Origin of the sequence: Streptomyces sp. NPDC047043 (assembly GCF_040644055.1) — a bacterium.
GTDB lineage: Bacteria > Actinomycetota > Actinomycetes > Streptomycetales > Streptomycetaceae > Streptomyces.
Window position 1 is genome coordinate 216043 of the sequence record NZ_JBEYVO010000011.1, and the last position, 56688, is coordinate 272730.

At 70.6% G+C, this 56688-nt stretch carries 50 protein-coding genes (2 of these 50 cut by a window edge); 30 read left to right on the forward strand and 20 right to left on the reverse strand.

The genetic code is table 11. The features are described from left to right. From ABZ880_RS19410 to ABZ880_RS19465, 12 genes are all read left to right on the forward strand, one after another. Positions 1-621, forward strand: the 3' portion of a protein-coding gene (locus ABZ880_RS19410) for an MCE family protein (protein WP_361264060.1). The gene continues 615 nt to the left of window position 1, outside the view; only the last 621 of its 1236 coding nucleotides appear in the window; its start codon lies beyond the left edge, outside the window; the stop codon is at positions 619-621. Next, complete coding sequence (locus ABZ880_RS19415; RefSeq protein ID WP_361264063.1) at positions 618-1655, forward strand: MlaD family protein; 1038 nt, start codon at positions 618-620, stop codon at positions 1653-1655. Before ABZ880_RS19410 ends, ABZ880_RS19415 begins: the two co-directional genes overlap by 4 nt. 263 nt (positions 1656-1918) lie before the next feature. After that, a complete protein-coding gene (locus tag ABZ880_RS19420; protein WP_361264293.1) occupies positions 1919-2899 on the forward strand; it encodes an MCE family protein in 981 nt (326 codons plus the stop codon). Positions 2900-2907: 8 nt separating this feature from the next. Then, on the forward strand, positions 2908-4014 hold the full coding sequence (locus ABZ880_RS19425; protein ID WP_361264296.1) for an MCE family protein: 1107 nt from the start codon (positions 2908-2910) through the stop codon (positions 4012-4014). Beyond that, positions 4011-5279: an MCE family protein gene (locus ABZ880_RS19430; protein WP_361264066.1), complete on the forward strand. Its 1269-nt coding sequence runs from the start codon at positions 4011-4013 to the stop codon at positions 5277-5279. Before ABZ880_RS19425 ends, ABZ880_RS19430 begins: the two co-directional genes overlap by 4 nt. Next, positions 5276-6553 (forward strand): MlaD family protein, encoded by a 1278-nt coding sequence (locus ABZ880_RS19435; protein WP_361264069.1) that lies wholly within the window; start codon positions 5276-5278, stop codon positions 6551-6553. The genes ABZ880_RS19430 and ABZ880_RS19435 overlap by 4 nt, the downstream gene beginning before the upstream one ends. Next, the gene (locus ABZ880_RS19440) at positions 6526-7050 is read left to right on the forward strand and encodes a hypothetical protein (RefSeq protein WP_361264072.1); all 525 of its coding nucleotides are present in this window, start codon (positions 6526-6528) and stop codon (positions 7048-7050) included. The genes ABZ880_RS19435 and ABZ880_RS19440 overlap by 28 nt, the downstream gene beginning before the upstream one ends. Positions 7051-7091: 41 nt before the next feature. Next, on the forward strand, positions 7092-7778 hold the full coding sequence (locus tag ABZ880_RS19445) for a hypothetical protein (protein ID WP_361264075.1): 687 nt from the start codon (positions 7092-7094) through the stop codon (positions 7776-7778). 160 nt (positions 7779-7938) lie between these two features. Next, a complete protein-coding gene (locus ABZ880_RS19450) occupies positions 7939-8760 on the forward strand; it encodes a TIM barrel protein (RefSeq protein WP_361264078.1) in 822 nt (273 codons plus the stop codon). Between the two features lie 26 nt (positions 8761-8786). Further along, positions 8787-9680 carry a 2-hydroxy-3-oxopropionate reductase gene (locus ABZ880_RS19455; RefSeq protein ID WP_361264081.1) on the forward strand — a complete coding sequence of 298 codons (894 nt, stop codon included), beginning with the start codon at positions 8787-8789 and terminating at the stop codon, positions 9678-9680. Between the two features lie 383 nt (positions 9681-10063). Next, positions 10064-11521 carry a catalase gene (locus tag ABZ880_RS19460; protein ID WP_361264084.1) on the forward strand — a complete coding sequence of 486 codons (1458 nt, stop codon included), beginning with the start codon at positions 10064-10066 and terminating at the stop codon, positions 11519-11521. Between the two features lie 373 nt (positions 11522-11894). Next, entirely contained in the window at positions 11895-12134 is a 240-nt protein-coding gene (locus tag ABZ880_RS19465; RefSeq protein ID WP_361264087.1) for a hypothetical protein, read from the forward strand. A 296-nt stretch (positions 12135-12430) separates the two neighbouring features. On the opposite strand, the gene gcl is transcribed toward ABZ880_RS19465, so the two are convergent. Next, positions 12431-14215, reverse strand: coding sequence for a glyoxylate carboligase (gene gcl, locus ABZ880_RS19470; RefSeq protein WP_361264090.1), 1785 nt, complete (start codon positions 14213-14215; stop codon positions 12431-12433). A 205-nt stretch (positions 14216-14420) separates the two neighbouring features. On the opposite strand from gcl, the gene ABZ880_RS19475 reads away from it, so the two are divergent. The 5 genes from ABZ880_RS19475 (at position 14421) to ABZ880_RS19495 (ending at position 17748) form a co-directional block, all read left to right on the forward strand. Then, positions 14421-15113 (forward strand): hypothetical protein, encoded by a 693-nt coding sequence (locus tag ABZ880_RS19475; RefSeq protein ID WP_361264093.1) that lies wholly within the window; start codon positions 14421-14423, stop codon positions 15111-15113. A 193-nt stretch (positions 15114-15306) separates the two neighbouring features. Next, on the forward strand, positions 15307-15720 hold the full coding sequence (locus ABZ880_RS19480) for a hypothetical protein (protein WP_361264095.1): 414 nt from the start codon (positions 15307-15309) through the stop codon (positions 15718-15720). Between the two features lie 217 nt (positions 15721-15937). After that, positions 15938-16306 carry a hypothetical protein gene (locus ABZ880_RS19485; protein ID WP_361264098.1) on the forward strand — a complete coding sequence of 123 codons (369 nt, stop codon included), beginning with the start codon at positions 15938-15940 and terminating at the stop codon, positions 16304-16306. A gap of 10 nt (positions 16307-16316) precedes the next feature. Continuing rightward, the gene (locus ABZ880_RS19490) at positions 16317-16610 is read left to right on the forward strand and encodes a hypothetical protein (RefSeq protein ID WP_361264101.1); all 294 of its coding nucleotides are present in this window, start codon (positions 16317-16319) and stop codon (positions 16608-16610) included. Further along, entirely contained in the window at positions 16597-17748 is a 1152-nt protein-coding gene (locus ABZ880_RS19495) for an ATP-binding protein (RefSeq protein ID WP_361264104.1), read from the forward strand. Before ABZ880_RS19490 ends, ABZ880_RS19495 begins: the two co-directional genes overlap by 14 nt. A gap of 4 nt (positions 17749-17752) precedes the next feature. Here the strand turns inward: ABZ880_RS19495 and ABZ880_RS19500 are convergent, their stop codons facing one another. Together ABZ880_RS19500 and ABZ880_RS19505 are read right to left on the reverse strand one after the other, a co-directional pair. Then, positions 17753-19348, reverse strand: a complete 1596-nt coding sequence (locus tag ABZ880_RS19500; RefSeq protein WP_361264107.1) for an AMP-binding protein — start codon at positions 19346-19348, stop codon at positions 17753-17755. Continuing rightward, a complete protein-coding gene (locus ABZ880_RS19505; RefSeq protein WP_361264110.1) occupies positions 19345-21018 on the reverse strand; it encodes an AMP-binding protein in 1674 nt (557 codons plus the stop codon). Before ABZ880_RS19505 ends, ABZ880_RS19500 begins: the two co-directional genes overlap by 4 nt. A gap of 181 nt (positions 21019-21199) precedes the next feature. Here ABZ880_RS19505 and ABZ880_RS19510 point away from each other — a divergent pair, with 181 nt between their 5' ends. The 3 genes from ABZ880_RS19510 (at position 21200) to ABZ880_RS19520 (ending at position 26251) form a co-directional block, all read left to right on the forward strand. After that, entirely contained in the window at positions 21200-22036 is an 837-nt protein-coding gene (locus ABZ880_RS19510) for a LuxR C-terminal-related transcriptional regulator (RefSeq protein WP_361264113.1), read from the forward strand. 411 nt (positions 22037-22447) lie between these two features. Beyond that, positions 22448-25255: an AAA family ATPase gene (locus ABZ880_RS19515; protein WP_361264116.1), complete on the forward strand. Its 2808-nt coding sequence runs from the start codon at positions 22448-22450 to the stop codon at positions 25253-25255. Positions 25256-25459: 204 nt separating this feature from the next. Continuing rightward, positions 25460-26251 (forward strand): serine protease, encoded by a 792-nt coding sequence (locus tag ABZ880_RS19520; RefSeq protein WP_361264119.1) that lies wholly within the window; start codon positions 25460-25462, stop codon positions 26249-26251. Positions 26252-26353: 102 nt separating this feature from the next. Here the strand turns inward: ABZ880_RS19520 and dmpI are convergent, their stop codons facing one another. Beyond that, positions 26354-26536 (reverse strand): 4-oxalocrotonate tautomerase DmpI, encoded by a 183-nt coding sequence (dmpI, locus tag ABZ880_RS19525; protein WP_352226154.1) that lies wholly within the window; start codon positions 26534-26536, stop codon positions 26354-26356. Positions 26537-26628: 92 nt separating this feature from the next. Then, positions 26629-27495, reverse strand: a complete 867-nt coding sequence (locus tag ABZ880_RS19530) for a LysR substrate-binding domain-containing protein (protein WP_361264122.1) — start codon at positions 27493-27495, stop codon at positions 26629-26631. A 77-nt stretch (positions 27496-27572) separates the two neighbouring features. Between ABZ880_RS19530 and ABZ880_RS19535 the strand changes: the two genes are divergently transcribed. Continuing rightward, entirely contained in the window at positions 27573-28220 is a 648-nt protein-coding gene (locus ABZ880_RS19535; RefSeq protein ID WP_361264125.1) for a LysE family translocator, read from the forward strand. 18 nt (positions 28221-28238) lie between these two features. Here the strand turns inward: ABZ880_RS19535 and ABZ880_RS19540 are convergent, their stop codons facing one another. Then, a complete protein-coding gene (locus ABZ880_RS19540; protein WP_361264128.1) occupies positions 28239-29372 on the reverse strand; it encodes a winged helix DNA-binding domain-containing protein in 1134 nt (377 codons plus the stop codon). A gap of 143 nt (positions 29373-29515) precedes the next feature. Here ABZ880_RS19540 and ABZ880_RS19545 point away from each other — a divergent pair, with 143 nt between their 5' ends. Further along, positions 29516-30673: a magnesium and cobalt transport protein CorA gene (locus ABZ880_RS19545; protein WP_361264131.1), complete on the forward strand. Its 1158-nt coding sequence runs from the start codon at positions 29516-29518 to the stop codon at positions 30671-30673. A 28-nt stretch (positions 30674-30701) separates the two neighbouring features. On the opposite strand, the gene ABZ880_RS19550 is transcribed toward ABZ880_RS19545, so the two are convergent. The 6 genes from ABZ880_RS19550 to urtA form a co-directional block, all read right to left on the reverse strand. Then, the gene (locus ABZ880_RS19550) at positions 30702-31913 is read right to left on the reverse strand and encodes a 4-hydroxybenzoate 3-monooxygenase (protein WP_361264134.1); all 1212 of its coding nucleotides are present in this window, start codon (positions 31911-31913) and stop codon (positions 30702-30704) included. A gap of 326 nt (positions 31914-32239) precedes the next feature. Beyond that, positions 32240-32932: an urea ABC transporter ATP-binding subunit UrtE gene (gene urtE, locus ABZ880_RS19555; RefSeq protein ID WP_361264137.1), complete on the reverse strand. Its 693-nt coding sequence runs from the start codon at positions 32930-32932 to the stop codon at positions 32240-32242. Between the two features lie 4 nt (positions 32933-32936). Further along, positions 32937-33704 carry an urea ABC transporter ATP-binding protein UrtD gene (gene urtD / locus ABZ880_RS19560; protein ID WP_361264140.1) on the reverse strand — a complete coding sequence of 256 codons (768 nt, stop codon included), beginning with the start codon at positions 33702-33704 and terminating at the stop codon, positions 32937-32939. Then, complete coding sequence (gene urtC, locus ABZ880_RS19565; RefSeq protein ID WP_361264143.1) at positions 33701-34798, reverse strand: urea ABC transporter permease subunit UrtC; 1098 nt, start codon at positions 34796-34798, stop codon at positions 33701-33703. The genes urtD and urtC overlap by 4 nt, the downstream gene beginning before the upstream one ends. Next, positions 34795-35679: an urea ABC transporter permease subunit UrtB gene (gene urtB, locus ABZ880_RS19570; RefSeq protein WP_361264147.1), complete on the reverse strand. Its 885-nt coding sequence runs from the start codon at positions 35677-35679 to the stop codon at positions 34795-34797. Before urtB ends, urtC begins: the two co-directional genes overlap by 4 nt. Before the next feature lie 98 nt (positions 35680-35777). Then, positions 35778-37031, reverse strand: a complete 1254-nt coding sequence (gene urtA / locus ABZ880_RS19575; protein WP_361264150.1) for an urea ABC transporter substrate-binding protein — start codon at positions 37029-37031, stop codon at positions 35778-35780. Positions 37032-37279: 248 nt separating this feature from the next. On the opposite strand from urtA, the gene ABZ880_RS19580 reads away from it, so the two are divergent. Further along, on the forward strand, positions 37280-37741 hold the full coding sequence (locus ABZ880_RS19580; RefSeq protein WP_361264153.1) for a MarR family transcriptional regulator: 462 nt from the start codon (positions 37280-37282) through the stop codon (positions 37739-37741). Here the strand turns inward: ABZ880_RS19580 and ABZ880_RS19585 are convergent. Continuing rightward, complete coding sequence (locus tag ABZ880_RS19585) at positions 37698-38816, reverse strand: substrate-binding domain-containing protein (protein ID WP_361264156.1); 1119 nt, start codon at positions 38814-38816, stop codon at positions 37698-37700. The two genes, ABZ880_RS19580 and ABZ880_RS19585, sit on opposite strands and share 44 nt — an antisense overlap. Before the next feature lie 188 nt (positions 38817-39004). Here ABZ880_RS19585 and ABZ880_RS19590 point away from each other — a divergent pair, with 188 nt between their 5' ends. Both ABZ880_RS19590 and ABZ880_RS19595 read left to right on the forward strand, forming a co-directional pair. Beyond that, the gene (locus ABZ880_RS19590) at positions 39005-40504 is read left to right on the forward strand and encodes a family 43 glycosylhydrolase (protein WP_361264159.1); all 1500 of its coding nucleotides are present in this window, start codon (positions 39005-39007) and stop codon (positions 40502-40504) included. A 253-nt stretch (positions 40505-40757) separates the two neighbouring features. Next, a complete protein-coding gene (locus tag ABZ880_RS19595; RefSeq protein ID WP_361264299.1) occupies positions 40758-42179 on the forward strand; it encodes a family 43 glycosylhydrolase in 1422 nt (473 codons plus the stop codon). A gap of 26 nt (positions 42180-42205) precedes the next feature. On the opposite strand, the gene ABZ880_RS19600 is transcribed toward ABZ880_RS19595, so the two are convergent. Both ABZ880_RS19600 and ABZ880_RS19605 read right to left on the reverse strand, forming a co-directional pair. Continuing rightward, positions 42206-43438, reverse strand: a complete 1233-nt coding sequence (locus ABZ880_RS19600; RefSeq protein WP_361264162.1) for a cytochrome P450 — start codon at positions 43436-43438, stop codon at positions 42206-42208. Positions 43439-43536: 98 nt separating this feature from the next. Next, a complete protein-coding gene (locus ABZ880_RS19605) occupies positions 43537-44547 on the reverse strand; it encodes a DUF2278 family protein (protein ID WP_361264302.1) in 1011 nt (336 codons plus the stop codon). Positions 44548-44716: 169 nt separating this feature from the next. Between ABZ880_RS19605 and ABZ880_RS19610 the strand changes: the two genes are divergently transcribed. The 3 genes from ABZ880_RS19610 to ABZ880_RS19620 are packed head-to-tail and all read left to right on the forward strand — an operon-like array spanning position 44717 to position 47047. Continuing rightward, entirely contained in the window at positions 44717-45157 is a 441-nt protein-coding gene (locus tag ABZ880_RS19610; protein ID WP_361264165.1) for an SRPBCC family protein, read from the forward strand. Then, positions 45157-45732, forward strand: coding sequence for a class I SAM-dependent methyltransferase (locus ABZ880_RS19615; protein WP_361264167.1), 576 nt, complete (start codon positions 45157-45159; stop codon positions 45730-45732). Before ABZ880_RS19610 ends, ABZ880_RS19615 begins: the two co-directional genes overlap by 1 nt. Before the next feature lie 49 nt (positions 45733-45781). Continuing rightward, positions 45782-47047, forward strand: coding sequence for a lanthionine synthetase LanC family protein (locus ABZ880_RS19620; protein WP_361264170.1), 1266 nt, complete (start codon positions 45782-45784; stop codon positions 47045-47047). A 15-nt stretch (positions 47048-47062) separates the two neighbouring features. Here the strand turns inward: ABZ880_RS19620 and ABZ880_RS19625 are convergent, their stop codons facing one another. The 5 genes from ABZ880_RS19625 to ABZ880_RS19645 form a co-directional block, all read right to left on the reverse strand. Then, positions 47063-48214, reverse strand: coding sequence for an XdhC/CoxI family protein (locus tag ABZ880_RS19625; protein ID WP_361264173.1), 1152 nt, complete (start codon positions 48212-48214; stop codon positions 47063-47065). 47 nt (positions 48215-48261) lie between these two features. Then, positions 48262-49719, reverse strand: a complete 1458-nt coding sequence (locus tag ABZ880_RS19630) for an NCS2 family permease (RefSeq protein WP_361264176.1) — start codon at positions 49717-49719, stop codon at positions 48262-48264. Between the two features lie 230 nt (positions 49720-49949). Continuing rightward, complete coding sequence (locus ABZ880_RS19635) at positions 49950-52349, reverse strand: molybdopterin cofactor-binding domain-containing protein (RefSeq protein ID WP_361264180.1); 2400 nt, start codon at positions 52347-52349, stop codon at positions 49950-49952. Positions 52350-52351: 2 nt separating this feature from the next. Further along, positions 52352-52936, reverse strand: coding sequence for a (2Fe-2S)-binding protein (locus ABZ880_RS19640; RefSeq protein WP_361264183.1), 585 nt, complete (start codon positions 52934-52936; stop codon positions 52352-52354). Next, complete coding sequence (locus ABZ880_RS19645; RefSeq protein ID WP_361264186.1) at positions 52936-53826, reverse strand: xanthine dehydrogenase family protein subunit M; 891 nt, start codon at positions 53824-53826, stop codon at positions 52936-52938. The genes ABZ880_RS19640 and ABZ880_RS19645 overlap by 1 nt, the downstream gene beginning before the upstream one ends. A 366-nt stretch (positions 53827-54192) precedes the next feature. On the opposite strand from ABZ880_RS19645, the gene ABZ880_RS19650 reads away from it, so the two are divergent. Beyond that, positions 54193-55893, forward strand: a complete 1701-nt coding sequence (locus tag ABZ880_RS19650; RefSeq protein WP_361264189.1) for a PucR family transcriptional regulator ligand-binding domain-containing protein — start codon at positions 54193-54195, stop codon at positions 55891-55893. Positions 55894-56046: 153 nt separating this feature from the next. Continuing rightward, positions 56047-56688: the 5' portion of a hypothetical protein gene (locus ABZ880_RS19655; protein ID WP_361264192.1), read on the forward strand. Its footprint extends 141 nt past the window's final position; 642 of the gene's 783 nt are visible here — the first part of the coding sequence; its start codon is at positions 56047-56049; its stop codon lies beyond the right edge, outside the window.

Genomic DNA, 56688 nt, shown 5'->3' on the forward strand with positions numbered 1-56688 from the left:
GTCGCGAAGGTGTACGGCGATGCGGCCCCCGACCTGATGGACATCCTGCGCAACACCGTCACCACCAGCCGCACCCTGGTCGAGGAGCGGTCCCGGCTGACCGAAGCCCTCGCCACGACGGCGACCGTCGCGGACACCGCCGACGGCTTCCTCGACGCGAACGGCGACCGGCTCATCACCCTCGGCCGGGTTTCCCGCCCCACCCTGGAGCTCTTCGCCCGCTACTCCCCCGAGTACCCGTGCCTCCTGGCCGGCCTGGTCCACGAGGAGCAGGCCTCCGACCAGGCCTTCCGGGGCGGCAAGATGCACATCACCCTCGAAGTCGTACGGCAGCAGGGCGCGTACGAGCCCGGCGAGGAGCCGCAATACGGCGAGCGCTCGGGGCCGAACTGCCGTGATCTGCCGAGCCCTTCGGTCCCCGCACCCGGCGTACATCTCAACGACGGGTCGAAGAAGGGGAGTTCCTCAGGACCGCTCGGCGTCTCCGCCACCCGGGCCGAGCAGCGGGCCGTCGGCTCGCTGGTGTCGCCGGTGATGGGCGTGCCCGCCGACGAGGTGCCGCCGGTCGCGACGCTGCTGTTCGGGCCGATGGCGCGCGGGACGGCGGTGAGCGTCGCATGAGGACCACCCCGGCCCGGCAGACCGCGGCTCCCCTGATCAAGTTCGGCGTCTTCGCGCTGGTGACCATCGCGGCGACGGCCCTGCTCGCCGCCACCATCGTCAACGTCTCCTTCACACCGGAGCGCACGTACCGTGCCGTCTTCAGCGATGTCACCGGCCTGGAGAAGGGCGACGACATCCGGGTCGCCGGGGTGCGGGTCGGCGAGGTCGAGGGGATCCGGATCAAGGACCGGACGCTGGCGGAGATCACCTTCACCGTCGGCGCGGACCGGCCGCTGCTCACCAGCACCCATGCGGTCATCCGCTACCGCAACCTGGTCGGACAGCGGTACGTCGCCCTCACCGAGGGCGTGGGCGACGGCACCCGGCTGAGGCCCGGCGCCACCATCCCGCTGCAGCGCACACAGCCCGCGCTGGACCTCAACGCCCTGCTGAACGGCTTCAAGCCGCTGTTCGCCGCGCTCAGCCCGCAGGACGTCAACCAGCTCGCCACCGAGATCGTCAAGACGCTGCAGGGCGAGGGCGGCACCGTCAACAGCCTGCTGGTGCACACCGCTTCGCTCACCACGACGCTCGCCGACCGCGACAAGCTGATCGGCTCGGTGATCGACAACCTCAACACCGTGCTGGGGACGCTCGACAAGCGCGGCACCCGCTTCTCCGGTCTGCTCAAGCAGCTGCGGCGGGTGATCTCCGGACTGTCCGCCGACCGCAAGCCGATCGGCGAGTCGCTGGTGAACATCGGCGACCTGACGGACGCCACCTCGGGGCTGCTGACGGACGCGCGGCCGCCGCTGAAGGACGACATCGCCCGACTGACCGATCTCACCGGGACGTTGAACGACAACGAGAAGACCGTGGAGGGCGTGCTGAAGCGGCTGCCGAACAAGCTCAACGCACTGACGGGGACCGCGTCCTACGGCTCCTGGTTCAACTTCTACCTCTGCGACTTCGACGGCCGGATCGTGCTGCCGAAGACGAAGCAGGTGCTGAGCCCCGACATGCACGTGGCGAGGGCGAGGTGCGGATCGTGACGCGCAAGCAGCGCCCGGAGCCCCTGATGAAGGTGCGCATCGACCCGCCGAAGCTGCCGACCGTACGGTTCCCTCGGCGGGCGCCCCGCCCCGGCGGGCCGCAACCCCTGATGAAGGTCCGCATCGACCCGCCGAAGCTGCCCAGGCCACGGCTTCCTCGGCGGGCACCGCGCCCCGGCAAGCCGCAGCCAGGGCCTCGGCCGATGATGAAGGTCCGCATCGAGCCGCCCCGAATAAGGCTCCCGCGGATCCGCCGCCCCCGCCTGATCCCCTTCCGCGACCGCAACCCGGTCGTCATCGGCGCCGTGGGCCTCACCCTCCTCGCCCTTCTGACGGTGGCCGCGTTCAACGCCGACAGCCTCCCCTTCATCGGCGACGGAAAGACGTACAGCGCGGCCTTCTCGGAGGCCGGCGGGCTCAAGCCCGGGGACGAGGTGCGGATCGCCGGGGTGAAGGTCGGCAAGGTCGAGGACGTCGATCTGGACGGCGACCACGTCAAGGTCACCTTCAAGGTCAAGGGCGATCCGGCCTTCGGCACCGAGACCGGTGCGTCGATCCGGGTGAAGACGATCCTCGGCGCGAAGTATCTGGCGCTCCAGCCCAAGGGGACGGGCCGGTTGAAGCCGGGCAGCGAGATCCCGCTGCGGCGCACGGTGGCGGCGTACGACGTCGTGCAGGCCTTCAGCGACCTCACCACCACCTCGGAGAAGGTCGACACCGAGCGGCTGGCGAAGGCCCTGGACACCATCTCCACCACCTTCCAGGACTCGCCCGCCGAGGTGCGCGCGTCCATCAAGGGCCTGTCGCGGATCTCCCGCACGGTGGCCTCGCGCGACAAGGCCCTCGGCGAGCTCCTCGACCACGCCAACGGCACCACCGGCGTACTCGCCGACCGCTCCGAGGACTTCACCGCCCTCGTCAAGGACGGCAACAGTCTGTTCAAGGAGATCAGCAAGCGCCGTACGGCGATCCACAAGCTCCTGAAGACCTCCGCCACGCTCGGCATCGAGCTCTCCGGCCTGGTCGACGACAACGACAAGGAGATCGGGCCCGCGCTCAAGGGCCTGAACCGTGTGGTGCAGATGCTCGAACGCAACCAGTCCAGTCTCGACCGCAGCGTGAAGCTGCTCGCGCCGTACGTCCGGGTCTTCACCAACACCCTCGGAAACGGCCGCTGGTTCGACTCCTACGTCCAGAACCTCGTCGCCGCTCCGGTGGTCCCGAAGACGGGAGGCGGACAGTGAGGAGGAACCTGGTTCTGGTCACCGTGGTGGCGCTGATCGCCGCGCTCACCTACGTGCTGTGGCCGCGGCCCGGGAAGGTGCACGTCACCGCGTATTTCCCGCGCACCGTCGGCATCTATCCCGGCTCGGACGTCCGCGTTCTCGGCGTCCGCATCGGCGAGGTCCGGAAGATCACGCCCGAGGGCGACCGGGTGCGCGTCGAGTTCGAGTACGAGGAAGGGCGCCAGGTGCCCGCCGACGCGAAGGCCGCGATCATCAACTCCTCGGTGGTCAGCGACCGTTACGTGCAGCTGCTGCCGGTGTACCGCAAGGGCCCGGTCCTGCGCAGTGGTGCCGTCATCCCCGAGAAGCGCACCGCCGTACCCGTCGAACTGGACCGCGTCTTCGACAGCCTGCACACCACGGCCGACGCGCTCGGCCCCAAGGGCGCCAACAAGGACGGCTCGCTGTCGCGGCTGCTCGGGGTCAGCGCCGACAACCTCGACGGACAGGGCAAGAATCTCAACCAGACCGTCCAGGACCTCTCGCAGGCGGTCACCACACTGTCCGACGGCCGTACGGACCTGTTCGGCACGGTGCGCAACCTTCAGGTGTTCACGGCGGCGCTGGCGGCCGACGACAAGAGCGTGCGGTCGTTCAACACCAGCCTCGCCAAGGTCGCCGAGCAGCTCGCGGGCGAGCGCAAGGACCTCGCGGCGGCGCTCGCGAACCTCGCCACGGCGCTCGGTGACGTGTCCGCCTTCGTGAAGAACAACAAGAAGTCCCTGACCTCGGACGTGAAGGGCCTCAGCAAGGTGACCAAGGTGCTCGTCACTCAACGGGCCGCACTGGACGAGCTGTTGACCGTCGCACCCGTCGGCCTGTCCAACCTGAACAACACCTACAACCCGTCCTCCGGCACCCTCGACACCCGCAACAACGCCCAGCAGGCCCAGGATCCGGCCTCGCTGTTGTGCTCCCTCCTCAAGACGGCGGGCGAGACGGGCGGCAAGAACCCCGACTGCAAGGAGCTGACGAAACTCTTCGACTCCCTGCCCGAACTGCCCACCCGGGGCACCGCCGTGACGGGCACGACCGACAAGACGCTCGGCGGGATCCTGGGGGCGAGCGCATGAGCACACGACGCAAGGCGGGGACCTTCGCCTGGGCCGTGGTCGGTTCGCTGCTGCTGTCCGGCTGCGAGTTCAACGGCTGGTACGACGTCCCACTGCCCGGCGGCGCCGCCGACGGCGGGCACGCCTACCATGTCACCGTCGAGTTCCGTGACGTCCTGGACCTGGTGCCGCAGTCGGCGGTGAAGGTCGACGACGTCACCGTGGGCGCGGTCGAGAAGGTGCAGCTGGACGGCTGGCACGCACGCGTACGGCTGCGGGTCGCCGACTCGGTGAAGCTGCCCGCCAACGCGGTCGCCGAGCTGCGGCAGACCAGCCTGCTCGGCGAGAAGTACGTGGCGCTCGCCGCCCCGACCGGCACCGCCCCGGTGGGCCGGCTGCGCGACGGCGACCGCATCCCGCTGTCCCGCAGCGGCCGCAACCCGGAGGTCGAGGAGGTGCTGTCCGCGCTGTCCGCCCTGCTCAACGGCGGCGGCGTGGCCCAGCTCAAGACGATCACCGTGGAGTTGGACAAGGCCCTGGACGGCCGGGAGAACCGGGTCCGGTCGCTGTTGAAGGAGCTGAACACGTTCGTCGGCGGACTGGACGACCAGAAGGCGGACATCGTCCGCGCGATCAAGGCCGTCGACCGGCTCGCGGGGCGGCTCGGCAAGGAGAAGAAGACCATCGCGAAGGCCGTCGACACCATGCCGCCCGCGCTGAAGGTGCTGGCCGGCGAGCGGCGCAACCTGACGAAGATGCTCACCGCCCTGTCGAAGCTCGGCAAGACGGGCAGCAAGGTGGTCGAGGCCTCGCACGACGACACGGTCGCGAACCTCCAGAAGCTCCGGCCGATCCTGCAGCAGCTGGACAAGGCGGGCAGCGACCTGCCCAACTCCCTCGAACTGCTCACCACTTACCCGTTCCCGCGCAACGCCACGGAGGCCGTCAAGGGCGACTACGTCAACCTCCACCTCACGGCGGACCTCGACCTCGCGGACCTGTACGGGAACGTGGCGGACGGCAACTCCGGCGGCGACAAGGGCGGTTCGCAGACGCCGGGCACCCCCGACGTACCGGATCTCCCGGACGTGCCGGACCTGCCGAGCGTCCCCGCACCGACCGCGCTGCCGAGCACGCCGGGCCTGCCCACGCCGTCGGCCTCCTCGGGCGGCGGCGACGTGCTGTGCCCGCCCGTGTGCACCAGCGCCTACTCCACCGGCGCCCGCGCACCCGAGGGGATCGATCTCGCCCTCGCCGAGCTGATGCTGAAGGGGGTCCAGCCGTGATCACCCGTACCGTCAAGGCGCAGTTGCTCGCCTTCGCCACCGTCACCGCCGTCGGGGTGTCGTACGTCGGCGCCGAGTACACCGGCCTGGTGGACGGCCTCCTGGACCGCGGCTACACCGTGCGGGCCGACTTCGCCGACTCCGGGGGCATCTTCCCCGGCGCGGAGGTCACCTACCGCGGCGTGCCGGTGGGCCGCGTCGGCTCGCTGGGGCTGACCGGCGACGACGGTGTGTCGGTCGCCCTCGACATCAAGGACGGGGCGCCACGCATCCCCGCGGACACCCTTGCCGTGGTCGCGAACCGTTCGGCGGTGGGCGAGCAGTACGTCGACCTGCAGCCGCGCACCTCGCACGGCCCGTACCTCCTGGACGGCAGCGCCATCCCGCGCGGCAGCACCCGGGTGCCGCTGCCCACCACCGACCTCGTCCTCAGCCTGGACCGGCTGGTGAACTCCGTCGGCAAGGACGATCTCCGGGTCACCGTCGACGAGTTGGGCAAGGCCTTCAACGGCACCGGGCCGGACCTGAGCCGGCTGGTGGACTCCGGCAACGCGCTCGTCGAGTCGGCGTCCGACTCGCTGCCCCAGACGATCTCGCTGATCGAGGACTCCCGGAAGGTCCTCAAGACGCAGGCCGACCAGGGCTCGTCCATCAAGTCGTTCGCGCACGATCTGGCTTTGCTCAGCGCGCAGTTGAAGTCGAGCGACGGGGACCTGCGCAAGCTGATCGGCAATGCCGCGCCGGCCGCGCAGGAGGTCAACTCCCTTCTGAAGTCGACCGGTCCGCAGCTCTCGGTCCTGCTCGCCAACCTGATCAGCGGCGGCCAGGTCACCCTGGCCCACCTGCCCGGCGTCGAGCAGGCCCTCGTCACCTTCCCGGCGCTGGTCTCGGGCAGCTACACGGTCGTCCCGGGCGACGGCACGTTCCACTTCGGCCTGGTGGTGAACGCCGACGACCCGGCGCCGTGCACCCAGGGATACGGCACGACCCGGCGTGACCCCTCGGACACCAGCAGGCGCGCGGCGAACACCGACGCGCGCTGCACCGCCCCGCGCGGCAGCAAGACCTCGGTACGGGGTGCGCAGAACGCCCCCGGCGCACGCTCCGCCTCGGGCGGCGCGAACCAGGCGGCGTACGTCACGCCGTACGACCCGGAGACCGGCACCGCGACCGGCCCGGACGGAAGGCCCGTCGAGATCGGCTCGACGGGTGGCCAGCAGACGGTGTTCGGAAAGGAGTCGTGGCAATGGCTGCTAGTCGGTCCTATGGCCTGACCGTGAAAGCACTCGGCGGGAACGGGAAGGCGCTCACGGTCGGACTCGTCGTGGCGACCGTCCTCACCACCGCGGTCGCGCTCTGGCTGAGCCTGCGCCTCTACGACCAGCACGAGAAGGACATGCGGCGCCAGGACATCCTGTCCGCCGCCCGCCAGTCCGCGCTGAACTTCACCTCGCTCGACTACCGGCACTACGGCCGGGACAGCGCCAACGTCCTCGAGAGCGCCACCGGCGACTTCAAGAAGCAGTTCAGCGCGCAGACCCAGGACCTGACCAAGCTCGTCGCCGAGAACAAGTCGGTCTCCGAGGGACAGGTCCTCGACGCCGGCATCGTCCGCTCGGACGCGCACTCGGCCCGTGTCCTGGTGGTCGCCGACAGCAAGGTCACCAACACCGCCGTGCCCAAGGGGGAGGCGCGCACCTACCGGCTGCAGCTCGACCTGGTCTACCGGGACGGGCGCTGGCTGACCTCCGACGTCGAGTTCGTGGGCTGACCCGCACCACCGGTCACGCGCCACCAGTGAGGAGTACGACCATGGCGAACCCGACAGCCCGCAGCCGCGCGATGAACGCGGCCGCCCGCGCGGCGGCCAAGCGCACCCGGCGCATCGAGGACCCGAAGCAGCCCGAGGAACCGCTCACCGGGCGCACCCTGACGATCGACCCGCCGGCCGGGGACGGCTGGACGGACCCGCCGGAGCCGTCACCCGAGGACCTGACGGACGAGGCGCCGGCCCGCCCGTCCCGCCGCCGGCTGCTCACCGCGGTGCTCGGCGCCCTCCTCGTCATGGGCCTGGTCGCGGTGTCGGTGCTCGGCTGGCAGTACGGGCAGGAGCGGCGCACCGACAGCGCCCGGACGCAGGCCCTCACGGCCGCACGGAAGGCGGCGCCGGTCGTGCTGTCGTACGACTACCGGCATCTGGACCGGGACTTCACCCGCGCTCGTGAGCGGCTGACCGGGCACTTCCGGGAGGAGTACGGGAAGACGACGGCCAGTGTGGTCGGGCCGACGGCGAAGAAGTACCACGGGGTGGTGAAGGCGTCGGTCACCGCGGCCTCCGTCGCCTCGGCGGCGCCGGACAAGGTCACCGTCCTGCTCTTCGTCAACCAGGTCACGCAGAGCACCCAGGTCTCGGGCTCGCGCCTGGACCTGAACCGGGTGCGGATGACGATGAGCCGTACCTCCGACGGCTGGAAGGTGAGCGCCGTGGACGCGCTCTGATCAGCCCGTTCGGCCCGCCCCCGCGCCTTTCGCGCGGGGGCGTTTTTGTGTGCGCTCTCTTGACAGGCCTCCCCCACCACAGGCAGTCTTCCATTAAGCAGAAACAAACTTCCGCAATACGAAATAACAAGACCCACCACGGAAGGGAGCGCCGACCCCCATGGGATTCGACGACCAGCGCTTCAACGTCAACCTGTCGATCCTCTTCACGGAACTCCCGCTCCTGGAGCGCCCCGCGGCCGCCGCCGCGGCGGGCTTCACCGCGGTCGAGTTGTGGTGGCCCTGGGTCGACGCCCCCACCCCGGCGCAGTCCGAGCTCGACGCCCTGAAGAACGCGATCGAGGACGCGGGTGTCCAGCTCACCGGTCTGAACTTCTACGCCGGACAGCTCCCGGGCCCGGACCGCGGCGCCCTGTCGATCCCTGGCGAGGAGTCGGAGAAGTTCCGCGCCAACATCGACGTGGCCGCCGACTTCGCGCGGTCGCTCGGCACCAGGGCGCTCAACGCGCTGTACGGCAACCGCGTCGAGGGCGTCGACCCGGCCGAGCAGGACGCGCTGGCACTGGAGAACCTGGTGCTCGCGGCCCACGCGGCCGACCGCATCGGCGCGATCCTGCTGATCGAGACCCTCAACAAGCCGGAGTCGCCGCTCTACCCGCTGGTGAGCGCCCCGGCGGGCGTCGGCATCGTCGACAAGGTGAACCGGGCGACGGGGCTGGGCAACGCGAAGTTCCTCATGGACCTCTACCACCTGTCCATGAACGGCGAGGACCTCCCGTCGGTGATCGAGCAGTACGCGGCGAAGACGGGTCACGTGCAGATCGCCGACAACCCGGGCCGCGGAGCGCCGGGCACCGGCTCGCTGCCCCTCGAGGACCTCCTCGACCAGCTGAAGAAGGCGGGTTACGACGGCTGGATCGGCCTCGAGTACAAGCCGGGCGACCGCCCGAGCGCCGAGGCCTTCGACTGGCTGTCCCGCTGACCCCGTACCGAAAGGCACATCCCATCATGAGCAACGCACTCCCCAAGATCGCCTGGATCGGCCTCGGCATCATGGGCTCTCCCATGTCCGAGAACCTGATCAAGGCGGGTTACGACGTCACCGGCTTCACCCTGGAGCAGGACAAGCTGGACCGCCTGGCCGCCGCCGGCGGCACCGTGGCCGGTTCGATCGCCGAGGCCGTCGAGGACGCCGACGTGATCGTCACGATGGTGCCCGCGTCGCCGCAGGTCGAGGCCATCTCGTACGGCCCCGACGGCATCCTCGAGAACGCCAGGTCCGGCGCGCTGCTGATCGACATGTCGTCCATCACGCCGCAGACCTCGGTCGACCTGGCAAAGGCCGCCAGGGACAAGGGCGTTCGCGTGCTCGACGCGCCCGTGTCCGGTGGTGAGGCCGGTGCGATCGAGGCCGTGCTGTCCATCATGGTCGGCGGTGAGCAGGCCGACTTCGACGTCGCGAAGCCGATCTTCGAGGCGCTCGGCAAGACCATCGTGCTGTGCGGTCCGCACGGCTCCGGGCAGACCGTGAAGGCCGCCAACCAGCTGATCGTCGCCGTGAACATCCAGGCGTGCGCCGAGGCCGTGGTCTTCCTGGAGAAGTCCGGCGTGGACCTGAAGGCCGCGCTGGACGTCCTCAACGGCGGCCTCGCGGGCTCCACCGTGCTGACGCGGAAGAAGGACAACTTCCTTCAGCGCGACTTCAAGCCCGGCTTCCGGATCGACCTGCACCACAAGGACATGGGCATCGTCACCGACGCCGCCCGCAACGTCGGCGCCGCCCTGCCGGTCGGTGCCGTGGTCGCCCAGCTGGTCGCCAGCCTGCGCGCACAGGGCGACGGCGGCCTGGACCACTCGGCCCTGCTGCGAGCCGTCGAGCGCCTGTCCGGCGCCCAGCTCTGAGCCGGCACCCCTAGGGCCTGTCCGGCGGATCAGCTCGGCGCCGCGGGGTCTGGCACGCGCTCCCCCACTGCCTCAAAGGCGTGGGGGGACCCCAGCGGCGTTGCCGTCGGTCGCCGACGCCCTCCTCCGCCTTGCAGCTGCACGCTCCCCCATGACCCCGCTCGAGTCGGCTGCAAAGTGCTCCTTCCTGCAGCCAGCCTGATCCGCCGCACAGAACCCAGAAGCTTCCGGGCGGTGCCGCCGCTGACATCTGTCCTGTCGCGCCCAGGCGGCGGCACCGCCCGGAAACCACTTCAACAAACTGTTGACGTTCCTCTCGTCCCGAACCTAAGCTCCACAAAGCGGAAACAGTTTTCCGCTGCCACCCGCACGGAAGGTCCACGATGTCGAAGCGCGTGCTCACCACCGAGTCCGGCGCCCCGGTCGCCGACAACCAGAACTCAGCCTCCGCCGGCGCCGGCGGCCCGCTCCTCCTCCAGGACCAGCACCTCCTGGAGAAGCTGGCGCGCTTCAACCGCGAGCGCATCCCGGAGCGCGTGGTGCACGCCCGCGGCTCCGGTGCGTACGGCTACTTCGAGGTGACCGACGACGTCACCGGCTTCACGTACGCCGACTTCCTGAGCAGCGTCGGCAGGCGCACCGAGGTGTTCCTGCGCTTCTCGACCGTGGCCGACTCGCTCGGCGGCGCGGACGCGGTGCGCGACCCGCGCGGCTTCGCGGTCAAGTTCTACACGGAAGAGGGCAATTACGACCTCGTCGGGAACAACACCCCGGTGTTCTTCATCAAGGACCCGATCAAGTTCCCGGACTTCATCCACTCGCAGAAGCGCGACCCGTTCACGGGCAGGCAGGAGCCGGACAACGTCTGGGACTTCTGGGCGCACGCCCCCGAGGCCACGCACCAGGTGACCTGGCTGATGGGCGACCGCGGCATCCCGGCGTCGTACCGCCACATGAACGGATACGGCTCGCACACCTACCAGTGGACGAACGCCGAGGGCGAGGCCTTCTTCGTCAAGTACCACTTCAAGACCAACCAGGGTGTGCGCTCCCTGTCGTCCGAGCAGGCCGCGGAGATCGCGGGCAAGGACGCCAACTCCCACCAGACGGACCTGCTGCAGGCCATCGAACGGGGCGTGAACCCGTCCTGGACCCTCTACGTCCAGGTCATGCCGGCCGCCGAGGCGGCCGAGTACCGCTTCAACCCCTTCGACCTCACCAAGGTGTGGCCGCACAAGGACTACCCGCTGCAGCGCGTGGGCCGTCTGGTCCTCGACCGCAACCCGGACAACGTCTTCGCCGAGGTCGAGCAGGCCGCGTTCTCCCCGAACAACTTCGTGCCGGGCATCGGCCCCTCGCCGGACAAGATGCTCCAGGGCCGCCTGTTCGCCTACGCGGACGCCCACCGCTACCGACTGGGCGTCAACCACACCCTGCTGGCGGTCAACGCCCCGAAGGCGACGACCGCGCAGAACTACGGTCGCGACGGCCTCATGGCCACCAACTCCCAGGGCCGCGGCGCCAAGAACTACGAGCCGAACTCGTACGACGGCCCGGCGGAGACCGGCCGCGCGCTGTCCGCCCCGCTGGCGGTCACCGGGTGGACCGGCACCCACGAGGCCCCGCAACACACCAAGGACGACGACTTCTTCCAGGCGGGCGAGCTGTACCGCCTGATGTCCGAGGACGAGAAGTCCCGTCTGATCGCCAACATCGCCGGCGGCCTCTCGAAGGTCTCCCGCGACGACGTGATCGAGAAGAACCTGGCCCACTTCCACGCCGCCGACCCGGAGTACGGCAAGCGCGTGGAGGAGGCGGTCCGCGCCCTGCGCGAGGACTGAACTCACAGTCGGCCCGCGACAGCCGAACGGCCCGGATGAGGGGTGGCCGGTCGGCAGGGCGCGGGCAGGCCGAGGACCGCGGCGGCGTGCGAGCCAGTGCGGTGGTGAAGGTCCGGGTGCCTCTTCTTCGACCTGAGGGAAGAGGCACCGCGGTTCCGTCGCATCCGCCGCGGTCCCAGCCACACCTCTTCGGACGTTTCGCAGACTCCGTCCGGCGGCGCGAACGTACTGTCGCGCCCAGCCTCGCACCGCCGGACGGCCACAACCGAAGACCTCACCGGCCGAGCAGCGCCGGATGCGGACGGTCCCGCATCCGGCGCTGCTCGGCGTTCGTGGGGGTGCGGATCGGCGCGGCCCGCAGGACGCTGAAGGCATGGCACATCCAACGGAGCATCCGCACATCGTGGTGCACTCGCCGGCCCTGGACGGCTCCCGGCGGGTCACGGACGGCGACGAGACGCTGGGGATCGCCACGCACGTCGACGACGTCAGCGAGATCCTGCGCCTGGCCGACCTGTACGTCACGGACGTCGAGGAGAGCGACCTCATCGAGTGGCAGGGCGGCGGCCCGGACGACTGGCCGGGACTGTCGGAGCACCACGAGGGGCCGTGAACACATGCGTACACCCGGGGACGTGGAACAACCACACGTACGCCCGGGGACGTAGGACGTCTACGCAAACCTCAAATCCAGCTCTGAACATGGTTCAAGAGGCTTCAGCCACCCCCGCCCGCGGGCATATCCACGTCACGTGGGGCCCGCCGACACGGGGGCGGCGGGCCTCGCTACGGGGGAAACGGGGGATCGCACGGGGGAAACGGGGGAAACGGGGGACGGCTCCTGGGAGCCGGCACGCGAAAGGGGCGGTCCAACCAGCAGGTTGGACCGCCCCTCGACTTTCGGCCGGGTCAGACCTTCAGCGTCCTGATCGATGTCGGGGCGTGCCCCGGCTCGGTCGCGATCTCCTCGAACTCCACGACGTTGCCGATGTCGTTGGTGGTCGACATGGAGATGTTGGTGACGCGCTCCAGGATCGCCTCGACGACGACCGGGACCCGGTACTCCTGCGCGAGCTTCTTGGCCTGCTCGAGGGCGGCACCCAACTCCGCCGGGTCGGTCACCCTGATCGCCTTGCAGCCCAGGCCCTCGGCGACCTTGACGTGGTCGACGCCGTAGACGCCCAGCTCGGGCGAGTTGATGTTCTCGAACTCCAGCTTGACCTGGAAGTCGATGTCGAACGCCCGCTGCGCCTGGCGGATCAGGCCCAGGTAGGAGTTGTTCACCAGGACGTGGACGTACGGGATCCTGTGCTGCGCCCCGACCGCCAACTCCTCGATCATGAACTGGAAGTCGTAGTCGCCGGACAGGGCGACCACGGATGCCTCCGGGTCGGCCTTGGCCACGCCCAACGCGGCCGGGATCGTCCAGCCGAGCGGTCCCGCCTGGCCGCAGTTGATCCAGTGCCGCGGCCTGAAGACGTGCAGCATCTGGGCGCCGGCGATCTGGGACAGGCCGATCGTGGAGACATAGCGGGTCTCGGGACCGAACGCCTTGTTCATCTCCTCGTACACGCGCTGCGGCTTGATCGGGATGTCGTCGAAGTGCGTACGGCGCTGGAGGGTTGCCTTCCTCTCCTGTGCCGAGGCCGCCCACGCCGAACGGTCGGGGAGCTTGCCTTCGGCCTTCGACTCCCTTGCCACCTCGACGAACAGCTCCAGCGCGGCCTTCGCGTCCGACGCGATGCCGTAGTCCGGCGCGAAGATCTTGCCGATCTGGGTCGGCTCGATGTCGACGTGGACGAACTTGCGGCCGGCCGTGTAGACGTCCAGCTTGCCGGTGTGGCGGTTGGCCCAGCGGTTGCCGATGCCGAGGACGAAGTCGGACTCCAGGAAGGTCGCGTTGCCGTAGCGGTGCGAGGTCTGCAGGCCGACCATGCCGGCGTTCAGCTCGTGGTCGTCGGGGAGCAGACCCCAGCCCATCAGGGTCGGAACGACCGGAATTCCCGTCAACTCCGCGAATTCCACCAGGAGTTCGGCCGCGTCGGCGTTGATGACACCGCCGCCGGCGACGATCAGCGGCCGCTCGGACTCGTTCAGCAGCCCGATCGCCTTCTCGATCTGGGCGCGGGTCGCGGCCGGCTTGTACGCCTGGAGCGGCTCGTACGTCTCCGGGTCGAACTCGATCTCCGTCAGCTGGACGTCGATCGGCAGGTCGATCAGGACCGGCCCGGGACGCCCTGAGCGCATGAGGTGGAAGGCCTGCTGGAAGACGCCGGGCACCTGGGCGGCCTCGAGCACCGTGACCGCCATTTTCGTCACCGGCTTGGCGATCGAGGCGATGTCGACGGCCTGGAAGTCCTCCTTGTGGATCACGGCGGTCGGGGCCTGGCCCGTGATGCACAGGATCGGGATGGAGTCGCCGATGGCGGAGTACAGGCCGGTGATCATGTCGGTGCCGGCGGGACCGGACGTACCGATGCAGACACCGATGTTGCCCGCGTGGGTCCTCGTGTACCCCTCGGCCATGTGCGAGGCGCCCTCGACATGGCGGGCGAGGGTGTGATCGACACCGCCGGAGGCCTTGAGCGCCGCGTAGAACGGGTTGATCGCCGCGCCGGGCACACCGAACGCGTTGGTGACGCCCTCGCGCTTGAGGATCTCAACTGCCGCGCGGGCAGCGGTCATACGTGCCATCGAGTACTCCTGCTTCGGCTGTCGGATTCGCACTCCCGTCGCGCCCCGCGGTGAGCTCTTCCGTGTCGACTTCCCTGATCGCTTCCGCGCCACTTCCGTACTCGACTTCCGTATTGCGGAAACTATTTTCTACTATCTGGAAGCAATGTAAGTGGGTGAGGGAAGGCCGTCAAGAGACGGACAAGCGGGGGTCCGCTGGAGGACGATGTGGGCCATGTCCGAGAGCGTCTCGGTGCGCTGTCCGGCCTGCCGGCGCGAGCACCTCTACGCGGCGCCGTTGTATCCGTGCGTGTGCGGGGCGCCCGTCGCCCCGCCGCTCGACCGGCACACAAGCGCGACGGTGGTCACGCAGCGCGCCTGGGCGGAGGACTGGGTCACGCTGCGGTGCGGCTCCTGCGGCCGCCGGGACCAGTGGCCGCGCCCGGAGCTGGGCTGCCCGTGCGGGACGGTGCTGCGGATCGCGGTGGCCGGGGCGGATGCGGACACGGAGGGTGCCGGCCGGCCGGAGAAGCGCCGTCGGCCCTTGCAGCCGGTCACCATTCGCACCGCCCGGGACGCGGTGACGGCGGCCGCGGTGTATCTGCGCTGGCTCGGCTACCGGGACATCCGCCGGGCCGACCAGCGGCCGCCGTCCGGCATCGGCATCGCCGCGCGCGGCCTGCTGGCCCAGGTCGACCCGACCGTGCGCCCGGCCTCGCTGCGGGACGTGGAGTGCCTGTGGCTGACCGCCATGACGGAGTCGTCGGGCTGCGTCTACTTCTCCCTGGCCGGCTACGCCACCGACGCCCGCGCCCGCGCCGACTCCCTGGGCGTCCCCCTGTTCGTCCTGGACCTCACGGGCACACCGCAGCCGGTCAACCACCTGGCGGACGAGCTGGACGGCACAGGAGCCCAGTAACCGGCCGGAAACCACCCCGGAAGAGCGTGACTCTGCGCACCACCCACATCATTCTCCCCGAAAAACACCAGGCACCACCGCGCGAATCGCACAAAGATTCAACGCGGCCCGATTCCCGGAAAATGCGGTACGGAAAACGGCCGCGGCCGCTACACTCGCTTCTCTGGATATCAGGCTTCGGGGGATGAGAGACATGGCCGATGATCCACGTACTCACCGCGCGTCCCGATTCAGGCGCTGGATGAGACAACCACCACCGCGAGATGCGGTCGAAGCCCTTACGGGACTCCTGCAAATTCTTGGGGATGTGGCGATAAAGATCGCCGAGAAGCCCAAGCCGCTGTATCTCGATCTGCTCACCTTTGACGAGGTCGTGCGCTATTTCGTCAATGAACGACCAGAGGAGGACGGGGTCCACCACGGCGCTCTCCTCGCCCAGCAGGGGCTTTCCGGCGGAATCCCCTGCCTCCAATTGTTCGTCGACGGCGACAACCGGCCCTGCCTGTCGCCCGACGGCCCCCCGTACGGCAGGTACATGGTGGCACAACGGCTGGACGGCGAGCTCATGACCATGTTCGGCGGGCGGGATCTCATCATCTTCGAGTAGTGCGCGGGAAATGGATCGCCGCGGGAGGAATCCATGTGGAAATGGGCAGGGACGGCTGCGGGATTGATCGTCTTGGCCACCATAGTCCTCACGGCACTTCGCACACGCCTGAGGCGTCGCGGGGACATGCGAATCGATCAGGAGGAACTGAACGCATGGTTCCGGCGCCACAGGTGAACAGAAACGCATAGGAATCAAACACATCGGGGGACAGGAAATGCCGGAACCAGTCAGCGCCACCATCATCGGCGCGATCGCCCTTTTCGGATACATCGCCGTGGCGATCGTCGCCATTACGGTGGAGATCATCACGAAATGGTTCAGGGCCCGCGGCCAGATCAAGGCGTCGAACACCAACGCCATCGCTTTCAGCCTGGCGGAGCGGATCGCCAACAGGGACTACGCGAAAGTGGAAGGGGTCTTCGGCCCCACCACACGGGCCGCGTCCACGCGTATCGTCCAGGGCTTCTTCGACACCGGCACGGGCCGGGTGCTCGACGCACGCGCGCTGGCCAGCCGGCAGCAGCCGAGCCCCGACGTCGTGCGCAACCATGCGGCGGGCCGCGGCCTCGTCGTCTACACGTGAGGGCGGGCACGTGGAACCCATCAGCCTCATCCTGCTTCTGCTGGCGGGCGGCTTCGCCGGGGCCGCCATCGCCCAGGTGACCTGGGACATGGTGGACAACTGGATCCGCTCGCGGGCCCTGCGGGGCGGCTACGCCGAGATCATCTCCAGCCGGCTGGCCGGCGGGGACTACCACGTCGTGGCCGGGATCTTCTCGCCGTACGGCGTCCGGACGTCCATGCAGACCTGGGACGCCCAGGCCCTCGATCCCGAACTCGCCCGCAGGCTCCGTACTTCGGGGGGTGTGATCCGTGTCCGGACGTGAACCCGAGCGACCGTGGCGGGGCAGGGACGAGCAGGCCTGGTCCCCGCCCCGGCTCTTCCTCAGCGGATTCCCCGAGGGGCTCCCGGAACAGGAACTGGTGAAGTTCAGGGTGCGGCTGTTCCGGCTGCTCGGCGAGATCATCGACGGCTATCGGCCCGCCCCGTTCGCCATCACTGCCGGGTTCGGCGAATCCCCCCGGCTGCAGCAGTCGCCTCCCGCCGTGGAGCCGGAACAGGACACTCCCGACTTCACGGCGGTCGAACCCCTCTACACCTTCGACCAGTTGGTGCTGCCCGAGGAGACGATCGGCCGGCTCCTCGACTGTGTCTCGCTGGTCGAGGTCGCCCCGCTCGTCTTCGGCACCTGGAACCTGCGCTCGATCGAGCCCAACCCGTCCACGGCCGTCAACTTCCGCGGGCCGCCCGGAACGGGCAAGACGATGGCAGCGCACGCGCTCGCCCACCGGCTGAAGCGCCGCATCCTCTCGTGCCGGCTGTCGGACCTGGAGAGCAAGTACCACGGTGAGGGCCCCAAGAACCTCGCTGCGTTGTTCGCCACGGCCAGGGAGCAGAACGCGGTCCTGTTCGTGGACGAGGCGGAGTCACTGCTCTCCCGCCGGTTCGCACAGCCCCAGCAGGCCGCGGAGAGCGCCATCAACTCCATGCGGACCGAACTGCTGATGGCGCTCGACTCCTTCGAAGGGCTGGTGATCTTCGCCAGCAACCTGCCGCACAGCTATGACGCGGCGGTGGAGTCCCGGCTGCTGCACGTCGACTTCGCCCTGCCGGATCTGGCGGCGCGCCGACTGATCTGGCAGACCCATCTACCCGCCGAACTGCCCGTGCACGAAGACGTTCACATCGATGAACTCGCCGATGTGAACGGGGTGTCCGGCCGCGACATCAAGATGGCGGTCATCCTGGCAGCCGTGGGCACGGCCCGGCGGAGCGAGCACGCGGTGACCCGCGAGACGCTGCTCGGGGCGCTGGAACAGCAGCGGGCCACCGCGCCGCCGCCCGAGACGGACGGGGACGGTCAACTGTCCGAGGCCGAGAAGGAGTCGATCGCCGAACAGCTCCGGACCCGGCAGAACGGCGACGCAGCCCTGCAGCCGGCCGCCTCCGAGGAGACCGGCTGACTGCTCACAGCTCCCGCGCGGCCTGCTCCCGCAGCTCGATCTTCCGCACCTTCCCCGACACCGTCATCGGAAAGGCCTCCAGGATCCGCACCCGGCTCGGCACCTTGTAGTGCGCCAACTGCCCCTCGCAGAAGGCGCGTACGTCCTCCAGGGTCGGCGGGTCGGCCGGGTCGCGCGGGATGACGCAGGCCAGGACCTCCTCGCCGTACTTCTCGTGGGGTACGCCGACCACCTGGACGTCCTGGATCTTCGGGTGGCCGTAGAGGAACTCCTCGATCTCGCGCGGGTAGATGTTCTCGCCGCCGCGGATGATCATGTCCTTGATGCGGCCGACGATCTCGACGTAGCCGTCCTCGCGCATCGTCGCCAGGTCGCCGGTGTGCATCCAGCGGCCGGGGTCGACGGACTCGGCGGTCTTCTCGGGCTCGTTCCAGTAGCCGAGCATCACACTGTAGCCGCGGGTGCACAACTCGCCCGCGGTGCCGCGGGGTTGGGTCACGCCGGTGGCCGGGTCGACGATCTTCACCTCGATGTGCGGCAGGACGCGGCCGACCGTGCCGGTGCGGTGTTCGAGGTCGTCGTCGCGCCGGGTCTGGGTGGAGACGGGCGAGGTCTCCGTCATGCCGTAGCAGATCGACACCTCGGCCATGTTCATCTCGCTGACCACCCGCTTCATCACCTCCACCGGGCAGGGCGAGCCCGCCATGATGCCGGTGCGGAGGGAGGAGAGGTCGTAGGTCGCGAAGTCGGGGAGGTTCAGCTCCGCGATGAACATGGTCGGGACCCCGTACAGGGAGGTGCAGCGTTCCTGCTGGACGGCTTCGAGGGTGGCCTTCGGGTCGAAGGACGGGGCCGGGATGACCATGCAGGCCCCGTGGGAGGTGGCCGCCAGATTGCCCATGACCATGCCGAAGCAGTGGTAGAAGGGCACGGGGATGCAGATCCGGTCCTGTTCCGTGTAGGCGATCAACTCGCCCACGAAGTAACCGTTGTTGAGGATGTTGTGGTGGGAGAGGGTGGCCCCCTTGGGGAAGCCCGTCGTGCCGGACGTGTACTGGATGTTGATCGGGTCGTCGCAGGACAGGTCCGGGTACGGCGCCGGGGTCCCGCGGGCGATCAGCGCGTCCCAGCTCGGGTCGCCGATGTAGACGGTCTCCCTCAACTCCGGGCATTTTCCGCGCACTTGGTCGACCATCGCCCGGTAGTCGCTCGTCTTGTGGCTCAGGGAGGCGAACAGCAGGGAGATCCCGGCCTGGCCCAGGACGTACTCGACCTCGTGGGTGCGGTAGGCCGGGTTGATGTTCACCATGATCGCACCGATGCGGGCGGTGGCGTACTGGACCAGCACCCACTCGGGGCAGTTGATCGCCCAGATCCCCACCCGGTCGCCCTTGGCGACACCGCTCGCGAGCAGCGCGTACGCCAACTCGTCGACGTCGGCGGCGAATTGGGCGTACGTCCAGCGCCGTCCGGACGGCACGTCGACGAGTGCCTCGCGGTCCGGCCAGGCGGCGACGGCCCGGTCCAGGTTGGCGCCGATCGTGTCGCCGAGCAGGGTCGTGCCGCTCGTGCCGTGCGTGTACGACGATTCCGAGGTCACCGGAAGTCCTCCTCGCTGTACTCGTTCCCGGAACCCGCCGCCGTCGCCTCGCGCAGCTCGATGCGGCGGATCTTGCCGGAGACGGTCTTGGGCAGGGCGGCGAACTCCAGACGCCGGATGCGCTTGTACGGGGCGAGGACCTCGCGGGAGTGCTCGAACAGCACCTTCGCGGTGTCGGGGCCCGGCTGCCAGCCCTCGGCGAGCACGATGTACGCCTTCGGGACGGCGAGGCGCAGCTCGTCCGGGGCGGGCACCACGGCTGCCTCGGCGACGGCCTCGTGCTCCAGCAGGGCGCTCTCCAGCTCGAACGGGGAGATCTTGTAGTCACTCGCCTTGAAGACGTCGTCGCTGCGTCCGACGTACGTCAGATATCCGTCCTCGTCCCTCGAGGCGACGTCCCCGGTGCGGTAGTAGCCGCCGGCCATCGCCTCCGCCGTACGGTCCGGGTCGCCGTGGTAGCCGGTCATCAGGCCGACAGGGCGCGCCGACAGGTCGAGGGCGATCTCGCCCTCGGCGGCGCCGGGCGCGCCCGTCACCGGGTCGAGGAGCTCGACCTTGTAGCCCGGGCTCGGCCGCCCCATCGAGCCGGTCTTCAGCGGCTGTCCCGGGCTGTTGGCGACCTGCACGGCCGTCTCGGTCTGCCCGAAGCCGTCCCGGATGGTCACGCCCCAGGCGCGGCGGACCTGCTCGATGACCTCGGGGTTCAGGGGCTCCCCGGCGGCCACGGCCTCGCGCGGCCTACGACGCAACTGGGTCAGGTCGGCCTGGATGAGCATGCGCCAGACGGTCGGCGGCGCGCAGAAGGTCGTGACCCCCGCCCGGTCCATCTCCGCCATCAGCCGGGACGCGTCGAAGCGCGTGTAGTTGTACAGGAAGACCGTCGCCTCCGCGTTCCACGGGGCGAAGAGGTTGGACCAGGCGTGCTTGGCCCAGCCGGGCGATGAGATGTTGAGGTGTACGTCGCCGGGCCTGAGGCCGATCCAGTACAGGGTCGCCAGATGGCCGATCGGGTACGAGGTGTGGGTGTGCTCGACCAGCTTGGGGCGGGCGGTGGTGCCCGAGGTGAAGTACAGCATCAGCGGGTCGTCGGCGAGGGTGGGCCCGTCCGGGAGGAACTCGGCGGGCGCCGCGTACGCGTCCTCGTACGGCTCCCAGCCCTCCTCCGGCAGACCGCCGACGGAGATACGGGTGTAGGCGCCCGGGACGTCGTCGAACTTGGCGGTGTCCTCGGCCCGTACGATCACATGCTTCACGCGGCCGCGGTCGACGCGGTCGCGCAGGTCGGCGGGGCCGAGCAGCGGGGTGGCCGGGATGACCACGGCCCGCAGCTTCATCGCCGCGAGGGCCGTCTCCCACAGCTCGACCTGGTTGCCGAGCATGACCAGGATCCGCTCCTCGGCCCGGACGCCCCGGTCCTGCAGCCAGTTCGCCACCCGGTCCGAGCGCTCGGCCATCTCCGCGAAGGAGACCCGGACCTCGGTGCCGTCCTCCTCGACGATGTGCAAGGCGGTCCGGTCGTTGCCTTCGGCGATGACGTCGAACCAGTCGAGCGCCCAGTTGAAGCGCTCGGGGCGGGGCCAGCTGAATCCCTCGTATGCCTTCGCATAGTCCTCGCGGTGCTCCAGCAGGAAGTCCCGCGCGTTACGGAAGGCCTCCGTCGCCGTCGTCATCTTGCGTCCTCGCTTTCTTTGGTCGTTCGCCTCCGGGGCGCTGTCTGCCGGTGTCGAGGCCCTTCGGCTCACTCCCGCGGTACCGGACCATTGCCGGGCGGCTCTCTGCCATCGTGTAATCCGTGATGCAGGTCTCACTACCCCCGAACGGGGGTGTGCGCTGCAGGGAAAGGGTGAGCAGGTGACAGCAGACGTGTCCGGGGCGGTCGAGATACGCAGCGCACTGGTGCGCCTGCGGCGCACGACGGGGCTGCCGGTGGCCTTCGGCGGGCTGGTGGAGCCGGGGCGGCAGCACGTGCGCATCAGCGAACTCAGCGGCAACACGACCACCGCCCTGAGCGGGCTCCCGGTGACCTCCGGCAACGGCCTCGGCGGCCGCGCGGCCGCCCTCGCCCGCCCGTGCGCCGTGACGGACTACAGCTCCTCGCAGCAGATCAGCCACGAGTACGACGTCCCGGTCGCCACGGAGGGGCTGCGGTCGATCCTCGCGGTGCCGGTGGTCGTACGCCGCCGGGTGCGCGGTGTCCTGTACGGCGCCCTGCGCACGGCCCAGCCGCTCGGTGACCGCACACTGGGCGCGGCGATGGAGGCGGCGCGGGACGTCGAGCAGGCGCTGGCGGTCCGGGACGAGGCGCGCGGTCTGCTCGCGGAGGCCGCCCGCACGGAGCCCGCACGGGACCCCGCGGCGGGCGCCGTGTGGGAGCAGGTGCGGGAGGCGCACGCGGCCCTGCGGGCGCTGGCACCGCGGATCGCGGACCCGGCGCTGCGGGCGGAACTCCTCGGCGTGTGCGGGCTGTTGACCCCCGGGGCGCCGGTCGACGAGGTCGGCCTGACCCCGCGCGAACTGGACGTACTGGCCTGCGTGGCCGCCGGGGCGACGAACGCGGTGGCCGCGGAACGGCTCGGTCTGCGCGCCGAGACGGTCAAGGGCTACCTGCGCTCCGCCATGCGCAGGCTCGGCGCGCACACCCGCGGGGAGGCGGTGGCCGCGGCACGCCGGGCGGGGTTGCTGCCGTAGGGCCGGTCCGGCGGATCAGGTCGGCGTCGCGGGCCCTGGCACGCGCTCCCCCACTGCCGTGAAGGTATGGGGGACCCCGGCGGCGTTGTCGTCGGTCTCCCCCACTCTCGGCTTCGCTCGAGCGGGAGACGCCCCCATCGCTCCGCGTCGACTCCTTCCTCCGCCTTGCAGCTGCACGCTCCCCCATGACCCCGCTCGGGGCGGCTGAGGTGCACCGTTGCTCGCGGCCGACCTGATCCGCCGGGCAGGCCCCAGCCCTCGGCAACCACCCCGAGGGACGGCTATTCATTCAGCCGCGCTTTGAATTTCCCCATGCAACACCATTGTTATATCCCTCACCACGCCGTCCGTCCGAATTTCAAAGAGACGTTGCCTAGAATTTGGTCCGGACACGACACTCGGAGGGGAGCGGTGACCGTGCGAGGGGACTTCAAGGAGCCTGCCAGATCCCGCCCCGACCTGGTCATCGGCCGGGAGGAGCCGTTCGGGGCGGCGCGTGAGCAGCTCGCCCGTGGCGGCAGTGTGCTGCTCCACGGTCCCGCAGGAATAGGAAAGTCGACCGTACTGCGGGCATTGGCATCCGAATATGGGACACCCGCCCGCACCGTGTTGCGCTGCTCGGCGACCGAGTCCGAATCCCATCTCCCCTTCCTGGCCCTCGCCGACCTCCTCGGCCTGGTCGTCGACGAGGTCTCCGACAAGCTGCCCGCCGCCCAGCGCACCGCCCTGGAGTCGGCGCTCACCGGCCGCGGCGAGTCCACCCTCCAGCGCGACGGACTCGCCCTGCGCCTGGCCGTGCTCTCCGCCCTGCGCGCGCTCGCCGCCCGGGGCCCGGTCCTCGTCGTCGCCGACGACCTGCAGTGGCTGGACCCGGCGAGCGCGGAGCTCCTCGGCTTCGCCGCCCGCCGCCTGGGCGACACCCCCGTCCAACTGCTGTGCGCGGTGCGCACGGAGGGCCAGGAGTACGACCGGCACCTACGCGCGTCGCCGCCCGACACGCTGGCCGTACGGCTCGGCGCGCTCTCCCGGACCCAGGTCTCCGCGCTGCTCGACCACCGCGGCTACACCGGCCTGCCGCGGTCCACCGTCCGGGACATCCACCGCACCAGCGGCGGCAACCCGTTCTTCGCCCTGGAACTGGGCCGCGCCCTGGCCGAGAACCCGACGCCGCCCAGACCCGGCGAGCCGCTGCCGGTGCCCACCTCGCTGCGCGCGCTGGTCCTGAACCGCCTCGAGATGCTCTCCGACGAGGCCCGCCGCACCCTCCTCGTGGCGAGCGCGGGTGCCCGCCCCACGCTGGCCCTGCTGCACGCGGCCGGCCGGGAGAACGCCGAGGCCGAGACCGCCAGGGCGGCCGAACTCGGGCTGCTGGCAACGGAACCCGAGGGCCCCGCCGTACGGTTCGCACATCCGCTGATCTCGGCCGCCCTGTACGCGGAGGCGCCCGCGCAGGAGCGGCGCGCCGCACATGCCGCGCTGTCCACCGCCGCCTCCGACCCGATCGAGCGGGCCCGCCATCTCGCGCTGGCGACCACCGGCACCGACCCGGAGGCCGCCGCCCGCCTGGCCGAGGCCGCCGCCCTGGCCCGGGACCGCGGCGCCCCCTCGGTCGCCGCCTCGCTCGGGCTGCTCGCCGCCCGGCACACCCCGGCCGACGGCGACCCGGGCCCGGACGAGCACCGGCTGCAGGCCGCCGAGGACGCGATCACCGCCGGCGAGGTGGACCTCGCCCGGGACATCGCGCGCGAGGTGCTGACCCGGGCCACCGCGCCCGCGGACCGGGTGCGGGCCTGGATGGTGGTCATCGAGGCGGCCGGACAGGCGCTCGGCGAGGTCGACACCGTCTACCCGCAGGTGCTCGCCGACGCCGGAGACGACCCGGGGCTGCTGGCCCTGGTCCACTACCAGCTGGCCTGGCGGGGACTGGTCGTGGAGGGCGACTTCGCCATCGGCCGGGAGGAGGCCGCGCACGCCGCCGAGCTCGCGGCCCGGGCCGGCGACCGGCGCACCGAACTCCTCGCGCTCGCCTTCCAGGCGCAGACCGAGACCCTGATGGGCCACCCGGACGCCCCCGCGACCATCAAGCGCGCCCTGAAGGAACCCCAACTGCCCGACGTGGCCTGCCACCACAACGGCGCGGGCGCGACCCGCTACCGCTGGCTGATCATGAGCGACCAACTGCCCGAGGCCCGCTCCACCGTCAGCGCACTGCTGCGCGAGGTGCGGCGGCGCGGCATGGTCGAGAGCGAGGTGCACTTCGTGCGCCTGCTCGCCGAGACCGAACTGCGCTCCGGGCACTGCGGACGCGCCCTCGACCTGGCCCGGGAGAGCATGCGCCTGGCCCGGGACTCCGGCATCGGCGAAATCCCCTCCGCGGTGCTCGACTCCCTCGCCGAGGCCTCCGGCGGGGACGTGGACCGGGCGCTGGCGCTGGCGCGCGAGGCGGTGGAGCAGGCCGGGCAGGTCGGGGACCAGATGTATGTCTCCCGGGGGCTGACCGCGCTCGGGCACGCCCAGCTGGTGGCCGGGGACGCCGAGGGGGCGGTGCACTCGCTGCGCCGGGTCCGGGAGCTGGAGAACGGCCTCGGCATCACCGACCCGGCGCGCGGCCGCTGGCACGGCGACCTCGCCGAGGCCCTCGTCCGCATCGGCGAGGTCGACGAGGCGCAGCAACTCCTCGACGTGGCACGCGAACACGCGCTGCGGCTCGGCCGCGAGAGCGTGCTGGCCGTCCTGGACCGCGCCGAGGCACTGGTGCGGGCCGCGCGCGGGGAGCACGACGCCGCCGTCGCCCAGCTGACGTCCGTTCAGGACCGGCTCGCCAAGCTGGGCTACGGCCTGGAGGAGGCGCGCGCCGCGTTCGCCCTGGCCTCGCTGCGCACCGGGCGGCCGGGCCCGACGTCGTACGACGAGGCGGCCCGGCTGTTCCGCCGCTGCCGGGCACTGCCCTGGGTACGCCAGGTGGAGCAGGCGGCCGTGGCGAATCCGGTGGAACCGATCGCCACCCCTGCCGCGTCAGAGGGCCTGGAAGGTCTTGCCTCGATGGAGCGACAGGTCGCCGCGCTCGTCATGGAGGGCGCGACCAACCGCGAGATCGCATCGCGCCTGTTCATCAGCGTGAAAACGGTCGAGGCGACCCTCACCCGGGTGTACCGGAAGCTCGGGATCCGCTCGCGGGTGGACATAGTCCGTTTGGCCGCAGGCCGCCGCGCGAAGTGACGGCACCCCGGGTTAACTGAGCCGGACCGAGGGTTTTCCCTCCCCTACTCCCTTAGGGGGTTCCCTCATTGGGAGCAGGGCGTTCCGGGTCCTAGCGTGAGGGCGTGCCGCTCGCCCGGGCATACGGGGGTCGGTCCCGCGACCCCCGTGCACAACCCCCCACACCCGCGCGACCCCCCACCGGCAACCCCACTGAGGAGACTCATGTTCGGGCTCACCCGTGCCAGACAGACCGCGGCGATAGTCGTGGCGACCGCTGCAGCGGCCGCCACCGCACTGCTCGGCGCACCCTCTGCGGCAGCCGCGCCCCAGCCCATCGTGGGCGGCACGACGACCACCACAACGGCCTACCCCTTCGTCATGCAGATCACGGACGCCTCGCAGAACCAGTTCTGCGGCGGCACCCTCGTCTCGGCCACCAAGGTGGTCACGGCAGCCCACTGCATGGTCGGCGAGACCACCAGCAGCGTCCGGGTGGTCGGCGGCCGCACCTATCTGAACGGCACGAACGGCACGGTCAGCAAGGTCAGCAAGATCTGGATCAACCCGGACTACACGGACGCCACCAACGGTGACGACGTGGCCGTCCTGACGCTCTCGACGTCGATGCCGTACACGACGGCCAAGTACGTCTCGTCCTCGGACACCTCGGTGTACGCGGCCGGCACCACCGCCCGCATCCTCGGATGGGGCACCACCTCGGAGAACGGCAGCTCCTCCAACCAGCTGCGGACCGCGACCGTCCCGATCGTGTCCGACTCCAGCTGCAAGAGCTCCTACGGTTCGGACTTCGTCCAGACCGACATGGTTTGCGCCGGATACACGTCCGGCGGCGTAGACACCTGCCAGGGCGACAGCGGCGGTCCCCTGCTCATCGGGGGCGTCCTGGCAGGGATCACTTCTTGGGGCGAGGGCTGCGCGGAGGCCGGTTACCCGGGTGTGTACACCCGGCTGACCACCTTCTCCAGCCTGGTGACCGCGCAGGTCAACTCGTAACAAGAGAGATCTCCCGAGCACCCCTCGGGGACATACCAGGGGGCGTTGCGAGCTACCACGAGCAGCTCGCAGCGCCCCCTATCCATGCCCCCTGCGGGTGGGCTACTTGTCGGCGGTGAGCCTGCCCGCCGCGCCCCAGCTGTCCGCCGGCACCTCGTGGATCCACACCTGCACGCTCTCCGCCGGGATCTTGTACGCGTCCACGAAGGCGTCGGTGACGCGCTTGACGAGGTCCCGCTTGAGCTCGGTGTCGCGGGGGCCCTGCTGGATGGTGACGATCGGCATGACTGCACTCCCTCGAGTGATGTTCCGTTCGGGTGAGTCCAGTTCATCGCGGCGGGTGTCCGCGACCAAGAAGCAGACCGCGACCGCAGCGATCAGTTCTCGTGATCGCCGCAGGCCAGCAGAAGGGTGTCCAGGTGCGGCGGGGCGGCTGCGTCGGACACCGCGAGGCCCGTCGACAGAGCCAGGCCGGGGGCCTTGAACGGCACGAAGCCCACGCGGGGGTTGTGCAGCACGCGCGCGTGGGAGGCGTAGACGACCGTCCACAGCGGCCGGGTGCCGATGGTGGCGAGGGTGTCCTGCAGGGAGCCGCTGACCGGTCCGGGCGGTGGCTCGAACCCGGCCTCGTGGCAGGCGCCGACGACCAGGTCGACGAGGGCGGGGTTGTTGCGGCGCTCGGTCAGGGTCAGGGGCAGCCCGGCCAGTTCCTCGACGCCGATCTCCGGCCGGCCGGCGAGGGGGTGCGTGGCGGGGAGGGCCGCGACCAGGGGGTCGGGCCACAGGGGCAGCACGCGTACGCCGGGGACCGGTTCGACGGCTCGGACGAACGCGGCGTCGAGTTTCCCGCCCGCGACCTGGGCGAGACGCTCGGCGGCCGGCAGCGAGAACAGCTCGACGGGGACGTCGGGCGCACGGCGTGCGAACGCCGCGAGCACCCGGTCCAGATGCGCACCCAGCCCCGTGCTCGTACCGATCCTCAGCCCCGGCGGCGGGGCGACGGCCGAGCGCGCCCGGTCGGCGGCCGCCAGCACCGCCCGCGCCTCCGGCAGCAGCCGCTCCCCCGCCGCGGTGAGGCGCACCCGGCGCGGCGTCCGGTCGAACAGCTCGGCCCCCAACTCCCGCTCCAGACGCTGTATTTGCTGGCTCACCGCGGACTGCACGATATGCAGCCGCTCGGCCGCACGCCCGAAGTGCAGCTCCTCGGCGACGGTCACGAAATAGGTGAGCTGCCGCAGTTCCATGGGCCCGACTCTAGAGGGGCCCGCGTGAGGACTGTTTCAATGAGCGCGCCCGAGAGTGCTTCAGGGAAGTGATGCGCATGGTGTCCACCGACCGTTTCCTCGCCTTCGCCGCGATGTCCCTGCTGGTGATCGTGATCCCGGGGCCCAGCGTCCTGTTCGTCATCGGCCGGGCCCTCGCCCACGGACGCCGCACCGCGGTGGCGACCGCGCTCGGCAATGTCTTCGGCTCGTATCTGCTGGTGGTGGCGGTCGCCGTCGGCATCGGCTCGCTGGTGGAGCGCTCGGTCGCGATCTACCTGGCGGTGAAGCTGGCGGGCGCCGCCTACCTCGTCTACTTGGGCGTGCACGCCTTCCGGCACCGCAAGGAGCTCAGGGCCTCCGCGATCAGCGCGACGCCCGCGGCCCCGGCGCGCGGCGATCTGCGTACGGTCCTGGACGGCGCACTCGTCGGCCTCACCAACCCCAAGGGCATCGTGTTCTTCGCCGCCGTACTCCCCCAGTTCGTGGACCACTCGGCGGGCCAAGTCACCGCCCAGATGCTCCTGTTGGGTCTGATCCCGATCTCGATCGGCCTGGTCACCGACACCCTGTGGGGCCTCACCGCATCGGCCGCCCGCACCTGGTTCGCCCGCTCCGACCGACGCCTGTCGCTGATCGGCGGCGCGGGCGGATTCACCATGATCGGGCTGGGGTTGACGGTGGCGGTGACCGGACGGGCGGACTGACGGGTTCGGACAGCGGTCCTACGGCAGCACGGTGCCGAAGCGGATGCCGTACGAGGCTTTCGGCTGCATGGTCTCGAGCATCCGCTCGCCTTCCCGGACCACGTCCTCCCGCTGGGCCCTGGTGAGTTTCCCGAAGGGCTCGACCACGAGCGCGTCCTCGGCCTGCTTCCACACCCCCGCCAGGAAGCCGTCGACGAGGAACGTGCAGTAGGCGATGTTCCCCACCCAGCTGCGGCCCCAGTACTCGGGCGGTACGACACGGGTGCGGTCGGCGTGGGAGAGGAGCAGGTTGTCGAACTCGGGGAGGAAGCGGGGCGGGGCGGGGGTGTCCGCGTCGGGGCGCGGTGCGTCGGGGAGGTCGAAGAGTTCGACGCCGTTCTCGTCGCGGAAGGTGAGGAGTCGGGGGCGGAGGCGTTCGAAGGCCTCGCGCAGGCGGGTCAGTCCGGCCCAGGTCTGCATGTCCTTGACGGAGGCGGGCCCGAACGCCGCGAGGTAGCGCAGGACGACGCCGTCCGGGGCGGGGGCTTCCGCCGCCGGACGGCCCAGCCAGTGCTCGGCGGTGGTGAGCGCGACCTGGCCGCTTTGGCCCCACAGTCCGCGCGGGGTGACCTGGACGAGGGGGAGCCGGCAGCGGGCGGCGATGCCGAGGGCCTGCGGGTCGGCGTCGGGCCACTCGGCGAGCAGGGCCTCGCGCAACTGCTTCATGGTGCGCGGCTCGGACTCGACGAGCTCGCGGGCGAGCGCGGCCAGCCGGTCGAGGTCGACGCCGACAAGTCCCTTGCGGAAGTTGGTGAGTTCGCGGTCGCGGGCCGGCTGGACCAGCGGGCGCAGGGTGAGGCAGTCGTCGGCGGTGTGGGTGTGGATGGTCGAGCGCATGGTGACGATACGGACGACCTCGCGTTCGGCCATCAGGGTCGACAACTGCTCCGGGGCGAAGCCGTCGAGGCGGGCGGCGAGCGCGTAGTACGGCGGCTTGACGTTCTGCGCCTGGAGCCCGAGGAGATGCTCGACGGCGGCCTCGGCGGAGAGCGGCGACCGGCGCAGGAGCAGCTGCCGGGCGAGGGTGGCGCGGTTGAGGGCGCGGGTGCCGAGCACGGGAGCCGTGGCCGTGGTCTTCGTCGTGCTTCGCTGCGTACTGCTCCGCTTCGTCATGCCTGCACGCTAACGGCGCTTGCGGACACCTTCTGTCCGCAACTCTCACCGAATCCCGGAACCGCCCGCCGTCCCGGCGTCGTTTGCCCCGTATATCCTGCCCGGGATCACGCAGCCGCAGGTTCGACCCGGGAGGCAGCCGCATGTCCGAGCGACGCGTCCGTCCCGCCTCCAAGAACGCGAGGAAGTCCGTCTGGCGCCGCGCGCTCACCCCGCCTCAGCCGCCCGTGCCGAAGGACCCACCGCCCGCCGACCCGGCACCCCCGGAGCCGTCGGAGGTGGCCAGCGTCGTCCAGGCGGCGCTGTACCGGGACGGCGTTCGCGTCTCCGCCCCCGCCACCCTCGCCGAAACGTTCCGCGAGCTGCGCGAGCAGCCGTCCGGCATGGCGTGGATCGGGCTCGCCCGCCCGACGGAGGGCGAACTCCTCTCCCTGGCCGCCGAGTTCGACCTCCATCCGCTTGCCGTCGAGGACGCGATGGAGGCCCACCAGCGCCCGAAGCTGGAGCGCTACGGCGACACCCTGTTCGTCGTCCTGCGCGCGGCCCGCTATCTGGACGCCCCGGAGGAGGTCGACTTCGGCGAGCTGCACGTGTTCGTCGGGCCCGACTTCGTCATCACGGTCCGCCACGGCGCGGCCCCCGACCTCTCCGCGGTCCGCCGCCGCATGGAGGAGTCGCCGGAGCTGCTGAAGCTGGGCCCGGAGGCGGTGCTCTACGCCATACTCGACGCGGTGGTCGACGGCTACGCGCCCGTGGTCGCCGGCGTCCAGAACGACATCGACGAGATCGAGACCGAGGTCTTCCGCGGCGACCCCGAGGTCTCCCGCCGTATCTACGAACTCTCCCGCGAAATGGTCGAGTTCCAGCGCGCCACCCGCCCCCTGGTCGGCATGCTGCACGGTCTGATCGCCGGGTTCTCCAAGTACGGCACCGACGATGAGCTCCAGCGCTATCTGCGGGACGTCGCCGATCACGTCACCCACACCAGCGAGCGCGTCGACGGCTTCCGCCAGGCCCTCACCGACATCCTCACGGTGAACGCGACCCTGGTCACCCAGCAGCAGAACGCGGAGATGCGGGCGCTGGCGGAGGCGGGGTTCGAGCAGAACGAGGAGGTCAAGAAGATCTCCAGCTGGGCGGCGATCCTCTTCGCCCCCACGCTCGTGGGCACCATCTACGGCATGAACTTCCAGCACATGCCCGAGCTGGGCTGGACCTTCGGATACCCCTTCGCCATCGGGCTGATGGGCGTCGTCTGTGTGAGCCTGTACGTGATCTTCAAACGGAAGGACTGGCTGTAGCGGGGTCGCACTGCGCGCCGTCGGTTCGTCAGGCCGGATCCAGCCCCGTCATGAGTTCCGCGAAAGCACCGCCCGCAGCGGGAGAGGTGAAGAGGCGGTCCAGGCGGGCCCGCGCCAGGCTGCGCTGGAAAGGACCGGCATCAGTGGCGTCACCGGCGTCGTGGAGGGTCCGGGTCAGCCAGTGCGAGAACTCCTGGTCGTTCCAGACGCGGCGCAGGCAGCGCTGTGAATACGTGCGCAGACCGGTGTCGTCGTTGTCGTGGACGAAGCTGCGAACGGCGCGGGCGAAGACGTCGGCGTCGTAGAGGGCGAGGTTCATGCCCTTGCCGCCCATCGGCGAGACGATGTGCGCCGCGTCGCCGACCAGGAAGAGGCGGCCGTAGTGCATGGGGTCGTGGACGAGGCTGCGGAGCCGGAAGGTCTCGCGGTCGGTGATCGGGCCGGAGGCGAGCGCGGGGTCGCCCAGCCGGGTGCGCAGTGCGTCCCAGACGCGGGGGTCGGGCCAGGCGCCGGGGTCGTCGTCGGGCGGGCACTGGAGGTAGTAGCGGCTGCTGTGCGGGCCGCGGGGGAAGTGGGCGGCGAAGCCCTGCGGGCTGACCGCGAGGAGGGGGTGGGCCGGCGGCGGGGCGTCGGCGAGGACGGTGAGCCAGCCGATGCCGTGGTCGAAGGCGTGGGCGCTGAGGACGCCGTCGGGGACGGCGGTGCGGCTGACGCCGTGGTCGCCGTCGCAGCCGGCGACGAAGGTGCAGGCGATGGTGCGGAGGGTGCCGTCGGCGGTGCGGTAGCGGGCGGTGGGACGGTCGCCGGTCAGGTCGTGCAGGGAGACGTCGGCGGCCTCGAAACGCAGGTCGCCGCCGTCGTCGAGATACGCGGCGGTGAGCTTCTGGACCAGCACCTGCTGGGGGCAGAGGCGGGCCTGCGGTCCCTCGGAGCCGTCGCTGTCGGTCACCAGGTGGGTCTCGCCGTCGACCCGGATCTCCAGGATGCCGTCGTACGGGATGCCGCCGAGGGCACGGTCGGCCAGCCCCCAGGAGTCGAACATCCGCACGGCGCGGGTCTCGACGATGCCGGCCCGCTGGCGCTGCGCCACGTACTCGCGGCTGCGGCGCTCCAGGACGACACAGTCGACACCACTGCGCCGCAGCAGGTTGGCGACGGTCAGCCCGGCCGGGCCCGCGCCGATCACCACGACCGTCGTGGATTCCGACGGCTCTCCCAACTCCCCCGCTTCGACGGTCACTTGACCACCTCCGGGCTCAGCGTAGGGCTTGCCCCACCGGACGGGCCCCACTCCGGCAGAACTTGGGGACCGGCCCGCGAGCCCCACCCTTCGACCGACCACGGGCAGCAGGTGTCCCGGGCCGGCTCCGGCCGGCGGACGTCGCCGGCCGACTTCCGGCGCCGATCTCCCTGACCGACTACGGGCAGCCGCTGTCCCGGCCCACCGTCGGAGCCGACATCCCCGGCCGGCCAAGGACAGCTACCGCTTCCCAGACGGTTCGGGCAGCCAACGCCCGGCCGGCCGCAGTCCCGTCCATCCACACCCTGACCGGCATGACACGCCGATCACACGCTGAGCGCAGCCCGCACCGCCTGCTCGGAGTCGGCGCCTCCCTCGCCGTCGGAGGTGACCCGGCCCGCCTCCAGCACGTAGTACCGCTGGGCCGCGCGCATGGCGAAGCCGACGTGCTGTTCGACGAGGAGGACGGACAGGCCCCCGCGCCGGGCGAGGGCCAGGATCGTCTCCTCGATCTCGGCGACGACGGAGGGCTGGATGCCCTCGGTCGGCTCGTCGAGCAGCAGCAGCCTGGGGCGGGTCACCAGGGCGCGGGCGATGGCGAGCTGCTGGCGCTGGCCACCGGACAGCAACCCGGCCCGGCGGCCGGAGAGTTCGCGCAGGACGGGGAAGAGGTCCAGCGCCTCGGCGATCGCCTCCTTGCCGTCCGGGCGTCCGTCCGCCACGAGCTGGAGGTTCTCCGCCGTCGTCAGGTGCGGGAAGGACTGCTGGCCCTGCGGGACGTACGCCATCCCGCGGGCCACCCGCTGGTGCGGGGAGAGGCGGGTGATGTCCTCGCCGTCGAGCAGGATCGTCCCGCCCTTCGGTTTGAGCAGGCCCATCGCGGTGCGCAGCAGGGTGGACTTGCCGGCGCCGTTGTGGCCGAGGACGGTCGCGACGCCGTCCTTCGGGACCGAGACGGTCACGCCGTGCAGGACGGGCGAACGGTCGTAGCCCGCCCGGATGTTGCTCAGTTCCAGCATGGCGTCACGCCTCCTCGGCGACGGGGACGGAAGCGACTTCGGCGGCCCGCCCGAGGTAGACCTCCTGCACCTTGGCGTCGGCCTGGACCTCGGCGACCGTGCCCTCGCTGAGGACCTTTCCGGCGTGCAGGACGCTGACGCTGCGGGCGAAGGAGCGCATGAAGTCCATGTCGTGTTCGATGACGACGACCGTGCGGTCCGCGCTGACGCGTTGCAGCAGCTCACCGGTGGCCTCGCGCTCCTCGTGGCTCATTCCGGCGACCGGCTCGTCGAGCAGCAGGAGCCGGACGTCCTGGACGAGCAGCATGCCGATCTCGAGCCACTGCTTCTGCCCGTGCGCGAGCACACCGGCCGGACGGTCGCGCAGCTCGGTCAGGCCGGTCGTCTTCAGCGCCCTGGCCACCGACTCCGGTACGGACTTGCGGCGCCGGAGCATGGTCAGCGGTCCGCGCCCGGCACCGGCCGCGATGTCCAGGTTCTGCAGCACCGTCAACTCCTCGAAGACCGTGGCCGTTTGGAACGTACGGCCGATGCCGAGCCGGGCGATCCGGTGCACCGCCTTGCCGAGCAGCTCCTCGCCGCCGAAGCGCACCGACCCGGTGGCCTTCACCAGGCCGGTGACGGCGTCGACGAGCGTCGTCTTCCCGGCGCCGTTCGGTCCGATGAGGAACCGCAGGTCGCCGGGGCTGATGTCGAGGTCCACGCCGTCGACCGCGGTGAAGCCGTCGAAGGTGACCCTCAGGTCGCGGATGGTCAGTCCCTCGCCGCTCATGCCGTCTCTCCCACCGTCACGGGAACCGGTTCTTGCACAGGGGCCTCGGCCGTACGACGCCTGCGCAGGACCGCGCCCAGCGAGGCCAGCCCGCCCGGCAGGAAGCCGACCGCCAGGACGAACAGCAGACCCTGGAGATAGGTCCACGCGGCCGGGAACTCGTCGGACAGCGTGCTCTGCGCCCAGGCCACGGCGACCGCCCCGACCACCGCGCCCACCAGTGAGGCCCGGCCGCCGACCGCGGCGCCGATGACGAAGCCGATGGACGGCACGATCCCGATCAGCGCCGGCGAGATGATCCCGACGGCCGGCACGAACATCGCGCCCGCGAGGCCCGCCATGCCGGCCGCGACGACGTACGCGACGAGCTTGACGTTGGCCGGGTTGTACCCGAGGAAGCGGACCCGCTCCTCGGAGTCCCTTACGGCGACGAGGAGTTCGCCGTAACGGCTGACGAACAGCCGGCGGGCCAGGGCCATCAGCAGGAGCAGGACGGCGGCGATGATGAAGTACACCATCCGCTGGTTGACCGGGTCGTCCAGCGAGTAGCCGAAGAAGCCCTGGATGTCGGTGAGTCCGTTGGTGCCGCCGGTGGTGGCCTGCTGGCCGATCAGCCAGATGGACAGGGCGGCCGCGAGCGCCTGGCTCAGGATCGCGAAGTACGCGCCCTTGACCCGGCGCCGGAAGACGAAGAAGCCGAGCAGCGCGGCGACCGCCATCGGCAGCAGTACGGTCATGGCGAGCGCGAACGCCGGGTTGGCGAACGGCTTCCACCACCAGGGCAGGGCGTCCGAAGTGCCGTACAGCTGCATGAAGTCGGGGAGCTTCTCGCCGGTGTCGGCGGCGTCCGCGAGCTTGAGGTGCATGGCCATGGCGTAGCCGCCGAGGCCGAAGAAGACGCCCTGGCCGAGGACCATCAGACCGCCGCGGCCCCAGGCGAGACTGACGCCGACGGCGACGATGGCGTAGCAGAGGTACTTGGCGAGCAGGGAGAGGCGGAAGTCGGAGAGGGCGAGCGGGGCGACCCCCAGCAGGAGCACGGCGCCCAGCAGGAAGGCTCCGGGGACGCGGAAGCGTTCGGTGATCGTCGTCATGCCAGGCTCCGGGTGCGCAGTGTGTACAGGCCCTGGGGTCGCCACTGGAGGAAGGCGACGATCGCCACCAGCACGACGACCTTCGCGACGCTGACCGTGGTCGAGTACTCGAGGACCGACTGCAGCACGCCGAGCGCGAAGGCCGTGATGACGGCGCCCCTGAGCTGCCCGATGCCGCCGACGACCACGACCAGGAAGGCGTCGACGATGTAGTTGGTGCCCATCGTCGGGCCGATCGGGCCCACGAGCGTGAGCGCGACGCCCGCCACGCCCGCGAGGCCCGAGCCGATGAAGAAGGTGATGCGGTCGACCTGTCCGGTCGCGATGCCGGAGACCTCGGCGAGGTCTCGGTTCTGCACGACGGCCCGGATGCGGCGGCCGAGCGGGGTGAAGCGCAGGACCAGCGTGAGGCCGAGGACGCACAGGAGCGCCAACCCCAGTATGAACAGGCGGTTGTTGGCGAAGGTGACACCGCCGGCCGAGATGTTGCCGGTCAGGATGTCGGGCGCGGCGGTCTGCACGTTGGGGGCGCCGAAGATGTCACGGGCCAGCTGCTGGAGCATCAGCGAGACGCCCCAGGTGACCAGCAGGGTGTCCAGCGGGCGGGTGTACAGGCGCCGGATCAGCAGCCATTCGAGCAGCGCGCCCATCGCTCCCGCGACGAGGAACGCGAGCGGCAGGGCGACCAGGAGCGAGACGCCGGCGCTGCTGATGGACTTCTGCAGCACGTACGTCGTGTAGGCACCGGCCATGATGAACTCGCCGTGCGCCATGTTGATCACGCCCATCTGACCGAACGTCAGGGTCAGGCCGAGGGCGATCAGGAGCAGGACGGCACCGATGCTGATGCCGGTGAAGGACTGGTTGAGGACGACCGTCATGATGCGGCTCCGGAGGACTCCGTGTGGCGGGGACGGGGTGCGGGCGCGGGGCTGAACCCGGCGCGGGCGGCGCCGGGTTCAGCACGGGGACGTGGGCTTCAGGACAGGCCGGAGGCCCAGTCGTAGCCCTTCAGGTACGGGTCCGGCTTGATCGGCTTGCCGGAGTTCCAGACCTCCTCGATGAGGCCGTCGGAGCCGACCTTGCCGATGCGGGCCGTCTTGTAGACGTGCTGGCTGGCTCCGTCGACGGTGACCTTGCCCTCGGGGGCCTCGAAGACGATGCCGTCGCTGGCGGCCTTGACCTTGGCGACGTCGAAGGAACCCGCCTTCTCGACCATCTCCTTCCAGAGGTAGACCGAGATGTACGCGGCCTCCATCGGGTCGGAGGTCGGCTTCCCCTTGCCGTAGGCGGCCTGGTAGGCCGCCACGAACTTCTTGTTGGCCGCGCCCGGGGTGGTCTCGTAGTAGTTCCAGGCGGTCAACTGGCCTTCCAGGTACTGCGTTCCGATGCTCTTGACCTCCTCCTCGGCGATGGAGACGGAGAGCACCGGCAGGCTCTTGGCCGTGAGGCCCGCGGACTTGTACTCCTTGAAGAAGGCCACGTTGCTGTCGCCGTTGAGGGTGTTGAACACGGCGTCCGCGCCGGCGCCCTTCACCTTGTTGACGATGGTGCTGAACTCCGTTGAGCCGAGCGGCGCGTAGTCCTCGCCGACCACCTTCATGCCCTTGGCCTTCGCATACGCCTTGATGATCTTGTTGGCGGTGCGCGGGAAGACGTAGTCGCTGCCGACGAGGTAGAGCCGCGTCAGGCCCTGCTTCTTCAGGTAGTCGAGGGCGGGCACGATCTGCTGGTTGGTGGTGGCGCCGATGTAGAAGATGTACGGCGACTCCTCCAGGCCCTCGTACTGCACGGGGTAGTAGAGCAGCGACTTGTACCGCTCGAAGACCGGCTTGACGGCCTTGCGGCTGGCGGAGGTCCAGCAGCCGAAGGTGGCGACGACCTTGTCGTCCTTGATGAGGGTCTCGGCCTTCTCGGCGAAGGTCGGCCAGTCGGAGGCGCCGTCCTGGCTGATCGGCTTGAGCTTCTTGCCCAGCACACCGCCCGCCGCGTTGATCTCCTTGACGGCGAGCAACAGGGAGTTGTGGACGGTGACTTCGCTGATCGCCATGGTGCCCGAGAGCGAGTTCAGCAGACCCACCTTCACGGTGCTGCCGGAGGTGTCCGCCTTGGCACCGGCGTCGGACGAGGTGTCGGTGCCGGTCTTGGCGCCGCACGCGGTGAGCGCCGCGGACGCGCCGAGGGCGGAGGCGCCGGCCAGAAGATTGCGCCTGCTGAGGCTGAGCCCGGACATGCAATACCTCCTTGCCCGAAGGCAATGAAAAGAGATCGTGAAATTCGGGAGGGAAATGCGGGAGCGCACTTGGCTGTTGAGCTGCGGAAGCGCGGTCCACAGACTGCGCCGGTGCTGTTTCCGTGGCGTTTCGCCGCGATTGATGAACAGTTGCTAATACTTCCCGCAGGAAGCATTAATTACGGGTCGGAGTGATCGCGGGTACGCTGTTCAACACCCGCCTTGGAACCGTTACTTCGAGGAGTGCGATGGCGACCCGGCCCCAGGACCTGCTCCAGTTGCTGACCCGGGCCGAGCGTCTCTCCACCCGCCGGTTGCAGCAGGTACTGGACGAGTCGGGGTGCTCGGTGGAGGCATGGCGGGTGCTCGCACTGCTGGCCGACGGTCAGGGGCACAACATGACGGCCATAGCCGACTGCGCCTTTCTGCCGCCGCCGAGCCTGACCAAACTGATGGACCACCTTGTCGATCAGAACTGGGTGTACCGGCGCACCGATCCGTTCGACCGTCGCCGCATCCTCGCCCAACTCACCCCACGCGGCCTGCAGTTCTGGCAGCAGATCGATCGTCGGGTCCGCGCGGAACTGCTCCCGCTGCTCGATCAGGTGGACGGCGAGCAGCTGCGGGCACTGCTGGAGCGACTTGCGGAAACCCTCGACAGCGAGGTCACAACAGGTCGTGCGGCGACCGGAGTTGGGCGAGCACGTTGAAGTCGAGTCCGTCGGCCTGCGCGAGGTAGATGCGCTGACGGACGTGCCGCCCGTCGAGGCCGACGAGTCCGCGCGGGCCCTCGTAGGAGACGTCCTCGGCGGTGGCTCCGATCGCGGACACGTCGAGGGTGCGGGCCCGTTCGACGAGCGCGGCGAGCAGCAGGACGCCTTCGTAGCATGACTCGCCGAGGCTGCCCGGGACGGGCGCGTCGGCGCCGAAGCGGTCGGCGTAACTGCCGTGGAAATCCATACTGTTGCGGTCCGCGAGCGAGGTGAAGAACCCGGCCGTGCTGAACAGGTCGGCGGTGGCCTCGGGACCGCTGCCCAGCAGCATGTTCTCGTCCATCAGCGTGCTCAGCCTGAGGCAGCGCTGGTCGAGTCCGGCGGCGGCGAAGGCCCGGTTGAAGCGGACGGCGTCGCTGCCCACCAGCAGCATCAGTACGGCGTCGGCGTCCGTGTGCTCGATGCGCCGCAGCACGTCGCCGAAGTCCTCGGCGCCCAGCGGCAGATAGGCCTCGCCGCAGACCCGGCCCCGGACCTCGCGCGCATAGCGGCGGGCGGCGCGGGCGGTGCGCCGTGGCCAGACGTAGTTGTTGCCGACGACGAACCAGCGGCGCACCTGCCGGGTCTCGGCCAACAGCCGCATGGCGGGCAGCAGTTGCCAGGCGGGCGTCTCGCTCGTCATGTAGACGCCCTCGGTGCGCTCGCCGCCCTCGTACAGGGCCGTGTAGACGTACGGCACCCGGTGGGCGATCCGGGGTGCGACGGCCTGCCGTACGGATGAGATGTGCCAGCCGGTGACGCCCTGCACCACCCCCGTCGTCACCAGCGCCTCGACCTCCTCGGCGACCCGCCCCGGCTCGGCTCCGCCGTCCACCTCGAGCAGCCTCAACTCCCGGCCCAGCACCCCGCCCGCCTTGTTGATCTCCTCGGCGGCGAGCCGTGCGCACGCCTCGCAGGTGGGGCCGAAGATGCCGGCGGGCCCCTGCATCGGGTACACGAGCGCGACGTTCAGGGCCGAGTCGTCGGCCGTGAACCAGTCGGGCAGGTGGAGGCGGGGTGGCGGGCGGCGCATGCGCACATGATGGCGCAGGAGCCTGGCGGACGGTCCGCAGGAGCGGACAACCAAGCGAATGCAGAGCGCAGATGACCGAACCGTTGACGGGAGCATGCCCCCACTTCTATGTTCTGGCCGGAATCACGAACTCCGTTCGAGATTGCGAACATCACTACTGGAGTGATACGGACAAGGGACGGTCTCGTATGCCTCGGACAGATCTCAGGACGCGCCGCAGACCGCTCTTCCTCTGCGTGCTCGCCGTACTCCTCGCGCTGGTGGCGGCGACGCAGCCGGCGTCCGCGGCGGACGGCCGCCCGTACACCAATCCGCTCAAGTCCGCGAAGGGCGCCGACCCCTGGCTGGAGTACTACGACGGCAACTACTACCTGATCACCACGACGTTCACGGGCATCCTCGGCATGCGCAAGTCGCCGACCCTGGCGGGGCTGGCCACCGCGCCCAACGTCCAGGTGTGGTCGGACACCACGTCGACGCGCAACACCAACATCTGGGCGCCGGAGATCCACTTCATCGACGGGCACTGGTATCTGTACTACTCGGCCGGGCAGAGCGGTGTGGCGTGCTGCGACTCGCAGCGCACGCACGTACTGGAGAGCGCCGGTACGGATCCGCTCGGCCCGTACACGTACAAGAACACGCTCACCGGATCCAACCTCTCGCCGAGCGGCTGGCTCATCGACGCGAGCGTGCTGCAGGCGAACAACAAGCTGTACCTGGTGGGCAGCGGCTTTGTGAACGGCAGTGCGCAGAGCCTGGTCATCGCGCCGATGAGCAACCCGTACACGCTCTCCAGCAGCACCTTCACGGTCATCTCCAGTCCGACGCTGGACTGGGAGAAGTCGGGCGCGCCGGTCAACGAGGGCCCGGAGCCGCTGTATCACAACGGCCGCACCTTCCTGACCTACTCGGCGAGCTACTGCCAGACCGCCGACTACAAGCTGGGCCAGCTGGAGTTGACGGGTTCGGACCCGCTCAGCGCCTCGTCGTGGACGAAGAAGTCGACGCCGGTCTTCCAGCGCAGTGACGCGAACGGCGTGTACGGGCCCGGGCACAACGGCTTCTTCACCTCGCCCGACGGCACCGAGAACTGGATCGTCTACCACGCCAACTCCTCGTCCTCCGGCGGCTGCGGCAACGGACGCACCACCCGCGCGCAGAAGTTCACCTGGAACTCGGACGGCACCCCCAACTTCGGCACCCCGGTCGCCCTCGGCACCACGTTGCCCGGCCCGTCCGGCGAGACCGCGGCGACCCCGACGTCGTACACGCTCGTGAACCGCAACAGCGGCAAGTGCCTGGACGTCTCGGGCGGCAACACCGCCGACGGCGCCAACGTCCAGCAGTGGACCTGCAACGGCGGCACCAACCAGAAGTGGAAGGTCGAGGACCTCGGCGACGACACCAGCCGGCTGGTGAACGTGGCCACCGGCAAGGTGCTGGACACCGCCGACTGCTCCACGGCCGACGGGGCGGACATCCGGCAGTGGTCCTGGCTGAACAACAAGTGCCAGCGCTCCCGGCTCGTGTTCACGGCCACCGGCGACTACGTGCGGATCGTCAACGAGAACAGCGGCAAGGTCGCCGACGTGGCCGACTGCGGCACCGCGAACGGCACGGACGTACGGCAGTGGACCTGGCTGAACAACAACTGCCAGCAGTGGCGCCTCGTTCCGACCACCTGAGCCTGTCCGGCGGATCAGCTCGGCGCCGCGGGCCGGGGACGCGCCCGCCGCGGCAGCGGCTGACCGACAACGGCTCCTCCGCCTTGCAGCTGCACGCCCTCCGCCCGGCCCCGGTCGAGCGGAGGGCGTCCATGGCCCCGCTCGGATCGCCTGCAGGGCGCCGTTTCCCGCGGTCGGGCTGATCCGCCGCCCCACTCATCCCCCACCCTTGTTCTGGAGAACTCCCTTGAGACGCAACCTCGTTCGCCTGCTCATGGCTGCGCTCGTCGCCATGCCTGCCTGCCTCGCCGGACCGGGCACCGCCGCCCGCGCCGCCGTGCCCGACTCCCCCGCGGTGACCTACACCAACCCGATCGCGGAGAAGCGGGCCGACCCCCAGATCTACAAACACACCGACGGCTACTACTACTTCACCGCGACCGTGCCCGAGTACGACCGCATCGTGCTGCGCCGGGCCACCACCATCCAGGGCCTGTCGACGGCCGCCGAGACCACGATCTGGACCAAGCACAGCAGCGGGGTCATGGGCGCGCACATCTGGGCGCCGGAGATCCACTACATCGACGGCAAGTGGTACGTGTACTTCGCCGCCGGGTCGACCAGTGACCAGTGGGCGATCCGGATGTACGTGCTCGAAGGCACCGGTGCCAATCCGCTCACCGCCACCTGGACCGAGAAGGGCCAGATCAAGACGGCCTGGGAGAGCTTCTCGCTCGACTCCACCACCTTCGTCGTGAACGGCGTCCGCTACCTCGCCTGGGCCCAGCGCAACCCGTCCGAGGACAACAACACCAGCCTGTTCATTGCCAAGTTGGCCAATCCCTGGACGATTCAGGGGACTCCGGCCGAGATCTCGCAGCCGACGCTGTCCTGGGAGACCGTCGGCTACAAGGTCAACGAGGGCCCCGCGGTGATCCAGCACGGCGGCAAGGTCTTCATGACGTACTCGGCGAGCGCCACGGACGCCAACTACTGCCTGGGGATGCTCACCGCATCCGCGACGGCCGACCTGACCGACCCGGCGTCCTGGTCGAAGGGTTCGCAGCCGGTCTTCAAGTCGAACGACTCGACCTCGCAGTACGGCCCCGGCCACAACTCCTTCACCGTCTCCGAGGACGGCAAGTCGGACATCCTCGTCTACCACGACCGCAGCTACAAGGACATCACCGGCGACCCGCTGAACGACCCCAACCGCCGCACCCGCGTCCAGAAGATCTACTGGAAGGCCGACGGCACCCCCGACTTCGGCATCCCGGTCGCCGACGGCGTCACCCCGCAGCGCTTCTCGTCGTACAACTACCCGGACCGCTTCATCCGCCACTACGACTACCGCGCGAAGATCGAGGCGAGCGTCAGCCCGCTCGCGGACTCGCAGTTCCGTGTCGTGACCGGGCTGGCCGGCAGCGGGACGGTCTCGCTGGAGTCGGCCAACTACCCCGGCTACTACCTCCGTCACAAGAACTTCGAGGTGTGGCTGGAGAAGAACGACGGGACGTCGGCCTTCGCCTCCGACGCCACGTTCTACAAGCGGGCCGGTCTGTCCGACTCCGCCGGCGTCTCCTACGAGTCGTACAACTACGCCGGGCGCTACATCCGGCACTACAACTACCTGCTGTACGTGCAGACCCCGAGCACGGCGACGGACAAGGGGGACGCCACCTTCTACGGGCAGTGATCCCCGCGGACCTGAACAGCCCTGACTCACCAGGTCAGGTGCAGGGCCTCCGGTGAACGGTGGATCATCGTCGGCCGCATGGTGACCGGACGGTCGTCCGCCAGTCGAAGTCCCGGCAGCCTGCGGGTCAACTCCTCCAGTGTGAGGCGGAGTTGCTCGCGGGCCAGCTGGGAGCCGGGGCATCCGTGGGCGCCGAGGCCGAAGGCGAGGTGGCGTTCGGCGGTGCGGGTGATGTCGAACTCGTCGGGGCGCGGATGGCGGGCGGCGTCCCGGTTGGCGCCGCCGAACGCCACGAACAGCGTTGCCCCGGCGGGGAGTTCGGTACCGGCGAGGGTGACCGGGCCGGTGGTGACCCGGCGGAAGCCCTGCAGGGCGCCGTCGTAGCGGGCGGCCTCCTCGACGGCCGCCGGGATCCGCTCGGGTTCGGCGCACAGCAACTCCCACTGACGCGGGTGCCGCAGCAGGTGCAGGACGGTCGTGCCGATGAGTGCGGTCGTGGTCAAGTGCCCGGCGATCAGCAGGTTCTGGAGATGGGCGACGAGTTCGTGCCGGTGCTCCAGAGTCAGCTCGCCCGCACCCTCACTCTCGCCTTCGCCGACGAGGGACGCGACCAGCTCCGTACAGAGGTCCTCGCGCGGCTCGGCGTGCCGCTCGCGTGCGTACCGGTCGAGGATGTGCTGCATGGCGACGACGTCCTCGGCCGCGGCGACCTGCTCGTCCTCCTCCAGCGGGCGGAACAGCAGCTCCTCGGCCCGATGCCCGCCGTGCACGACGGCCGGCACGTCGGCGGGGTCGAGCCCGACAACACGGCCGATGACGTCACCGGGGAGCTTCCCGGCGTACGCCGACATCAGCTCGACATGGCCGTCCTTCACGAAGCCGTCGACCAGGGCGGCAGCCCGCTCGGCGGCATACGGCAGTGCGGCAGCGACACGGGCCGGCGACAGCCCGCGCACGATCGGCGCGCGTAACTGCTGGTGGAGTGCGCCGTCGGCGGTGACCACGACGGGCCGCCCGCCGAACCCGCCGCCGAGGACGGCGAGCGCGGCGGGCGCGGGCAGCACGTCGGGCAGGAGAGCGTTCGCCGAGGAGAACTCCGCGGGCCGGCGCAGGACTTCGCGTACGTCGGCGTCGCGGGCGACCAGCCAGGCGTCGAGTTCGGCGACGTGGGTCAGCCCGTCCGCAAGTCGCGCACGCTCGTAGTGCGGGTAGGGGTCGCGCTGCAACTCGTCCAGTCTGCCGTGCAGTTCACGATCCACGAGACGCCCTCCCGGCCGGCGGTGGTGCGGGGTCGGGCTCATGGTGCCGTACGGGTGTGCGGATGCGGTAGGTGTCTGCAGCAGCACGGACGTGGCGGTCAGAACACCACGGACCAGCCCTCGCGGGCGGCCTGCTCGGCGGTGTACGAGACGCCGTGCACCTTGAGACCACCGGCGTCCAGGAGGGTGATCTCCCCGCCGTGGTTGCCGAGTTGGGCGCCGCCGGTGAGACGGACGAGCAGACAGGCACCGGCGGCGAGCGGCCCCGGCGGCACGGCGGAACTCTGGCCGATGCGGTCGACGAGGTGCCAGCCGGTCAGGTCGAGGGGCGCGGGCGAGGCGTTGATCAGGGTCACCGTCTCCGCCTCGGGCGCCGGGCCGGGCGGGTTGACGAGCGCCGCGACGATGCGAACCGGCCGGGTGCCCGGCTCGGGACGGTCGCCGTCGACGTCGTCGAGGGCGTGTCCGGTGGCGTCGTCCGTGTGCCAGGACTGGCTCTGGAAGGCGAGGAAGATGCCGACCCAGCGGTCCTGCGCCGGGAAGTGGACGAGCATCCCGCCGTCCTGCCAGACGCCGTCGTCGCGCTGGAACTTCCGGCTGTTGCCCTGGTTCATGTGGATGTCGTGCAGGCCGTTGCCGGGCAGGAAGCCGAACACCTTGTCCTTGACGGCCGGTTCGGGACCGAAGCGCTCGCCGAAGACGTACAGCCGGGCCTCGCCGTCCTCGACCGCGCGCTGTACGTAGTGGTCGAGGACGTCGGCCAGGTCGTTGTCCGGGCCGGAGACGTCCGGGGGCAGGGTCCGCATCTTCGCGGGGTCGAAGAGGTTGCCGCGCACGAAGTCGAGGTTCGGGCCGCCGGGCCCGGGCGGCAGGGTGTTCCAGCCGCTCGGCAGGCCGTTCAGGCGGGCGGTGACGGGGTGCCGGAAGTCCTCGTCGACGAGGTAGAGCAGCTCGGAGGGCCGCTCCTGGGACAGGACGTTGACGGCGGCGCGGTAGTGCGTGCCGCCGTCGTCCTTGAGGTGGATCTGGTAGTGCGGTGTGTCGGCGGCGCCCTCGCGCCGCGTGCCGACCGCCTGCGTGATGAGTACGCCGTAGGCCTTGAGTGGCATGGCGACCAACTTCCCCCGGGGGCAGGCGGATTGCCCGCCCATGGGGTGAATGGTAGAGGGATGGGAGCTTATGCGACCCCGCGTTCGCGGTGATTTCATCGCTGGGCCAAGTGTGTGACGCGCCGATGAACACCCCTCTGAGCAGCCCGGATTCCCTACGATTCGTTACGTGGTCAACTTCCTCCTCGAACGCACGGCACCGCTCCCCCTCGACGAGGCATGGCGCCGCCTCACCGAGTGGACCCATCATGGCGAGGTGGTCCCCCTGACCCGCGTCACGGTCACCACTCCCCCGCCGACCCGTGAGGGCACGGTCTTCGTGGCACGTTCGGGGCTCGGTCCGCTGGCCTTCGACGACCCGATGGAGGTCACGGTGTGGCGCCCGCCGACGGACGACACCCACGGTCTGTGCCGGCTGGAGAAGCGGGGGAGGGTCGTGACGGGGTGGGCCGAACTGGAGGTGCGGCCGGGGCCGGGCGGGCGCAGCCGGGTGGTCTGGCGCGAGGAGTTGGCGGTCCGGTGGCTGCCGGGCCTCTTCGATCCGGTCCTCCGGCAGGCGGCCCGCCATGTGTTCGGCCGAGCGGTCAACCGCCTCCTCAGGATGCCGTGATGCCTGCCGCGCGGGCCCACTGGGAGGACATGTTCGCCGCGGGCAAGGGCTTCCACCGCGCCGACGACCGCGAGATGGGGCTGCTCGCCGAGGCCGTACGCCCACGCGCCGGAACCCGGGCCCTGGACGTCGGCTGCGGCCTCGGTACGTACGCGGCCGCCCTGGCCGGTCTCGGCTACCGCACGCTCGCGGTCGACTGGGCCGACTCGGCGGTGGCGGCGACACGGGACCGGTACGCCGACCTGGAACCCCGGCTGGAGGTGGCCGGGCTCGACTTCGAGGACGCGACGGCACGCCTGCCGCAGGCCGCCTTCCACCTCGTCACCATGCGGCTCGTCCTCGCGTTCATGGCGGACAAGGAGGCGGCCTCGGAGCGGGTGCGGGGACTGCTGGCGCCCGGCGGTGCATGGGTGGTGACGACACCGCTGGCGGAGCGGCTGCCCGAGGAGCGCCGCCACATCGGGCTGACGGCGGCCGAGGTCGGCGCGCTCCTGGGCGACTGGAGCCGGGGCCACTGGTACGACCTTGAGCCGGACGGGCTGCGCATCGTCGTGCTGCGCGCACCCGTCCGCTGATCGCCCGGCTGTCGGGGCCGGTCGTGCGCGGCATGCAACAGTGGTCGCCATGACGGCAGTTGACGGTACGACCGTGGTGGTGGACGAGGTCGAGGCGCTCGCGGTGGACGGGCTGCGCCGGCTGCTCGCGACGGCGCGGGAGACGGACGGCGGCGGACTCGGCTGGCCGGAGAAGCCCTCCGACGACGAGCTCGACCCGACGTTCTACAGCGGTACGGCAGGAGTGGTGCCGGTGCTCCTGGAGGCACGACGGCACTTCGGCGACGACTCCTACGGCGACACCGCCCTGCGCGCGGCCCGCGGCCTGGCCGCAGCCGTCGACGACGCCGACCACGACGGCCTGTACTTCGGCCGCACCGGAATCGCCGTCGCCCTGCGGGCCGTTCACGACGAGCTCGGCGACGGCGCTGCCGGTGCCGCCGCGGACCGGACCCTTCAGGGCGTGCGGTCACGCTTCGACGGGACCCGCTGGGGCGAGCTGTTCGAGCTCATGGGCGGCAACGCGGGCATCGGGCTGGGCGCATCGGCGCTGGGCGACGCCGAGTTGGCCGTACTCGCCATGGAGCCCTATCTGCGTACGGCCGAGAAGACCCCGGCGGGCGTCCACTGGGCGCACCGCCCGGACGCGGTGTCGCGCCTGCACCACATCTCGCACGGCACCCTCGGCATGGTCGCCGGGCTGGCCGAGGTGGGCCGGGCGACCGGCCGTGCGGACTTCGTCGAGGCGGCGCTGGCCGGTGCCGCGGACGTCGTGTCCCGCGACGAGGCCGGTCCGGACGGCTTCCTGGTCCCGCACTCGGACCCGCACTACCGCCCCGACATCGTGCAGCGCATCAGCTACGGCTGGTGCCACGGCCCGGCGGGCGACGCCCAGGTCTTCCGACTGCTCAGGGACGTCACCGGCGATCCCGTCTGGCCGGCCCTCGCCGACCGCTGCTGGCACACCGTGGTCCGCTCCGGGATCCCCGAGCGGCTGCGCCCCGGCTTCTGGGACAACAACGGCCGCTGCTGCGGTACGGCCGGTGTCCTCGCCCTGGCCTGCGACCGGATGGCCGAGCAGGGCGACGGCGCCGAGTTCGCCCGCGTCCTCGTCGCCGACATCGTCGCCCGGGCGACCCGGGACGGCGAGGGCACCCGCTGGTCGAACTTCGAGCACCGGGCCACCCCGGGCGACCTCGAACCCCACACCGGGTGGGCGATGGGCAACGCGGGCATCGTGCGGGAACTGCTGCGCTTCGTACGGCTGAGCCGCGGCGGCGACCCGGCGTACGCGGTCACCTGGCCGGACCAGCCGCCGGTGCGCCCGGCGGCCTGAGCACTCCCGGACGGCTCAGGCCACCGACCCGATCCGCCGCGCCGGCGCCGACGTGGCGTCGTGGTGGATCGGGGTGTGCGCGCCGGTCAGCGAGGCCCCGCTGCCGCCACGGCGGTTGGCGACGATCTCCGAGGCGATCGACAGGGCCGTCTCCTCGGGCGTACGAGCACCGAGGTCGAGGCCGATCGGGGACCGCAGCCGGGCCAACTCCAGCTCGGTGACGCCGACTTCGCGAAGGCGTTCGTTGCGGTCGAGGTGGGTGCGGCGGGAGCCCATGGCGCCGACGTACGCCACCGGGAGGCGCAACGCCAGCTGCAGCAGGGGTACGTCGAACTTTGCGTCGTGCGTGAGCACGCACAGGACCGTGCGGCCGTCCACGGACGTCCGCTCCAGGTACTTGTGCGGCCATTCGACGACGATGTCGTCCGCCTCCGGGAAGCGGGTCCTGGTGGCGAAGACGGGACGGGCGTCGCACACCGTCACGTGGTAGTTCAGGAACTTGCCGATCCGCACCAGCGCCGACGCGAAGTCGATCGCGCCGAACACGATCATCCGGGGCGGCGGTACGGACGACTCCACCAGGACCGTGAGCGGGGCCCCGCAGCGCGAGCCCTGTTCGCCGATCTCCAGGGTGCCGGTGCGGCCGGCGTCCAGGAAGGCGGACGACTCGGCGGCGACCGTGCGGTCGAGTTCGGGGTGGGCGCCGAAGCCGCCCTCGTACGAGCCCTCGGGGCTCACCAGCAGCGCGCGGCCCAGCAGTTGGGCCGGGCCCGACACGATCCGCGCCACCGCCGCCGCCTCCCCACGAGCGGCGGCGGCCAGCGCGGCCGCGGCCACCGGCCGGGCGGGGTCACCGGCCCGTACCGGAGTGACGAGGATGTCGATGATGCCGCCGCAGGTCAGGCCGACGGCGAAGGCGTCCTCGTCGCTGTAGCCGAACCTCTCCAGGACGGTTTCGCCGTCCTCGAGGGCCTGCCCGCACAGGTCGTACACGGCGCCCTCCACACAGCCCCCGGAGACCGAGCCGATCGCCGTGCCGTCGGCGTCCACCGCGAGGGCGGCGCCCGGCTGGCGCGGGGCGCTGCCGCCGACGGCCACCACCGTGGCCACGGCGAAGTCGCGTCCCTGCTCGACCCACCGGTTCAGCTCCTCGGCGATGTCCAGCATCTGTCGGTCTCCTAACGGGGTTTGTGTGGAGGGCCATTGAAGGGCGGCTAGTGCACGCCCATCCAGCTCTCTATGGGATTGAGGGAGAAATAGACCAGGAAGATCACTGTCAGGCCCCACATGAAGGCACCGATCTCCCGCGCCTTGCCCTGGGCGATCTTGATGGCGACGTAGGAGATGACTCCGGCCGCGACGCCCGCGGTGATGGAGTACGTGAACGGCATGATCACCACGGTCAGGAAGACCGGGATCGCGGTGGCGCGGTCGGCCCAGTCCACATGGCGGGCGTTCATCATCATCATGGCGCCGATGACCACCAGGGCCGCCGCGGCGACCTCGCCGGGGACGATCGCCGTCAGCGGGGTGAAGAACAGACAGGCCGCGAAGAACAGGCCGGTGACCACGGAGGAGAGTCCGGTACGGGCTCCCTCGCCGACGCCGGTCGCGGACTCGACGAACACGGTCTGGCCGGAGGCGCCCGCGACGCCGCCGATCGCGCCGCCCGCGCCGTCGATGAACAGCGCCTTGGACAGGCCCGGCATCCGGCCCTGCTCGTCGGCCAGCTTGGCCTCGGTGCCGACGCCGATGATCGTCGCCATGGCGTCGAAGAAGCCGGCGAGCACGAGCGTGAACACGATCATGCCGACCGTCATCGCGCCGACGCTGCCCCAGCCGCCGAACTCGACGTGCCCGAAGATCGAGAAGTCCGGCATGGAGACCGCGCTGCCGTGCAGTTCGGGAGCGCCGCTCGCCCACTGCTCGGGGTCGATGACGCCAAGTCCGTTGAGAACCACGGCGAGTACGGTGCCGCCGACGATGCCGATCAGGATCGCGCCGGGGATGCCGCGCGCCTGCAGCATGAAGATCGCGAGGAGGGTGGCAGCGAAGAGCAGCACGGGCCAGCCGGCGAGTTCACCGGTCGGGCCGAGGGTGACCGGGGTCGCCTTGCCCTGGTGCACGAAGCCCGCCTTCACCAGGCCGATCAGGGCGACGAACAGGCCGATGCCCATGGTGATCGCGTGCTTGAGGGCGAGCGGAATCGCATTCATGATCATCTCGCGCAGGCCGGTGACGACCAGCAGCATGATGACGACGCCGTACATCACGCACATGCCCATGGCCTGCGGCCAGGTCATCTGCGGGGCGACCTGCGAGGACAGGACGCCGGAGACGGAGAGGCCGGCGGCGAGCGCCAGGGGCACCTTGCCGAAGAAGCCCATCAGCAGCGTGGTGAAGGCCGCCGCGAACGCGGTCGCGGTGATGAGGGCCTTCTGCCCGAGCGTGTCCCCGGCCGCGTCCTTGCCGGACAGGATCAGGGGGTTGAGCAGGAGGATGTACGCCATCGCCATGAAGGTGGTGACGCCGCCGCGCACCTCGCGCGCGACCGAGGATCCTCGCTGGGATATGTGAAAGTACCGGTCGAGCCAGGACCTGCCGGCCGGGATACGGGTTCCTTCACCCGCATCGTCGGCGGCGGTCGTCGGCTCCAGGGACTGCTGGGTCATGTGGGCCTACTCCCAAGGTTCACAGGGGCACCCGCGGTTGCTCTGCGTTTGCGGGATTTGGGAAGGTGCTTCGGCCGCACGACCCGGGGGACGGCCCGAGACGAACGAACTCTCTGGTACTGACGGTGGTGCCGGTGGTGCTTCAAGTTCCGCGAGCGGTGCGGTGCTTGAGTACTCCGGGCGGCGCGGCGAAGTGTGACGTTCCCGGCGCCGCCCGGAGAGACTTGCCGCTACGCCGTGCCGGTCAGGTGCTCCGGACGGACCGGCGTGCGGTTGAGCTCCAGCCCGGTCGCGTTCCGGATCGCCGCGAGGACGGCCGGGGTCGACGACAGGGTGGGTGCCTCGCCGACGCCCCGCAGCCCGTACGGGGCGTGGTCGTCGGCGAGTTCGAGCACGTCGACAGGGATGATCGGCGTGTCGAGGATCGTCGGAAGCAGGTAGTCCGTGAAGGACGGGTTCCTGACCTTCGCGGTCTTGGGATCGACGATGATCTCCTCCATCACCGCGATGCCCATGCCCTGGAGGGTGCCGCCCTGGATCTGGCCGATGACGGACAGCGGGTTGAGCGCCTTGCCGACGTCCTGGGCGCAGGCCAGCTCGATCACCTTGACCAGGCCGAGCTCGGTGTCGACCTCGACGACGGCGCGGTGCGCGGCGAAGGAGTACTGGACGTGGCCGAAGCCCTGGCCGGTGCGCAGGTCGAAGGCCTCGGTGGGGCGGTGCCGCCACTCCGCCTCGACCTCGACGGACTCGCCTTCCAGTAGGTCGGCCAGGTCGGCGAGGACCTCGCCGCCGTCGGTGACGACCTTGCCACCCTCGAGCAGCAACTCCGCCGTCGCCCAAGCCGGGTGGTACGGACCGAACTTGCTGCGGCCGATCTCCAGGACCTTCTCCCGGACGAGCTCGCAGGAGTTCTTGACGGCGCCACCGGTGACGTACGTCTGCCGCGACGCGGACGTCGAACCGGCGGAACCGACCTGTGTGTCCGCGGGGTGGATCGTCACCTGCGCGACGCCGAGTTCGGTGCGGGCGATCTGCGCGTGGACGGTGACACCGCCCTGGCCGACCTCCGCCATCGCGGTGTGGACGATGGCGACGGGCTCGCCGCCCACGACCTCCATGCGGACCTTGGCCGTCGAGTAGTCGTCGAAGCCCTCGGAGAAGCCGACGTTCTTGATGCCGACCGCGTAACCGACACCGCGTACGACGCCCTCGCCGTGGGTGGTGTTGGACAGACCGCCGGGCAGCTGACGTACGTCGGCCTCCTCCCCGGCCAGGAGCCACTGCTGCTCCGGCGGCAGTGGCATCGCCTTGACGCGGCGCAGGAGTTCGGCGACCGGCGCCGGCGAGTCGACGGGCTGCCCGGTCGGCATGATCGTGCCCTGCTCCATCGCGTTGAGCTGACGGAACTCCACCCGGTCCATGCCCACCTTGTCGGCGAGCTTGTCCATCTGGGCCTCGTAGGCGAAGCACGCCTGGACCGCGCCGAAGCCGCGCATCGCGCCGCAGGGCGGGTTGTTGGTGTAGAGCGCGATGGCCTCGATGTCGACGTCGTCGACCACGTACGGGCCGACGCTCAGCGAGGAGGCGTTGCCGACGACCGCCGGGGAGGCGGAGGCGTAGGCGCCGCCGTCCAGGACGATCCGGCACTTCATGTGGGTGAGCTTGCCGTCCTTGGTCGCCCCGTGCTCGTAGTAGAGCTTGGCGGGGTGGCGGTGGACGTGCCCGAAGAAGGACTCGAAGCGGTTGTAGACGATCTTGACGGGCTTGCCGGTGCGCAGCGCGAGCAGGCAGGCGTGGATCTGCATCGACAGGTCCTCGCGTCCGCCGAAGGCGCCGCCGACGCCGGAGAGCGTCATCCGGACCTTGTCCTCGGGCAGGCCCAGGACCGGGGCGATCTGGCGCAGGTCGGAGTGCAGCCACTGGGTGGCGATGTAGAGGTCGACGCCGCCGTCCTCCGAGGGCACCGCGAGACCGGACTCCGGGCCGAGGAAGGCCTGGTCCTGCATGCCGAAGGTGTACTCGCCCTTGACGACGAAGTCGGCCTTCTTGGCGGCCTCTTCGGCGTTGCCGCGCACGATCGGCTGGCGGTGCACGATGTTCGGGTGCGGGACGTGCCCGATGTGGTGGTCGTCGCGGTTCTCGTGGACCAGGATCGCGTCCGGCGCGGTCGCGGAGGCCTCGTCGGTGATGACCGGCAGCTCGCGGTAGTCCACCTTGATCTTGGCGGCGGCACGGCGCGCGGTCTCCGGATGGTCGGCGGCGACGATGGCGACCGGCTCGCCGTGGTGACGCACCTTGCCGTGCGCGAGGACCGGGGTGTCCTGGATCTCCAGGCCGTAGTTCTTCACCGCGGTCGGCAGGTCGTCGTACGTCATGACGGCGTACACGCCCGGGGTCTTCAGCGCCTCGCTCGTGTCGATCGAGACGATCTCCGCGTGCGCGACCGTGGAGCGCAGGATCTGGCCCCAGAGCATGTCCTCGTGCCACATGTCGGACGAGTACGCGAACTCGCCGGTGACCTTGAGGGTGCCGTCCGGGCGGAGCGTGGACTCACCGATGCCGCCCTTGGTCCGGGAACCCTGGGTGACCTTGGTGGGCGTACCGATGGGAGCGCCGTTGCTGGGCATCGTCAGACCGCCTCTCCCTGCCGGGCGGCCGCCAGGCGGACCGCGTCCATGATCTTCTCGTAGCCGGTGCAGCGGCACAGGTTGCCCGACAGGGCCTCGCGGATGTCCGCGTCGGTCGGGTTCGGGTTGCGCTCGAGCATCTCGTCGGCGGCGACCAGCAGACCCGGGGTGCAGAAGCCGCACTGGACGGCGCCGGCGTCGATGAACGCCTGCTGGATCGGGGAGAGTTCGGTGCCCTCGCCGGTCTGCGAGTCCTGGCCCTTGGCAGCCCAGTGCTGGGCGTCCTGCAGCGACGTACCGCAGGCACCGGTGGCGCAACCGCCGTGCTCGGCGCGCTGCTTGGCGAAGTCCGCGAGCCCTTCGACGGTCACGACGTCACGGCCCTCGACCTGGCCGGCCGCGACCAGACACGAACACACCGGGACGCCGTCCAGGCGGACCGTGCAGGAGCCGCACTCGCCCTGCTCGCAGGCGTTCTTGGAGCCGGGCAGGCCCAGGCGCTCGCGCAGGACGTAGAGCAGGCTCTCGCCCTCCCAGACGTCGTCGGCTTCCTGCGGGCGTCCGTTGACGGTGAAGTTGACGCGCATTACGCAGCTCCCTCGGTGGTGCGGCGGGCGCCGCGGTACGACTCCCAGGTCCAGGTCAGCGTGCGGCGGGCCATCACGCCCACCGCGTGGCGGCGGTAGCTCGCCGTGCCCCGGACGTCGTCGATCGGGTTGCAGGCGCCGGAGCACAGCTCCGCGAACTGCTTGGCGACCGACGGGGTGATGATCTTTCCGTTGTCCCAGAAGCCGCCCTCTTCGAGCGCCGCGTTCAGGAACTCCTCGGCGGCCTTGGCCCGGACCGGGGTGGGCGCCGCGGACCCGATGCCGGTGCGCACGGTGCGGGTCTCGGAGTGCAGCGCGAGCCCGAAGGCGCACACGGCGATCACCATGGCGTTGCGCGTACCGACCTTGGAGTACTGCTGCGGGCCGTCGGCCTTCTTGATGTGCACGTTCTTGATGAGCTCGTCGGGGGCGAGCGCGTTGCGCTTGACGCCGGTGTAGAACTCGTCGATCGGGATCAGCCGGGAGCCGCGCACCGACTCGACCTCGACCTCGGCGCCCGCCGCTAGCAGCGCGGGGTGGGCGTCGCCGGCCGGGGAGGCGGTGCCGAGGTTGCCGCCGACGCCGCCGCGGTTGCGGATCTGCGGGGAGGCGACCGTGTGCGAGGCGAGGGCGAGACCCGGCAGTTCGGCGCGCAGGTGCTCCATGATCTCGGTGTACGGGACGGAGGCACCCAGCCGCACCGTCTCCTCGCCGACCTCCCACTCGGTGAGGTCGGTGATGCGGTTCAGGTCGAGCAGGTACTCGGGCCGCCGGTGGTCGAAGTTGATCTCGACCATCACATCGGTGCCGCCCGCAATGGGCACAGCGGTGGGGTGCTCAGCCTTGGCGGCGAGCGCCTCCTCCCAGCTGGCGGGGCGAAGGAAGTCCATGACCGGCTCTCTTCTTCGTCTCGTGGGTCGAACGGATCGAGCCAGATCGGGTGCGGCGGGACCGGCTCGTTCATGTGCTGTTTACGCGGAGTGGAGTCAGTACACAGCGACGTGCCGCGGCCCGGTCAGTCACCGAAACCATGAAGGAGTTGGCTGGCCAGGGCGGGCATCTTGTAGATTCGTATGAACGGAGGTCATCAGTAACCGCCTCGTTTTCCTGTGGAAACGCGAGACACACCCCGCGTGACCTGGGACACGGCCCTGGAGACGGTGAGCACCGCTCATCACCTCACCGGACGGGCACCCTCATCACAAGGTCCTCAAAGTTCATCGTAGATTTCGAGACAAAGATCGGCGGCGACGAGAATGCGGCTGCGCGCACTGCTGGACACCGACGCGCTGGGCCTGCGGCTGCTCGGCGGCGAGGACGAGCTGGATCGCACCGTGCGCGGTGTGATGACCACCGACCTCCGGGATCCCAGCCGGTACCTCTCGGGCGGGGAGCTGGTGCTCACGGGTCTGGCCTGGCGCCGGGACGCCGACGACTCCGAGCCGTTCGTACGGATCCTGGTGCAGGCCGGCGTGGCCGCGCTGGCGGCCGGCGAGGCGGAGCTGGGTGACATCCCGGACGACCTGGTCGTGGCCTGCGCCCAGCACCGCCTCCCGCTGTTCGCGGTGCACGAGTCGGTGGCCTTCGCGACGATCACCGAGCATGTCGTACGGCAGGTCTCCGGCGAGCGCGCCGGGGACCTCGCGGCGGTCGTGGACCGGCACCGGCGGATGATGACCTCCGGCCCGGCGGGCGGCGGCCCGGACGTGGTGCTCGACCTGCTCGGCTCCGACCTGGACCTGCGGGCCTGGGTGCTGTCCCCCACCGGGCGGCTGATCGCGGGCCCGAAGGTCGCGGGCCCCGGGCTGCCCGCGGACCTCTGCGCCCGGCTGGCCGCCGAGCACCTGGCCGCGGTGCGCACCGGCCGGCGCGGGCCGCACCGGGTGACCCTGGGCCCGGGCACGTACAGCCTCTTCCCGATCCGCAGCTGGGGGCACCGCCCAGCGGTAGCTGGGGGAGGGCGCTCCGCGCAGGCCTCCCGGGACGTGCGCGAGACGGTGCTGTCGGACTGGCTGCTGGCCGTCGAGGCGGACGCCGGGGACTGGCCCGCCGAGCGGCTCGACCTGCTCCAGGGGGTCACGCAGCTGATCTCGGTCGAGCGGGACCGCCGGGACGCGGCGCGCACCGTGCGGCGCCGGCTCGCGCAGGAGGTCCTGGAGCTGGTGCAGACGGGTGCGGCGCCCGCCGAGATCGCCGCCCGGCTGCGGGTGGCCGCCCCGGTGCTGCTGCCCGGGCTCGGGGCCGCCCCGCACTGGCAGGTGGTCGTGGCCCGCGTCGAGTGGCAGGGCGGCGAGATCGAGGCGGGGCCGGTCACCCAGTCGCTCCTGGAGGAGATCCTCGTCGACCCGCTCGCCACGGGTCCCGAGCCCTCCGACCGCATCGCCGTCGCGCACACCGGCGACGAGGCGATCGCCCTCGTACCGCTGCCGGCGGTCTCCGCGGAGCACGACGGCTCCGAGTCCGGCATCCTCGCCGACGCGCTCCTGGCGTCCGTACGGGATCCGCTGTCGGCCGGTCTCGACGACGACGGGCAGGTCACGCTGGGTGTCAGTGCGGCCGTGCACTCGGCGGAGGGGCTGCGCGGGGCGCTGGAGGAGGCGCGGCACGCGCGCAGGGTCGCCGCGGCCCGCCCGGGCCGGGTGTGCGCGGCGGGGCACCAGGAGCTGGCCTCGCACGTGCTGCTGCTCCCCTTCGTCCCGGACGACGTGCGGCGGGCCTTCACCGCGCGGCTGCTGGATCCGCTGCGGGACTACGACCGCCGGCACCGCGCCGAACTGATCCCCACCCTCGAGGCGTTCCTCGACTGCGACGGCTCCTGGACGCGCTGCGCCACCCGGCTGCACCTGCACGTCAACACGCTGCGCTATCGGGTCGGGCGTATCGAGCAGTTGACGAGCCGTGACCTGTCGCGACTGGAGGACAAGCTCGATTTCTTCCTGGCGTTGCGCATGAGCTGAGGTCACCGGGGGATGACACTGGGGTGGCACCAAGTGCCGTCGCCGTCCCACGACTTTGTGAAATCCTTCACCCACCCCCTTGGCCGGGCGCCGCGATTCGTGCTGAGATGCCGCCACCACTCATAGCTCGATGGCGTGCTCGGGGAGGGCAACGTGGCGCATTCCGCCATGTCTGGTAACGGAACGACCGCCGGTGACGATCCTCTCCAGACCGCGGTATGGCGGCTGCGCTCGCGCGCCTGCTGGGCCGACGCGGCAGCCCTGCTCAGGCCCGACACCCCGGCGGCCGCGCTGCAGCGGGCCGCGCTGCTGGTGGAGCGGTGTCTGTACACCGAGCAGGGCTGGGAAGAGGCCGAGGACGCGCTGCGTACGGCGGAGGCGCTGGCCCACACCGACGACGAGCGGGGCGCGGCCGCTTGTGAACGCGGGCAACTTGCGTACGCGGCGACGCTGCACTCGGTGCGCGACCGGGCCGACGAGGCGCGGGCCGCGCTCGGCCGGGCGGCGGCGCTGATCGCTCCGGGGGCGGCGGGGCGGGCGGTGCTGGACTTCCGGCGCGGACTGCTCGCCGAGAACCTGGCCCGCTCCCCGCAGGCCGCCCGTGCGGCCTACCGGCGGGCGCACGCGGGCGCGACCGCACACGCCGACCCGCTGCTGCTGTCGTTCACCTGGCGCCACCTCGCCGGACTCGCCCTGCGGGAGGGCGAGTTGGCGGAGGCCCGGCACGGCTTCGCCGAATCCCTGCGGATCCGGGAGGAGTTGGGCTACCTGGTGGGCACGGCCCCGGCCCTGGCG

What these genes read in the sequence shown, in the direction of transcription:
- ABZ880_RS19465 (WP_361264087.1), top strand. Translation starts at nt 11,895, where the DNA reads ATGGCACATCCAACGGAGCATCCGCACATCGTGGTGCACTCGCCGGCC.
- ABZ880_RS19540 (WP_361264128.1), bottom strand. Translation starts at nt 29,372, where the DNA reads ATGACGAAGCGGAGCAGTACGCAGCGAAGCACGACGAAGACCACGGCC.
- ABZ880_RS19485 (WP_361264098.1), top strand. Translation starts at nt 15,938, where the DNA reads ATGCCGGAACCAGTCAGCGCCACCATCATCGGCGCGATCGCCCTTTTC.
- ABZ880_RS19505 (WP_361264110.1), bottom strand. Translation starts at nt 21,018, where the DNA reads ATGACGACGGCGACGGAGGCCTTCCGTAACGCGCGGGACTTCCTGCTG.
- ABZ880_RS19455 (WP_361264081.1), top strand. Translation starts at nt 8,787, where the DNA reads ATGAGCAACGCACTCCCCAAGATCGCCTGGATCGGCCTCGGCATCATG.
- ABZ880_RS19530 (WP_361264122.1), bottom strand. Translation starts at nt 27,495, where the DNA reads ATGGAACTGCGGCAGCTCACCTATTTCGTGACCGTCGCCGAGGAGCTG.
- ABZ880_RS19430 (WP_361264066.1), top strand. Translation starts at nt 4,011, where the DNA reads ATGAGCACACGACGCAAGGCGGGGACCTTCGCCTGGGCCGTGGTCGGT.
- urtA (WP_361264150.1), bottom strand. Translation starts at nt 37,031, where the DNA reads ATGTCCGGGCTCAGCCTCAGCAGGCGCAATCTTCTGGCCGGCGCCTCC.
- gcl (WP_361264090.1), bottom strand. Translation starts at nt 14,215, where the DNA reads ATGGCACGTATGACCGCTGCCCGCGCGGCAGTTGAGATCCTCAAGCGC.
- ABZ880_RS19580 (WP_361264153.1), top strand. Translation starts at nt 37,280, where the DNA reads ATGGCGACCCGGCCCCAGGACCTGCTCCAGTTGCTGACCCGGGCCGAG.
- ABZ880_RS19625 (WP_361264173.1), bottom strand. Translation starts at nt 48,214, where the DNA reads ATGCTGGACATCGCCGAGGAGCTGAACCGGTGGGTCGAGCAGGGACGC.
- ABZ880_RS19480 (WP_361264095.1), top strand. Translation starts at nt 15,307, where the DNA reads ATGGCCGATGATCCACGTACTCACCGCGCGTCCCGATTCAGGCGCTGG.
- ABZ880_RS19415 (WP_361264063.1), top strand. Translation starts at nt 618, where the DNA reads ATGAGGACCACCCCGGCCCGGCAGACCGCGGCTCCCCTGATCAAGTTC.
- urtC (WP_361264143.1), bottom strand. Translation starts at nt 34,798, where the DNA reads ATGACGACGATCACCGAACGCTTCCGCGTCCCCGGAGCCTTCCTGCTG.
- ABZ880_RS19645 (WP_361264186.1), bottom strand. Translation starts at nt 53,826, where the DNA reads ATGGACTTCCTTCGCCCCGCCAGCTGGGAGGAGGCGCTCGCCGCCAAG.
- dmpI (WP_352226154.1), bottom strand. Translation starts at nt 26,536, where the DNA reads ATGCCGATCGTCACCATCCAGCAGGGCCCCCGCGACACCGAGCTCAAG.
- ABZ880_RS19450 (WP_361264078.1), top strand. Translation starts at nt 7,939, where the DNA reads ATGGGATTCGACGACCAGCGCTTCAACGTCAACCTGTCGATCCTCTTC.
- ABZ880_RS19460 (WP_361264084.1), top strand. Translation starts at nt 10,064, where the DNA reads ATGTCGAAGCGCGTGCTCACCACCGAGTCCGGCGCCCCGGTCGCCGAC.
- ABZ880_RS19595 (WP_361264299.1), top strand. Translation starts at nt 40,758, where the DNA reads ATGGCTGCGCTCGTCGCCATGCCTGCCTGCCTCGCCGGACCGGGCACC.
- ABZ880_RS19445 (WP_361264075.1), top strand. Translation starts at nt 7,092, where the DNA reads ATGGCGAACCCGACAGCCCGCAGCCGCGCGATGAACGCGGCCGCCCGC.
- ABZ880_RS19605 (WP_361264302.1), bottom strand. Translation starts at nt 44,547, where the DNA reads ATGCCACTCAAGGCCTACGGCGTACTCATCACGCAGGCGGTCGGCACG.
- ABZ880_RS19590 (WP_361264159.1), top strand. Translation starts at nt 39,005, where the DNA reads ATGCCTCGGACAGATCTCAGGACGCGCCGCAGACCGCTCTTCCTCTGC.
- urtB (WP_361264147.1), bottom strand. Translation starts at nt 35,679, where the DNA reads ATGACGGTCGTCCTCAACCAGTCCTTCACCGGCATCAGCATCGGTGCC.
- ABZ880_RS19475 (WP_361264093.1), top strand. Translation starts at nt 14,421, where the DNA reads ATGTGGGCCATGTCCGAGAGCGTCTCGGTGCGCTGTCCGGCCTGCCGG.
- ABZ880_RS19640 (WP_361264183.1), bottom strand. Translation starts at nt 52,936, where the DNA reads ATGCGCGTCAACTTCACCGTCAACGGACGCCCGCAGGAAGCCGACGAC.
- ABZ880_RS19545 (WP_361264131.1), top strand. Translation starts at nt 29,516, where the DNA reads ATGTCCGAGCGACGCGTCCGTCCCGCCTCCAAGAACGCGAGGAAGTCC.
- urtE (WP_361264137.1), bottom strand. Translation starts at nt 32,932, where the DNA reads ATGCTGGAACTGAGCAACATCCGGGCGGGCTACGACCGTTCGCCCGTC.
- ABZ880_RS19615 (WP_361264167.1), top strand. Translation starts at nt 45,157, where the DNA reads ATGCCTGCCGCGCGGGCCCACTGGGAGGACATGTTCGCCGCGGGCAAG.
- ABZ880_RS19635 (WP_361264180.1), bottom strand. Translation starts at nt 52,349, where the DNA reads ATGCCCAGCAACGGCGCTCCCATCGGTACGCCCACCAAGGTCACCCAG.
- ABZ880_RS19630 (WP_361264176.1), bottom strand. Translation starts at nt 49,719, where the DNA reads ATGACCCAGCAGTCCCTGGAGCCGACGACCGCCGCCGACGATGCGGGT.
- ABZ880_RS19585 (WP_361264156.1), bottom strand. Translation starts at nt 38,816, where the DNA reads ATGCGCCGCCCGCCACCCCGCCTCCACCTGCCCGACTGGTTCACGGCC.
- ABZ880_RS19650 (WP_361264189.1), top strand. Translation starts at nt 54,193, where the DNA reads ATGCGGCTGCGCGCACTGCTGGACACCGACGCGCTGGGCCTGCGGCTG.
- ABZ880_RS19535 (WP_361264125.1), top strand. Translation starts at nt 27,573, where the DNA reads ATGGTGTCCACCGACCGTTTCCTCGCCTTCGCCGCGATGTCCCTGCTG.
- urtD (WP_361264140.1), bottom strand. Translation starts at nt 33,704, where the DNA reads ATGAGCGGCGAGGGACTGACCATCCGCGACCTGAGGGTCACCTTCGAC.
- ABZ880_RS19620 (WP_361264170.1), top strand. Translation starts at nt 45,782, where the DNA reads ATGACGGCAGTTGACGGTACGACCGTGGTGGTGGACGAGGTCGAGGCG.
- ABZ880_RS19440 (WP_361264072.1), top strand. Translation starts at nt 6,526, where the DNA reads ATGGCTGCTAGTCGGTCCTATGGCCTGACCGTGAAAGCACTCGGCGGG.
- ABZ880_RS19520 (WP_361264119.1), top strand. Translation starts at nt 25,460, where the DNA reads ATGTTCGGGCTCACCCGTGCCAGACAGACCGCGGCGATAGTCGTGGCG.